This window comes from Sphingomonas sp. PWP1-2 (assembly GCF_049898305.1).
In the GTDB taxonomy this organism is placed as follows: Bacteria; Pseudomonadota; Alphaproteobacteria; order Sphingomonadales; family Sphingomonadaceae; genus Sphingomonas; species Sphingomonas glacialis.
The window spans coordinates 223617-278507 of record NZ_JAFCXM010000002.1 but is presented as its reverse complement, the minus strand read 5'-3'; the positions used below and the strand labels follow the sequence as shown (position 1 = coordinate 278507).

Annotated in this window: 59 protein-coding genes and 4 tRNA genes (2 of these 63 running past the window's edge); 24 read left to right on the top strand and 39 right to left on the bottom strand. The window is 66.6% G+C overall.

The annotated features are described in order from the left end of the window. The 3 genes in view from ACP7C5_RS06260 to smpB are tightly spaced (at most 58 nt apart) and all read right to left on the bottom strand, a layout consistent with a single transcriptional unit that may run on beyond the window. A protein-coding gene (locus ACP7C5_RS06260; RefSeq protein WP_426263569.1) for a M13 family metallopeptidase crosses the window boundary here: on the bottom strand, nt 1-336 show its 5' end (the start). Its footprint begins 1716 nt before the window's first position; 336 of the gene's 2052 nt are visible here — the first part of the coding sequence; the start codon lies at nt 334-336; its stop codon lies beyond the left edge, outside the window. 58 nt (nt 337-394) lie between these two features. After that, nucleotides 395-979: a DUF2062 domain-containing protein gene (locus ACP7C5_RS06255; protein WP_189674847.1), complete on the bottom strand. Its 585-nt coding sequence runs from the start codon at nt 977-979 to the stop codon at nt 395-397. Further along, complete coding sequence (smpB, locus tag ACP7C5_RS06250; protein ID WP_010186783.1) at nt 972-1454, bottom strand: SsrA-binding protein SmpB; 483 nt, start codon at nt 1452-1454, stop codon at nt 972-974. Before smpB ends, ACP7C5_RS06255 begins: the two co-directional genes overlap by 8 nt. Nucleotides 1455-1607: 153 nt before the next feature. Between smpB and ACP7C5_RS06245 the strand changes: the two genes are divergently transcribed. Then, complete coding sequence (locus ACP7C5_RS06245) at nt 1608-2024, top strand: acyl-CoA thioesterase (RefSeq protein WP_426263568.1); 417 nt, start codon at nt 1608-1610, stop codon at nt 2022-2024. A 76-nt stretch (nt 2025-2100) separates the two neighbouring features. On the opposite strand, the gene ACP7C5_RS06240 is transcribed toward ACP7C5_RS06245, so the two are convergent. Together ACP7C5_RS06240 and dapA are read right to left on the bottom strand one after the other, a co-directional pair. Next, a complete protein-coding gene (locus ACP7C5_RS06240) occupies nt 2101-2415 on the bottom strand; it encodes a GIY-YIG nuclease family protein (protein WP_322164199.1) in 315 nt (104 codons plus the stop codon). Nucleotides 2416-2477: 62 nt separating this feature from the next. Continuing rightward, a complete protein-coding gene (gene dapA, locus ACP7C5_RS06235) occupies nt 2478-3356 on the bottom strand; it encodes a 4-hydroxy-tetrahydrodipicolinate synthase (RefSeq protein ID WP_426263567.1) in 879 nt (292 codons plus the stop codon). 86 nt (nt 3357-3442) lie between these two features. Here dapA and ACP7C5_RS06230 point away from each other — a divergent pair, with 86 nt between their 5' ends. The 6 genes from ACP7C5_RS06230 to ACP7C5_RS06205 all read left to right on the top strand — a co-directional run bounded on the left by ACP7C5_RS06230 (nt 3443) and on the right by ACP7C5_RS06205 (nt 8218). Beyond that, the gene (locus ACP7C5_RS06230; RefSeq protein WP_426263566.1) at nt 3443-5434 is read left to right on the top strand and encodes a lytic transglycosylase domain-containing protein; all 1992 of its coding nucleotides are present in this window, start codon (nt 3443-3445) and stop codon (nt 5432-5434) included. Between the two features lie 45 nt (nt 5435-5479). After that, complete coding sequence (locus tag ACP7C5_RS06225; RefSeq protein WP_426263565.1) at nt 5480-6235, top strand: NYN domain-containing protein; 756 nt, start codon at nt 5480-5482, stop codon at nt 6233-6235. Next, nucleotides 6232-6738: a transcription elongation factor GreB gene (gene greB / locus ACP7C5_RS06220; protein ID WP_426263564.1), complete on the top strand. Its 507-nt coding sequence runs from the start codon at nt 6232-6234 to the stop codon at nt 6736-6738. Before ACP7C5_RS06225 ends, greB begins: the two co-directional genes overlap by 4 nt. A 55-nt stretch (nt 6739-6793) precedes the next feature. Then, nucleotides 6794-7174 (top strand): DoxX family protein, encoded by a 381-nt coding sequence (locus ACP7C5_RS06215; protein ID WP_322163613.1) that lies wholly within the window; start codon nt 6794-6796, stop codon nt 7172-7174. Nucleotides 7175-7302: 128 nt separating this feature from the next. Further along, entirely contained in the window at nt 7303-7578 is a 276-nt protein-coding gene (locus ACP7C5_RS06210) for an acylphosphatase (RefSeq protein WP_426263563.1), read from the top strand. 67 nt (nt 7579-7645) lie between these two features. Next, nucleotides 7646-8218 (top strand): Uma2 family endonuclease, encoded by a 573-nt coding sequence (locus tag ACP7C5_RS06205; RefSeq protein ID WP_426263562.1) that lies wholly within the window; start codon nt 7646-7648, stop codon nt 8216-8218. 24 nt (nt 8219-8242) lie between these two features. Here ACP7C5_RS06205 and ettA read toward each other — a convergent pair whose 3' ends face one another. Beyond that, nucleotides 8243-9922: an energy-dependent translational throttle protein EttA gene (gene ettA / locus ACP7C5_RS06200; protein WP_140849044.1), complete on the bottom strand. Its 1680-nt coding sequence runs from the start codon at nt 9920-9922 to the stop codon at nt 8243-8245. Nucleotides 9923-10023: 101 nt separating this feature from the next. Here ettA and ACP7C5_RS06195 point away from each other — a divergent pair, with 101 nt between their 5' ends. The 4 genes from ACP7C5_RS06195 (at nt 10024) to ACP7C5_RS06180 (ending at nt 12561) form a co-directional block, all read left to right on the top strand. After that, the gene (locus ACP7C5_RS06195) at nt 10024-10284 is read left to right on the top strand and encodes a hypothetical protein (protein ID WP_189674855.1); all 261 of its coding nucleotides are present in this window, start codon (nt 10024-10026) and stop codon (nt 10282-10284) included. Then, entirely contained in the window at nt 10281-10724 is a 444-nt protein-coding gene (locus ACP7C5_RS06190) for a type II toxin-antitoxin system VapC family toxin (protein WP_426263561.1), read from the top strand. The genes ACP7C5_RS06195 and ACP7C5_RS06190 overlap by 4 nt, the downstream gene beginning before the upstream one ends. Continuing rightward, nucleotides 10721-12124: a M20/M25/M40 family metallo-hydrolase gene (locus tag ACP7C5_RS06185; protein ID WP_426263560.1), complete on the top strand. Its 1404-nt coding sequence runs from the start codon at nt 10721-10723 to the stop codon at nt 12122-12124. The genes ACP7C5_RS06190 and ACP7C5_RS06185 overlap by 4 nt, the downstream gene beginning before the upstream one ends. A 158-nt stretch (nt 12125-12282) precedes the next feature. After that, nucleotides 12283-12561, top strand: a complete 279-nt coding sequence (locus ACP7C5_RS06180) for a hypothetical protein (RefSeq protein ID WP_133188568.1) — start codon at nt 12283-12285, stop codon at nt 12559-12561. Nucleotides 12562-12605: 44 nt separating this feature from the next. Here the strand turns inward: ACP7C5_RS06180 and ACP7C5_RS06175 are convergent, their stop codons facing one another. The 16 genes from ACP7C5_RS06175 to ACP7C5_RS06100 form a co-directional block, all read right to left on the bottom strand. After that, nucleotides 12606-13259, bottom strand: a complete 654-nt coding sequence (locus ACP7C5_RS06175) for a tetratricopeptide repeat protein (protein ID WP_426263559.1) — start codon at nt 13257-13259, stop codon at nt 12606-12608. A gap of 140 nt (nt 13260-13399) precedes the next feature. Then, nucleotides 13400-13798 (bottom strand): VOC family protein, encoded by a 399-nt coding sequence (locus ACP7C5_RS06170; RefSeq protein WP_426263558.1) that lies wholly within the window; start codon nt 13796-13798, stop codon nt 13400-13402. Nucleotides 13799-13883: 85 nt separating this feature from the next. Further along, nucleotides 13884-14936 carry a Leu/Phe/Val dehydrogenase gene (locus ACP7C5_RS06165; protein ID WP_426263557.1) on the bottom strand — a complete coding sequence of 351 codons (1053 nt, stop codon included), beginning with the start codon at nt 14934-14936 and terminating at the stop codon, nt 13884-13886. 27 nt (nt 14937-14963) lie between these two features. Beyond that, nucleotides 14964-15040, bottom strand: a tRNA-His gene (locus ACP7C5_RS06160). A 54-nt stretch (nt 15041-15094) separates the two neighbouring features. Then, nucleotides 15095-15826, bottom strand: coding sequence for a type II secretion system protein N (locus ACP7C5_RS06155; protein ID WP_426263556.1), 732 nt, complete (start codon nt 15824-15826; stop codon nt 15095-15097). Then, entirely contained in the window at nt 15823-16299 is a 477-nt protein-coding gene (gene gspM / locus ACP7C5_RS06150; protein ID WP_426263555.1) for a type II secretion system protein GspM, read from the bottom strand. Before gspM ends, ACP7C5_RS06155 begins: the two co-directional genes overlap by 4 nt. After that, on the bottom strand, nt 16296-17393 hold the full coding sequence (gspL, locus tag ACP7C5_RS06145; RefSeq protein WP_426263554.1) for a type II secretion system protein GspL: 1098 nt from the start codon (nt 17391-17393) through the stop codon (nt 16296-16298). Before gspL ends, gspM begins: the two co-directional genes overlap by 4 nt. Beyond that, entirely contained in the window at nt 17390-18385 is a 996-nt protein-coding gene (gspK, locus tag ACP7C5_RS06140; protein WP_426263553.1) for a type II secretion system minor pseudopilin GspK, read from the bottom strand. The genes gspL and gspK overlap by 4 nt, the downstream gene beginning before the upstream one ends. Next, the gene (gene gspJ, locus ACP7C5_RS06135) at nt 18369-18995 is read right to left on the bottom strand and encodes a type II secretion system minor pseudopilin GspJ (RefSeq protein ID WP_426263552.1); all 627 of its coding nucleotides are present in this window, start codon (nt 18993-18995) and stop codon (nt 18369-18371) included. Before gspJ ends, gspK begins: the two co-directional genes overlap by 17 nt. Next, nucleotides 18992-19360 (bottom strand): type II secretion system minor pseudopilin GspI, encoded by a 369-nt coding sequence (gene gspI / locus ACP7C5_RS06130; RefSeq protein WP_426263551.1) that lies wholly within the window; start codon nt 19358-19360, stop codon nt 18992-18994. Before gspI ends, gspJ begins: the two co-directional genes overlap by 4 nt. Beyond that, the gene (locus ACP7C5_RS06125) at nt 19353-19829 is read right to left on the bottom strand and encodes a GspH/FimT family pseudopilin (RefSeq protein WP_354285895.1); all 477 of its coding nucleotides are present in this window, start codon (nt 19827-19829) and stop codon (nt 19353-19355) included. Before ACP7C5_RS06125 ends, gspI begins: the two co-directional genes overlap by 8 nt. Further along, nucleotides 19804-20304: a type II secretion system major pseudopilin GspG gene (gene gspG, locus ACP7C5_RS06120; protein WP_426263550.1), complete on the bottom strand. Its 501-nt coding sequence runs from the start codon at nt 20302-20304 to the stop codon at nt 19804-19806. The genes ACP7C5_RS06125 and gspG overlap by 26 nt, the downstream gene beginning before the upstream one ends. A 16-nt stretch (nt 20305-20320) precedes the next feature. Beyond that, nucleotides 20321-21547: a type II secretion system inner membrane protein GspF gene (gene gspF / locus ACP7C5_RS06115; protein WP_426263549.1), complete on the bottom strand. Its 1227-nt coding sequence runs from the start codon at nt 21545-21547 to the stop codon at nt 20321-20323. Between the two features lie 139 nt (nt 21548-21686). Then, nucleotides 21687-23231 (bottom strand): GspE/PulE family protein, encoded by a 1545-nt coding sequence (locus tag ACP7C5_RS06110; RefSeq protein WP_426263548.1) that lies wholly within the window; start codon nt 23229-23231, stop codon nt 21687-21689. A gap of 147 nt (nt 23232-23378) precedes the next feature. Further along, on the bottom strand, nt 23379-25595 hold the full coding sequence (gene gspD, locus ACP7C5_RS06105; protein WP_426263547.1) for a type II secretion system secretin GspD: 2217 nt from the start codon (nt 25593-25595) through the stop codon (nt 23379-23381). Continuing rightward, nucleotides 25592-26455 carry a type II secretion system protein N gene (locus ACP7C5_RS06100; RefSeq protein ID WP_426263546.1) on the bottom strand — a complete coding sequence of 288 codons (864 nt, stop codon included), beginning with the start codon at nt 26453-26455 and terminating at the stop codon, nt 25592-25594. The genes gspD and ACP7C5_RS06100 overlap by 4 nt, the downstream gene beginning before the upstream one ends. A 210-nt stretch (nt 26456-26665) precedes the next feature. Between ACP7C5_RS06100 and ACP7C5_RS06095 the strand changes: the two genes are divergently transcribed. After that, nucleotides 26666-27277, top strand: coding sequence for a prolyl hydroxylase family protein (locus tag ACP7C5_RS06095; RefSeq protein ID WP_426263907.1), 612 nt, complete (start codon nt 26666-26668; stop codon nt 27275-27277). A gap of 43 nt (nt 27278-27320) precedes the next feature. Here the strand turns inward: ACP7C5_RS06095 and ACP7C5_RS06090 are convergent. From ACP7C5_RS06090 to lon, 3 genes are all read right to left on the bottom strand, one after another. Next, a tRNA-Val gene (locus tag ACP7C5_RS06090) sits at nt 27321-27395 on the bottom strand. Between the two features lie 130 nt (nt 27396-27525). Next, nucleotides 27526-27798, bottom strand: a complete 273-nt coding sequence (locus ACP7C5_RS06085) for an HU family DNA-binding protein (protein ID WP_133191967.1) — start codon at nt 27796-27798, stop codon at nt 27526-27528. A gap of 153 nt (nt 27799-27951) precedes the next feature. Then, nucleotides 27952-30438 carry an endopeptidase La gene (gene lon / locus ACP7C5_RS06080; protein WP_426263545.1) on the bottom strand — a complete coding sequence of 829 codons (2487 nt, stop codon included), beginning with the start codon at nt 30436-30438 and terminating at the stop codon, nt 27952-27954. Between the two features lie 82 nt (nt 30439-30520). Between lon and ACP7C5_RS06075 the strand changes: the two genes are divergently transcribed. Genes ACP7C5_RS06075 through ACP7C5_RS06065 form a run of 3 tightly spaced genes read left to right on the top strand, consistent with a single transcriptional unit; the run spans nt 30521 to nt 33567 of the window. Further along, the gene (locus tag ACP7C5_RS06075) at nt 30521-31189 is read left to right on the top strand and encodes a hypothetical protein (RefSeq protein ID WP_426263544.1); all 669 of its coding nucleotides are present in this window, start codon (nt 30521-30523) and stop codon (nt 31187-31189) included. Next, nucleotides 31186-32913: a M1 family metallopeptidase gene (locus tag ACP7C5_RS06070; RefSeq protein ID WP_426263543.1), complete on the top strand. Its 1728-nt coding sequence runs from the start codon at nt 31186-31188 to the stop codon at nt 32911-32913. Before ACP7C5_RS06075 ends, ACP7C5_RS06070 begins: the two co-directional genes overlap by 4 nt. Nucleotides 32914-32964: 51 nt before the next feature. Beyond that, nucleotides 32965-33567 carry a methyltransferase family protein gene (locus ACP7C5_RS06065; protein ID WP_426263542.1) on the top strand — a complete coding sequence of 201 codons (603 nt, stop codon included), beginning with the start codon at nt 32965-32967 and terminating at the stop codon, nt 33565-33567. Here the strand turns inward: ACP7C5_RS06065 and ACP7C5_RS06060 are convergent. From ACP7C5_RS06060 to ACP7C5_RS06035, 6 genes are all read right to left on the bottom strand, one after another. Continuing rightward, nucleotides 33562-34206 carry a GNAT family N-acetyltransferase gene (locus ACP7C5_RS06060; protein WP_426263541.1) on the bottom strand — a complete coding sequence of 215 codons (645 nt, stop codon included), beginning with the start codon at nt 34204-34206 and terminating at the stop codon, nt 33562-33564. The two genes, ACP7C5_RS06065 and ACP7C5_RS06060, sit on opposite strands and share 6 nt — an antisense overlap. Before the next feature lie 57 nt (nt 34207-34263). Further along, nucleotides 34264-35532, bottom strand: a complete 1269-nt coding sequence (clpX, locus tag ACP7C5_RS06055) for an ATP-dependent Clp protease ATP-binding subunit ClpX (protein ID WP_010186846.1) — start codon at nt 35530-35532, stop codon at nt 34264-34266. A 154-nt stretch (nt 35533-35686) separates the two neighbouring features. Further along, nucleotides 35687-36361, bottom strand: coding sequence for an ATP-dependent Clp protease proteolytic subunit (locus ACP7C5_RS06050; protein WP_133188610.1), 675 nt, complete (start codon nt 36359-36361; stop codon nt 35687-35689). Between the two features lie 62 nt (nt 36362-36423). After that, nucleotides 36424-37377, bottom strand: coding sequence for a glycosyltransferase family 2 protein (locus ACP7C5_RS06045; protein WP_426263540.1), 954 nt, complete (start codon nt 37375-37377; stop codon nt 36424-36426). Between the two features lie 216 nt (nt 37378-37593). Further along, the gene (gene tig / locus ACP7C5_RS06040) at nt 37594-39237 is read right to left on the bottom strand and encodes a trigger factor (protein ID WP_426263539.1); all 1644 of its coding nucleotides are present in this window, start codon (nt 39235-39237) and stop codon (nt 37594-37596) included. A gap of 76 nt (nt 39238-39313) precedes the next feature. Next, nucleotides 39314-39398 (bottom strand) — tRNA-Leu (locus ACP7C5_RS06035). 133 nt (nt 39399-39531) lie between these two features. Between ACP7C5_RS06035 and ACP7C5_RS06030 the strand changes: the two genes are divergently transcribed. The 4 genes from ACP7C5_RS06030 to ACP7C5_RS06015 all read left to right on the top strand — a co-directional run bounded on the left by ACP7C5_RS06030 (nt 39532) and on the right by ACP7C5_RS06015 (nt 41325). Further along, a complete protein-coding gene (locus ACP7C5_RS06030) occupies nt 39532-39708 on the top strand; it encodes a hypothetical protein (RefSeq protein WP_426263538.1) in 177 nt (58 codons plus the stop codon). After that, entirely contained in the window at nt 39705-39908 is a 204-nt protein-coding gene (locus ACP7C5_RS06025) for a hypothetical protein (RefSeq protein WP_426263537.1), read from the top strand. The genes ACP7C5_RS06030 and ACP7C5_RS06025 overlap by 4 nt, the downstream gene beginning before the upstream one ends. Nucleotides 39909-39974: 66 nt before the next feature. Continuing rightward, entirely contained in the window at nt 39975-40616 is a 642-nt protein-coding gene (locus ACP7C5_RS06020) for a hypothetical protein (protein WP_426263536.1), read from the top strand. Nucleotides 40617-40803: 187 nt separating this feature from the next. Then, nucleotides 40804-41325, top strand: a complete 522-nt coding sequence (locus ACP7C5_RS06015) for a hypothetical protein (RefSeq protein ID WP_426263535.1) — start codon at nt 40804-40806, stop codon at nt 41323-41325. A 45-nt stretch (nt 41326-41370) separates the two neighbouring features. On the opposite strand, the gene gatB is transcribed toward ACP7C5_RS06015, so the two are convergent. The 4 genes from gatB to ACP7C5_RS05995 form a co-directional block, all read right to left on the bottom strand. Next, nucleotides 41371-42843: an Asp-tRNA(Asn)/Glu-tRNA(Gln) amidotransferase subunit GatB gene (gene gatB, locus ACP7C5_RS06010; protein WP_426263534.1), complete on the bottom strand. Its 1473-nt coding sequence runs from the start codon at nt 42841-42843 to the stop codon at nt 41371-41373. A gap of 71 nt (nt 42844-42914) precedes the next feature. Beyond that, nucleotides 42915-44399, bottom strand: coding sequence for an Asp-tRNA(Asn)/Glu-tRNA(Gln) amidotransferase subunit GatA (gatA, locus tag ACP7C5_RS06005; protein ID WP_426263533.1), 1485 nt, complete (start codon nt 44397-44399; stop codon nt 42915-42917). Between the two features lie 109 nt (nt 44400-44508). Further along, the gene (gatC, locus tag ACP7C5_RS06000) at nt 44509-44811 is read right to left on the bottom strand and encodes an Asp-tRNA(Asn)/Glu-tRNA(Gln) amidotransferase subunit GatC (protein ID WP_354285930.1); all 303 of its coding nucleotides are present in this window, start codon (nt 44809-44811) and stop codon (nt 44509-44511) included. Between the two features lie 37 nt (nt 44812-44848). After that, nucleotides 44849-46639 carry a DUF4153 domain-containing protein gene (locus ACP7C5_RS05995; protein ID WP_426263532.1) on the bottom strand — a complete coding sequence of 597 codons (1791 nt, stop codon included), beginning with the start codon at nt 46637-46639 and terminating at the stop codon, nt 44849-44851. Between the two features lie 135 nt (nt 46640-46774). On the opposite strand from ACP7C5_RS05995, the gene ACP7C5_RS05990 reads away from it, so the two are divergent. The 5 genes from ACP7C5_RS05990 (at nt 46775) to ACP7C5_RS05970 (ending at nt 51195) form a co-directional block, all read left to right on the top strand. Then, entirely contained in the window at nt 46775-47875 is a 1101-nt protein-coding gene (locus tag ACP7C5_RS05990; RefSeq protein WP_133188630.1) for a DUF3089 domain-containing protein, read from the top strand. Then, nucleotides 47872-48336 (top strand): Holliday junction resolvase RuvX, encoded by a 465-nt coding sequence (ruvX, locus tag ACP7C5_RS05985; protein WP_189674884.1) that lies wholly within the window; start codon nt 47872-47874, stop codon nt 48334-48336. The genes ACP7C5_RS05990 and ruvX overlap by 4 nt, the downstream gene beginning before the upstream one ends. A 238-nt stretch (nt 48337-48574) precedes the next feature. Next, nucleotides 48575-49198 carry an alpha/beta hydrolase gene (locus ACP7C5_RS05980; RefSeq protein ID WP_426263531.1) on the top strand — a complete coding sequence of 208 codons (624 nt, stop codon included), beginning with the start codon at nt 48575-48577 and terminating at the stop codon, nt 49196-49198. Nucleotides 49199-49303: 105 nt separating this feature from the next. Next, nucleotides 49304-50038, top strand: coding sequence for an SDR family oxidoreductase (locus ACP7C5_RS05975; protein ID WP_426263530.1), 735 nt, complete (start codon nt 49304-49306; stop codon nt 50036-50038). Then, nucleotides 50035-51195 (top strand): L-dopachrome tautomerase-related protein, encoded by a 1161-nt coding sequence (locus ACP7C5_RS05970; protein ID WP_426263529.1) that lies wholly within the window; start codon nt 50035-50037, stop codon nt 51193-51195. Before ACP7C5_RS05975 ends, ACP7C5_RS05970 begins: the two co-directional genes overlap by 4 nt. Nucleotides 51196-51205: 10 nt before the next feature. On the opposite strand, the gene ACP7C5_RS05965 is transcribed toward ACP7C5_RS05970, so the two are convergent. The 4 genes from ACP7C5_RS05965 to ACP7C5_RS05950 form a co-directional block, all read right to left on the bottom strand. Then, nucleotides 51206-51985 (bottom strand): formate/nitrite transporter family protein, encoded by a 780-nt coding sequence (locus ACP7C5_RS05965; protein ID WP_133188640.1) that lies wholly within the window; start codon nt 51983-51985, stop codon nt 51206-51208. 5 nt (nt 51986-51990) lie between these two features. Next, entirely contained in the window at nt 51991-54336 is a 2346-nt protein-coding gene (locus ACP7C5_RS05960; RefSeq protein ID WP_426263528.1) for an FdhF/YdeP family oxidoreductase, read from the bottom strand. Between the two features lie 183 nt (nt 54337-54519). Further along, nucleotides 54520-54595, bottom strand: a tRNA-Ala gene (locus tag ACP7C5_RS05955). Nucleotides 54596-54725: 130 nt separating this feature from the next. Further along, nucleotides 54726-54891, bottom strand: partial view of an FYDLN acid domain-containing protein gene (locus ACP7C5_RS05950; RefSeq protein WP_133191968.1) — the 3' portion only. The gene runs 152 nt beyond the window's last position; the window shows 166 of its 318 coding nt (coding positions 153-318); its start codon lies off the right edge, out of view; its stop codon occupies nt 54726-54728.

Genomic DNA, 54891 nt, shown 5'->3' with positions numbered 1-54891 from the left:
GCCGATCTTGTTGCCCGGCGTCTGCGTCGCCTTGTCGAGGATGATGCGCGTCCGCTCGAGCGAGCGATCGGCCAGCGCGTTGAACATCCCGTAGGTCGCCTTGTCGTCGGGGATCTGCGTCTTGGCTTCCCACGCGCCGCCGGCATATTTGGCGAAATCGTCGCCGGGCTTCACTGCGCTATCCATGCCAGCGGTATCGATGCCGAAGCTACCGATCTCGGCGCCGGTGCTTGCGCTCGTCGCAACGACGGGCTTGGGCTTGCTCGTCTGGGCGTAGGTTACGCCCCCCGCAGCGGCCGATGCCAGCAGCGAGAGTGTTAGGAGCGAAAACCGCATACAAATGTATCCTTCCTGAACAGTATTGCCGCGTGTTGTACCGCTATGACACGGCCAGTCAAATCGTTCTTGTCGCCCCGCCGCGATGCGCGCGCGCGCGCCATTTCCGTGCGATCCGCAGCCGCCAGACGAGGCTCGTTACGCCGTAACCCGCGACCGAGAGCCCGATCGCCAGGATCACCAGCCCGACGATGGTCGCGGGGCCGCCATGCGACACCAGCCAGTGCAGCCAGCTCGCATTCGCCGCGACGTTGCTCGCTATTGGCGCGCCGGGAACATCGCGGTCGAGCCGCAGCACCCAATGGCCGATCTCGTACGCGCTCCAGAACAGCGGGACGGTGGTCAGCGGATTGTGGAGCAGCGTCGTGCCGACCGCCACTGGCACGTTCGCGCGCACCGGCAGCGCGGTCAGCGCGGCGAGCGGCATGTGCGCCAGGGGAAAGAGGATGCCGGTGAACAGCCCGAGCGCGACGCCGCGCGGCACCGAGCGGCGCGTGAAGCGCCACAGCGACGGTGCGAGGATGCGGTGCGAGACGGGGCGGAGAAAGCGATTCGCCTCGATACTGTCGCGCGTCGGCACATGACGGCGCGCCCAGCCCGTCGCACGGGCAACGGGTCCGCCACGCGCCACGCGATCAGCCACGGTCGCGCATGATCCGGCCCTGCTCACGCTTCCAGTCGCGCTCTTTGATCGAGTCGCGCTTGTCGTGATCCTTCTTGCCCTTGGCGAGCGCGAGCTCGATCTTGGCGCGGCCCTTCGAGTTGAAATAGACCATCAGCGGCACGAGCGTCATGCCCTCGCGGTTGACCGCGCCGTGCATCTTGTTGATCTCGCGCTCCTTGAGGAGAAGCTTGCGTACGCGCTTGGGCTCGTGATTGTAGCGGTTGCCGTGGCTGAATTCGGGCACGTTCGAATTGATCAGCCAGACCTCGCCGTCCTTCACTTCGGCATAGCTCTCGGCGATCGAGCCAGTGCCGGAGCGCAGCGACTTCACCTCGGTACCCGTCAGCGCGATTCCCGCTTCGTACACCGTCTCGATGTAATAATCGTACCGTGCGCGCCGGTTCTCGGCGACGATCTTGGTCTTTTCGAAGAGCGGGGGTTTCGGACGTGCCATGGGAGCCGCGATGTAGGCGTTGCCGCGACGAAACAAAAGCCATGCGTACAATTTAGCCGACGCGCGCAAGCAAAGCGCGCGCGAAGACCCTATCTTAAGGTTAGGGTGCAATGGCCGCTCGCGTGATTGCCCGATCCAGTGTAGAGTTCCACCATGTCCGATTTCGCCGCTCCCAAATTCGCGACCCACAGCTTCCCGATCGCTATCGACGCTGCCGACATTGATTTCATGGGGCACGTCAACAATGCCTCGTATCTCAAATGGGTGCAGGACGCGGTGGTCAGCCACTGGCAGCGCTTCGCGCCGAGCGAGGCGGTGGCGACGCACGCCTGGGTCGCGCTCAAGCACGAGATCACCTATCGCAAGCCGACCTTCCTCGACGACGAGGTGATCGCGACCGTGCTGCTCGAAAAGGTGCAGGGCGCGCGCGCTTTCTACGAGACGGTGATCAAGCGCGGCGAGGACGTGCTCGCCGAAGTCAAGTCGAGCTGGTGCTGCCTCAACGTCGAGACGATGCGCCCGGCAAGGCTGGCGCAGGGCGTGATCGACCGGTTCTTCGCCAATGATTGAGGCTTTTTCGTAAGAGCTCGAGCCCACACCCCCCACCGTCACCCCGGCCTTGTGCCGGGGTCCACCGGGCCGGGCGTCATGCCGGTAGTGGATCGAGACCGAAGCCAACCGCGAGATCGTTCCAAGCAGGGTTCTCAGATTCGATGAGGTTCCGCTTCCAATCTCGGCGATAGCGCTTGAGTTGTTTCTCGCGCATGATCGCGGATTCCATCGTTCCCGCGACCTCAAAGTACACGAGCCGGAGTATCCCATACCTCTTCGTGTGCCCGTCGAAAGTACCGGAGCGATGTTGGAGCACGCGACCAATTAGATTCGACGTCACGCCGACATAGACCGACCCGTTATACCGGGACGCCAGAATATAGACGCACGGGGTTCGCTCGATCGTCATGCGGTGAACGTTGCCGCACGGTGGACCCCGGCACAAGGCCGGGGTGACAATCGTGTGAGGCGTTAGATCCCGGCCGCAGCCAACCCTGCATCGACCACACGCTGGCTCGCTTCGCTCGGCCAAGTCATCGGCAGGCGCAGCGCCGTCGGGAAATCCGGGCGGACCTTGTTCACCGCATATTTCACCGGCCCTGGCGAGGCATCGGTGAACAGCGACACGTGCAACGCGAACAGCCGGTCGTGCAGTTCGAGCGCGAGCGTATAGTCCCCTGCCCCACACGCCGCCTGGAACGCCGCGCACAACCGCGGCGCGACGTTTGCCGTTACCGAGATGCACCCGATCCCGCCGGTCGCGTTGAACGCGAGCGCCATGTCGTCATTGCCCGACAGCTGCTCGAACCCCTCGGGGCACGCCGCGCGCTGTGCCGACACGCGCTGGATCACGCCCGTCGCATCCTTGATGCCGATCACGCTCGGTATGGCGTGCGCAATCCGCGCGACGGTCTCGACCGCGATGTCGGTCACGGTGCGGCCCGGCACGTTGTACAGCACGATCGGCAGGTGGCACGACCCCGCCACCGCTTCGAAATGCCGGAAGATGCCCTCCTGATTGGGCCGGTTGTAATAGGGCGGGACCATCAGCGCCGCGTCGGCACCTGCCGCCTTGGCGGCCTTGATGTTGTGGATCGCGACGCGCGTGTCGTTCGACCCCGCGCCCGCCAACACCGGCACGCGGCCGCGCGCTTGGTCGACGCAGACCGCGACGATCGCGAAATGCTCCTCGGCGGTCAGCGTCGCTGCCTCGCCCGTCGTGCCGCACGGCACCAGCCCGGCCGAGCCCTCGGCGATCTGCCACTCGATGAAATCGCGATAGGCGCGCTCGTCGAAACTGCCGTCAGCGGCGAACGGCGTGACCAACGCCGGGATCGATCCCGAAAACATAGCGAATTGCTCCTGCGAACCGAATTTCGTCGCATTTGAGGTGTAATGCGCGGGACAAATACGGACCGGAGGCATAGTCTGTCCACATGATTGCATGGCTCTTCAAATCCGGTGTTCTGCTCGCGGGAATTTCGACCCTCGCCGTTACCTCTGGCGACGCGCAGGATCAGCTCGGCTGGGGTCGCGCGACGCAGGTGCTGACCGGCACGACCGCCACCAACAGCGCGCTCGCCGCGTCGATCGCCGAGTGGAAATCGCTTCAGCAATCGTCGAGCTACAGCTTCGACAGCTACGCCCGCTTCCTGCTTGCGCACCCCGGCTGGCCCGGCGAGACCGCGATGCGGCGGATGGCGGAGAAGGCGCTCGATTCTGGCGGCTGGTCGCCGTCGACCGTGGTCGCGTTCTTCCGGCGCTTCCCCGCGCTGACCGGCGCGGGGAAGACGCGCTTTGCCGAGGCGCTCGCCGCGTCGGGGCAACAGAGCGAAGCCGCGAGCGCGGCGCGCGCCGCCTGGGTCTCGGGAACGCTGTCGAGCACCGACGAGAGCAAGATCCTCGCGACCTTCCCCGGCGCCCTGTCGCTTGCCGATCACGATGCGCGGATGGACATGCTGCTGTGGCAGGGCGCGACCGCGTCGGCGCAGCGCCAGCTGATGCTGACCAGCCCGGCGCGGCAGAGCGTCTTCGCCGCGCGGCTCGCCTTCCGCACCAGCGCGCCCGATGCGGGCGACCGGCTGATCGCGACGCAGGCCTATGGCGCGACCGATCCCGGCTGGATCGCCGACCGGGCGAGCTGGTATCGCAACACCGGCGCCTCGGCCAGCGCGCGCAATTCGCTTGCACAGCGCCCCGCGCTCGCGGTCGTGCCGGGGAGCGCCGAGCAATGGTTCGAAGTGCTGCTGACCAATGCGCGCGCCGCCGCCAACGACGGGCAGAATTCGCTCGCCTATGACATCGCGCGCAAGCTCGGCGATGCCTATCCCATCGGCACCGACGTCAGCACGCGGCCCTATGGCGAGCGCGACGACTATACGAGCCTCGCCTGGCTCGCGGGCCGCACCGCGCTGAAGCAGCTCGCCCGCCCGGCGGATGCCGTGCCGCTGTTCGTCAGTTACGCCGCCGCCTCCAAGACCCCGACGACGCAATCGAAGGGCCTGTATTGGGCCGGCCGCGCCGCCGAGGCCGCCGGGCGTCGCGACGAGGCCAACGGCTATTACGCGCGCGCCGCGGCGTTCCGCGATCTGTTCTACGGCCAGCTTGCGGCCGAGCGGATCGGCCAGCCGCTCGTCGCGCCGGGCGATCCGGTGCTGCGCCCGGTCGATCCAGCGACGCGCGCGGCGTTCTACGCGCGCGAAACGGTGCGCGCGGCGCAATATCTCGGCACGGTCGGCAATTGGGAGGACCAGACCGCGTTCGTCCGCCAGATCGCGCTCGATGCCAAGAGCGACAGCGACCATGTCCTCTCGACCGAATTGTCGCGCACGCTCGGGCGGCCCGATCTCGGCGTGATGGTCGGGCGCAGCGCGCTGCAGAACGGGCTCAGCGAATATTCGACCGTCGGCTTCCCCAATGTCCGCGTGCCGGTGGCGAGCCAGGACGACTGGACGATGATCCATGCGATCGCGCGCCAGGAAAGCCAGTTCGACCGCGCCGCGATCAGCCATGCCGGCGCGCGCGGGCTGATGCAGCTGATGCCCGGCACCGCGCGCGACCAGGCTGGCAAGCTCGGCCTGGCATACAATGCCGCGGCGCTGACGACCGATACCGACTATAACATCATGGTCGGATCGACCTATTTCCGGCACATCTACGACATTTACGGCAGCTATCCGCTCGCGGTGGCGGCGTACAATGCCGGCCCGGGCAACGTGAATAAATGGCTCCGCGCAAATGGCGACCCGCGCAGCGGCGGCGTCGACATGCTCGACTGGATCGAGGCGATCCCGATCTACGAGACGCGCAACTACGTCCAGCGCGTGCTCGAGAATGCCGTGGTGTACGATCTGATGAACCCCACGCGCTCGCGCTCGTCGGGGTCGAACCGGATCAGCTGGTATCTCGGCAAGCGCATTCCAGGCTGAGCGCGCAGGCTGGCCCAGCCGATCGCAAGCGTCTAGAATAGTGCGATGAATGACCTTATTCCCACCGGCAACGTTGCGCTGCTGATTGATGCTGACAACGCCAGCCACACCGCGATAGACCCGGTCCTGACCGCGCTCGCAGATCTTGGCACAGTCAACATCCGGCGGATCTACGGCAATTGGAGCAAGGTCGCGCTCAAGGGTTGGAGCGAGGTCGCGCTGCGCTATGCACTCGATCCGCAACAGCAATTCGACCTGACCAGAGGCAAGAACGCGACCGACATGAAGATGACGATCGATGCGATGGACCTGCTGTTGACGGGGCGCGTCACGGGGTTCGGCATCATGTCGTCCGACAGCGATTTCATGCCGTTGGTGACACGCATCCGTCAGCAGGGGCTGCAGGTCTACGGCTTCGGTCGCGCCAACACGCCGGAGGGCTTTCGGCAAGCGTGCAACCGCTTCATCGATGTCGAGACGCTAGAGAAGACCGCCGCCGAGATGCCGATGCCGCTCCCGCCGGCGATCCTGCCCAAGGAAGGCAAGTCCGCGATCGACACGGGCCTCGCACGGCTGCTGATCGACGCATATCAAGCCTCCAAACGCGACGCGCAGGGGTTCGCCTCGCTCAGCGAGGTTGGCCAGCGCGCCAGCAACCGGTCGAGTTTCGACGCGCGGAACTATGGTTTCTCGCGACTTTCCGACCTTATGGATACAGTCCCGGGATTTGTCGTTGAGCGGCGCAACGGCAGCGTGTTGGTCAAGCGAGTCCGATCGCCGCTTACAGACCCTTCCCGATGACCGACCGTCCCAATTACATCACCCCCGCCGGCTACGCCGTGCTCAGCGCCGAATATCGCCAGTTGCTCGGCGAGGAGCGGCCCAAGCTTGTCGACGTCATCTCCTGGGCGGCGGGCAATGGCGATCGCTCGGAGAATGGCGACTATATCTACGGCCGCAAGCGGCTGCGCGAGATCGACCGGCGGCTCGGCTTCCTCGCGCGGCGGATGAAAGCCGCCAAGGTGATCGACCCCGCCCAGCAGCCCGATCGCGCGCGAATCTGGTTCGGCGCGACCGTGACGATCGCCGATGACGACGATGTCGAGCGCGTGCTGACGCTGGTCGGCGACGACGAGACCGATGCCGCGGCGGGCAAGATCGGGTGGAACGCGCCGATCGCGCGGGCGCTCCGTGGCGCGGCGGTCGGCGATCTGCGGCGCGTACTGCTGCCGGCGGGCGAGCGCGCGTATGAAGTGGTGGCGATCACCTACCCGGCAACCGAGCGTTTCATCCCCGGCGATTGACGCTGGGTGGTGCGCCGCACACGGTTGGGTCCTGACCATCAAAGGACCCTTGCCGATGCCGCTCCCCCCTCTCTGGTCGCCCCGCTTGCTCAGCCTGCTGCGGATCATCGTCGGGCTCGGCTTCGTCCAGCATGGCTGCTCCAAATTCTTCGGCATCCCGCCCTTCCCCATGCCGCTCAATCCCTTGCTGACCGTGGCCGGCGTGCTCGAGCTCGGCGGGGGCGCGCTGATCCTGGTCGGGCTGTTCACTCGGCCGGTGGCGTTCGTGCTGTCGGGCATGTCGGCCGCCGCCTATTTCATCGCGCATTTCCCCAAGAGCGTCTTTCCGGCCGCCAACGGTGGCGAAGCGGCGATGCTGTATTGCTTCGTCTTCCTGTATCTCGCCGCGGCCGGAGCCGGCCCGATCAGCTTGGATGCGCGCCGCTCTAAGATGTGAAGCGTGGACGACGCGACGAATATTGCGCGCCGTGCGATCGATGGTCGTGCGTTGCGCGATCGACGCGGCTATAGCGCCGGTCCGGCGCGCGTCATTCCAGCGCGCCGTGTCGGGAGCAGTATAAGACAATGACGATGCAACGCGTGTTCGTGAGTGGGAAGGTTCAGCGGACGGGGTATCGCGATTGGGCAGTGCGGAAGGCGCAGGAGCTGGGCCTTACCGGCTGGGTCCGCAATTTGAACGACGGGCGAGTCGAATTGCTCGTCGTCGGCGAGGATGAAGCGGTCGTCGCGATGGCCGAGGCGTGCCGCCAGGGATCCGAACATTCGCGCGTCGACCATGTCGAGGCGCTTCCCGCCGACGAGCGCGCGCCAAAGGGCTTTACCAAGCGATTCACCGCCTAGCGGACTGCACCGAAACGGGGCCAATTTCGCAACTGCGCTTAACCTATAGCAGTGTTATTCTAGGCGCATGAGCGATGCGCCGCCCCTTAATACCGCGCCGCTGCCGGTCCGGCTGCGGTCCGAGGATTATCTGCTGCTTCACCAAGCAGGAGCATTCGCCCCCTACACTCGCACCGAGTTGATCGACGGGGGGGTGTATTTCGTGAACGCACAGCATCGACCGCACGCGCTCGCCAAGATCGAATTGTATGATGCGATCCGCGCGGCGCTGCGGGCGATCGGCTCGCCGCTGCGCCCGCTGGTCGAGGCGAGCATCGCGCTGTCGGGGCACGACGTGCCAGAGCCCGACATCGTGCTGACGAGCGAGCCGCGCGGCGAAGGCTTCGTCCCGCTGCATTCGGTGCATCTCGTCATCGAAGTATCCGACACGACGATGCGCAGCGACATCCGCCGCAAGGTCGCGAGCTATGCGCGCGCCGCGATGCCCGAATATTGGGTGGTCGATATCAAGGCGCGCACGATCCACCAGATGTGGTCGCCCATCGGCGAGCTCTGCGCAGAACGCTGCGCGGTCGCGTTCGGCGATATCATCGCAGCGGCGACGATCGTGGGCTTGAGCGTCGATACGGCGAGCCTCTAGGGCCCGCCGCATCGACCGCGCTGATCAGCGCGTCAGCTTCTTGTAGGCCAGCCGCGTCGGGCGGTCGGCCGCATCGCCGAGGCGACGGCGCTTGTCTTCCTCGTACGATTCGAAATTGCCCTCGAACCATTCGACATGGCTGTCACCCTCGAACGCGAGGATGTGCGTCGCGAGGCGATCGAGGAAGAAGCGATCGTGGCTGATGACCACGGCGCAACCCGCGAAGCTCTCGAGCGCTTCCTCGAGCGCGCGCAGCGTCTCGACGTCGAGATCGTTGGTCGGCTCGTCGAGCAGGAGGACGTTGCCACCCTCCTTGAGCATCTTGGCGAGATGGACGCGGTTGCGCTCGCCGCCCGACAGCTGGCCGACCTTCTTCTGCTGGTCCTGGCCCTTGAAGTTGAACGCGCCGACATAGGCGCGCGTGCCGAGCTCCTGCTTGCCGAAGCGGAACACTTCGAGCTTGTCGGACACTTCCTCCCACACCGTGTTCGACGGCGTCAGGTCGTCGCGCGACTGGTCGACGTAGCCGAGCTTGACGGTCTGGCCGACTTCGATCGAGCCGCCATCGGGCTGTTCCTGGCCGGTGATCAGCTTGAACAAGGTCGACTTGCCCGCGCCGTTCGGCCCGATCACGCCGACGATGCCACCTGGCGGGAGCACGAAGTCGAGATTGTCGAACAGTAGCTTGTCGCCGTAGGCCTTGGTCAGGCCCTTGGCCTCGATCACCTTGCCGCCGAGCCGCTCGGGCAGCTGGATCAGGATCTGCGCCTTGCCGACCGAGCGGTTTTCCTGCTTCTCCATCAGCTCGTCGAACGCGCGGATACGCGCCTTCGACTTGGTCTGGCGTGCCTTGGGGGTCTGGCGCATCCAGGCGAGTTCGTCGGAGATCGCCTTGGCCTTGCCCTGCTCCTCGCGATCCTCCTGCTCGAGCCGCTTGACCTTCTTTTCGAGGTAACCCGAATAGTTGGATTCATACGTGTAATAGCGCCCGCGATCGAGCTCGAGCACCCAGTTGACGACGTTATCGAGGAAGTAGCGATCGTGGGTGACGAGGATGACGTTGCCGACATAGTCGCGCAGGTAGTTCTCGAGCCAGGCGACGCTTTCGGCGTCGAGATGGTTGGTCGGCTCGTCGAGCAGCAGGATGTTGGGCTTTTCGAGCAGCAGCTTGCACAACGCGACGCGACGCTTCTCACCGCCCGAGAGGTTGGTGACGGGGCTGTCGCCAGGTGGGCAACGCAGTGCCTCCATCGCGATCTCGAGCTGGTTGTCGAGGCTCCAGCCGTCGACCGCGTCGATCTTCTCCTGCAGGTCGCCCATTTCGGCGAGCAATGCGTCGAAATCGCAATCCTCGGGCGGATCGCCCATGATCGCGACGATCTCGTTATAGCGATCGACCATCCCGCCGATCGGGCCCGCGCCCGCGCGGACGTTGCCGATCACGTCCTTGGTCTCGTCGAGCTTGGGCTCCTGCGGCAGATAGCCGACCTTGATGCCCTCGGCGGCCCACGCCTCGCCGGTGAATTCGGGGTCGATTCCGCCCATGATCTTCATCAGGGTCGACTTGCCCGAGCCGTTCGGCCCGATGATCGCGATCTTCGCGTCGGGCAGGAACTGGAGCGAGATGTTGTTGAGCACCGGCTTGGGGGCGCCGGGGAAGGTCTTGGTCAGGCCCTTCATCACATAGCTGTACTGCACGGCCATCGGCTGCGGACTCCGGGGGTAAAGATGGTGGATTGTTGGCGTGGCAGATAGCGATGCGCGGGGGCGTTGGCAACGTGGGCGGGGTGCGGTAGCCTGTTGCGATGGAACGGATCGACATCTCGGATGATCGCCGCGTCGCGGATCTGGTCGAAGCGGTCGAGCGCGACGGCGCGGTGGAGATCGTGCGCGATGGCGTGGTGGTGGCGACCGTTGCCGCGCGGGAGCCAGACGTCTCGGCTCGCGAACCGCAGCCTATCGACATCGCGGAACTCGAGCGCTTCCACGCTGAACACCCGATGCCGCGTTTCGAGAAGAGCTGGGGCGAACTGCTCCGCGAAATGCGGGACGAGGACGATCATTGAGCCACTATTGCGATGCCAGCGTGATGGGCACGCTTGTGTTCCGCGATACCGATTGGATCAGCGTGCGGCATTGGATCGAGACGACCAAGCCCAGCCTCAGCTATAGCGACTTCGGCTTCGGGGAGCTTGCCTCGGCGGTCGGTCGGCGGGTCCGGATGCAGCAATTGGATCCTACCAAAGCACAGACGCTGCTACTCGATTTCCCCACGCGTCTTCCCGATTGGGCCCGCACCACTGTCGCGCCATCCGATATCGATGTCGCGACGGGCTACATGCTGCGCTTCGAACTCGGACTGCGCTTCCCCGACGCGATTCACATTGCCACTTCCGGACGCCTCGGGCTTACACTCGTCTCGACCGACATCCGCCAAGTCCGCGCTGCCGCCTCGCTCGGCGTCGCCGCCATCAACCCCTTGCAAACAGACGGGACTCCTTCTTGACCAAGCTTCGCGCCCTCGCCCCTTGCCTGCTGCTCGCCTCGACCCTGCTCACCGGCCCGGCGCTCGCCCAGCGCCCTGCCCCGCTGGTCGATCCCGCAGTCGCTGCGCTGCGCGACAAGGCGCTGAACGACGACATCGCCTATGACATCGTCGAGGGGCTCACCACCGAGGTCGGGCCCCGCCCCGACGGCTCGCCGCAGGAAGAGCGCGCGCGGCAATGGGCGGTGGCGAAGCTCAAGAGCCTCGGCTTCAAGAATGTGCGGATCGAACCGTATGAACTGCAGAATGTATGGGTCCGCGGCGTCGAGACGGCGGAGGTGGTCGCGCCGTTCGCGCAGCCGCTGCGGCTGACCGCGCTCGGCAATTCGGGCGCGACGCCCGCCGAGGGGCTGACGCTCCCGGTCGCCTTCTTCCCTTCGCTCGCGGACCTGCGTGCAGCGCCCGATGGGAGTCTTGGGGGCAAGATCGCGTTCGTCTCGAACGCGATGCAGGCCAATCAGGACGGATCGGCCTATGGCCCCGAAGGCCAAGCCCGCCGCGCCGGACCGAGCATCGCCGCGACCAAGGGCGCGAGCGCGATCGTGATCCGCTCGATCGGTTCGGACCACGGTCGTGGCCCCCACGCCGGCGTCACCAATTTCGCGACGGGCGTCGCACCGATCCCGGCTGCCGCGCTCTCGGTCGCCGATGCGGCCAACCTCGAGCGGATGATCAAGCGCGGCAAGCCCGTCACGCTCCACCTCACCCTCACGCCGACCTTCGTGCCGACCCGCATGTCGGGCAATGTCGTCGCCGAAGTCCCCGGCACCGATCCCACGGCAGGCACGATCCTGATCGGCGGGCATCTCGACAGCTGGGATCTCGGCACCGGCGCGATCGATGACGCCTCGGGGGTCGCGATCACCACCGCCGCCGCCAAGCGGCTGATGGACAGCGGTCGCCATCGCCGCACGATTCGCGTCGTCTGGTTCGGCGACGAGGAGACCGGCGGCTTCGGCGGCTTCGCCTATGCCAAGGCACATGCCGGCGAAACGCACGCACTGGCGGCCGAATCCGACTTCGGCGCCGACCGCGTCTGGCGATTCGAAACCAACCTCCCCGCGACCGCCAAAGCCCTCGGCGGTCGCCTCGCCGCCGCGCTCGCGCCGCTCGGAATCGTTCGCGGCAGCGGAATCGGGGGCGACGGGACCGATGTCGGCCCGACTCTGGCGACCGGCGTTGCCGCGATCGACCTCAACCAGGACGGCACGCGCTATTTCGATTACCACCACACGCCCGAGGACACGCTCGAGCGGATCGATCCGCAACAATTGCGTCAGAATGTAGCGGCTTGGACGACAATGCTCGCGATCGTCGCCGATGCGCCCGAGGCAATCGGCCCGGTTACGCCGAAGAAATAGCCCGCGCTCGCTTCGTCGCAAATATGGCCGAAAGGTGGCAGAAGCGCCCGTCTATGGCCGATTTGCGATTGACGCACCGCAGCGGGGCGCTATGCCTCCGATCTTCGCGGGCGGCATAGGGCCGACTGCGAAGCGCTAATTTGCTTGGGAGCAATTGCATGAAGAAGATCGCCCTTGTTCTCGTCGCCGCCGGCCTGGTCTCGCTCGCCGCTTGCAACAAGAACCCTGAAGCTGCTGCAATCGAAAACAATGCTGACGTCATCGCCGACGGCATCGACAACAACGCGTCGATGATCGACGACATGGCTTCGAACACCTCGAACGCGGTTGCTTCGGACGTCCTGGCGAACAAGGCCGACGAACTGCATGACGCTGCCGACAACGTCCGTGACGCGGGCGAAGCCAAGGCCGACAACGTCGCCAAGGCTGCCAACTAAGATCACTGGGCTTCGGCCCGGATCTGAAGATTTGGGGCGCCTTCTTAGCGGAAGGCGCCCTTTTTCGTGCCCGCTGCGTCAAGCTGCGCGAGGACCATGTCGAGCGCCGCCAAGCGCAACGCGATCTCGCGACGATACGAGGTGCCAGCGGGCGCCAGGCTGAGCGCCCGCGCCCAATAGCGACGCGCGGTGCGATAGTCCCTGGCCTGCGCGTAAGCGAGGCCTTCGAAAAATGCTGGTGCGGGATCGTCTGGCGCAAGCCGGGTCGCCTGATCGAACGCGAGCCGCGCCGCGGGGGACATCGCGGCGTCGTGCTGCGCCATCGCAGTCCCCAGCCCGGTCCACAACGTCAGGCTGCGCGGATAATGGTTGAGGCCGAGCAGGATGACATTGACGCCGCTACGCCGGCTGCCCGCGCGCATCAGCGCGTCCGACGCGATCAGATATGCGCCGTCGCCGGTAAAGCGACCGAGCATCGCGTCGCGCAGCTCGACCATTTCCGGGGCGACCGCCACGGGGATTGCATCCGACGCCGCCAGATGTTCGCCAAGCCCGGCGCGTTGCTGAAGCGCATATCCCGCAGCCCCGAGCATAAAGGCAGCGCCGACCAGCGTCCACAGCGAGCGCGACACGCCGCTGGCCCATAAGGCTGCGGCGGCCACGACGCCGATCAGCGCCAAACCGATCCAGCCACTCATTGCGTCTGCTTTGCGTTCATCAGGCTGCTGTACGGGATTTGCGCGCGACGTCTAAGCACAAGTGCAGGGTCTAAGCACAAGTGCGGGGTCTAAGCACAAGCGCGGGCGCGCCGCCGCTTCACGGGCGCTACACCCACGGGTCAGTGGCCAGAACGTATCGGCTGGATCAGATCCCAGCGGTTTCCGCACAGATCCTCGAAGACCGCGACAATACCGTACGGCTCGTGTCGCGGCGGCTCGACGAACCGGACGCCGCGCTGCGTATAGGCATGATGGTCGCGGGCAAAATCATCGGTCTCAAGAAACAGGAACACGCGTCCGCCGCTCTGATTGCCGACCGCGCTGACTTGTGCCTCGCCAACGGCTCGCGCCAGCAGCAGCCCGTTTGCACGACCCGGCGGCGCAACGACGACCCAGCGCTTCTGATCGCCGAGCGCAGTATCCTCGCGAAGCTCGAACCCGAGCGCATCGACGAAGAAGGCAATGGCGAGATCATAATCCGCAACGAGTAGCGAGGTCAGGGCGAGACGCTGTGGCATCCGGCCCTTCTGACCGATAACGCCCGTCGCGCCAATGCCAGACCGCCCCTCAGCGGACGCCCGAGGGCGTCCGCGTGGGCGGCCTTCAAGCGCGGCCGATCAGACGCTGTGCGATCGTATCGGCGACGTCCGAGATCGGCGCCCCGGTGCGCTCGGCCTCGTCCCACACCTGGACCAGCCGGTCGGGGATGCGAGCGATACGCGTCTCGACTTCGGCCTGATCGCCGTGGCCGAGATATTCGAGCGCGACGTTGATGATGCCGCCGGCGTTGATGACGTAATCGGGCGCGTACAGGATGCCGCGCACCTGGAGGGCCGCACCCTCGGCCTTGGTCTCGAGCTGGTTGTTCGCGCCGCCTGCGACGATCGTCGTGCGAAGCGCAGCGATCGATGCCGGGGTCAGGATCGCGCCGAGCGCGTTGGGGCTGACGATGTCGGCCTCGACGCCGAGAATTTCGTCGGCACCAGCGGTCTGTGCACCGAGCTCTTCGGCAAGCGCCTTCGCACGGTCGGCGTTGACGTCGGCCAGCGTGAGCACCGCGCCGTCCTTGGCGAGCAAGCGGGCGAGCCCACCGCCGACGCTGCCGACGCCCTGGATCGCGACGCGCACGCCCTTCATGTCGGTCGCGCCGAGACCGCGCTGTGCGGCTGCCTTGACGCCGAGATAGACGCCCATTGCGGTGTACGGCCCGGGATCGCCGCCCGCGCTGCCGGCTGCGACGGGGAGGCCAGAGACATGCTTGGTCATCGTCGCGATCGTCTTCATGCTCGCCTCGGACATGCCGACGTCTTCGGCGGTCACATAGCGCCCACCAAGCGATTCGACCGCGCGGCCGAACGCCTCGAGCTGTGCATGGCTGATGCTGTCACCAGGGTTGGCCGCGAGCACGACGCCCTTGCCGCCGCCCATCGGGAGATCGGCCATGGCGTTCTTGAAGCTCATCCCGCGCGACAAGCGCAGCGCATCGGTGATCGCGCGGTCGCTATCGGCATAGTGCCAGAAGCGCACGCCGCCAGCCGCCGGCCCGAGCTTGGTCGAATGAACCGCAATGACCGCGCGAAGCCCCGAAGCGGGATCGGTGAAGAGGTGCACGCCCTCATGATCATCAAAATCGGGGAAGCCCCAGCCGGTGGTCACGGACAAATTCCTGGCTGTTGAAAGAAGTGGGGCGACCGACGGGACTTGAACCCGCAACATCCGGCATCACAAGCCGACGCTCTAACCAATTGAACTACGATCGCCGCAGAGGAAGCGCCCCTAGCGGGGTCGAGGGGCCAGCGTCAAGAATGGATCGTTCAGAATTTACCGTCAATCGACAGCCGATGCCCCGACGGGCTCGGTTGAAAGCCGCTCAGCTCGAGTTTCTGCGCCGCGCTTGGGTCGCTTGGCTTGACCGTGAGGTCCGCGCGGAACCGCCCGTTCAGCCACAGCCGCAGCGCGATCTGCTCGGTCCCCGCCTGGCTCGCGAGCGGCAGCAGCAAAGCACCCGCATCGCAGCGCGCGGTGCCGGCGAGCCCCTGCCCCAAGCTGATTCCGGCGATGTCCGCGCCAAGCGTCGCCTTGACGCGCCCCTCAGCACTCTCGCACGTGCCGTTGACGAAATGGACGGTGACGGCGTCGAGATCGATCCCACTGACCGGGAGCGGCGCGAACACCGCACCGGCGGGCACGCTCGCGGTCATATCGTCGAGCCCGACGCCGTGCCGCGAAACGCTGATCGCGCCGTGGATCGCGCGAGTCGCGTCCGCACCCGTCGCCGGACTCGCGAGATCGACGCGCGCCCGGCCGGCGAGCAACGCCCAAGGCGACAGCGATGCGCTGAGATCGCCGAGCGCGATGCTGCCGACCTGCGCCTCGCGGAGATGCCCGAACCACACGCTGCCGCTCGCCTCGCGCGCGGCGACTCGGCTTTGCTCGAGCTCGAACGCCCCGAGCACGAAGCGCAGCGGCAGCAGCACGAGCAGCGCGACGACGAACACCGCGCCGAACAGCGCGACGGGGCCGGTCTTCAATCGAAAGCGCGTCATTGGCCCTTCGCCTTCAACGTCAGTTGCACCGACACAATACGGTCGGCGCCAGCAGTGGTGGCGAGCCGGTCGACGAGAATCCCCGCCGCCTCGAGTTCGGCAATCCAGGCGACCAGCGCGCCGGGTCGCGCCGAGCCGATCGCGATCTCGACTCGGTCGCTGCCCTGCGGCGTGACGCTCGCCAGCGCGAAGCCGGCATCGTTGGCGCGCGCGCGAATCACCGATTCGAGCGGAGCATCGAGCGGAGCGACGCGCAGCGTCTGTGCCGCCTTGACCGCATCGACGCGCACTTGCGTCTCGCCGAGCGCGATCACCGCATCGGCATGCCGCGCCTTAGCCGACTCGAGCGCATCGCCGAGCGGCACGACGAGGAAATAGCACAGCACCAGCAGCGTGAGCACCGCGCCGGTGAGCACGAGATATTGCTCGCGCTGCGTGCGCGCGCGAAACCAGAGGAGCAGGCGCTCGGTCATCGTGGCTTCACCGTCAGATCCCCCGAGAGGCGGCCGTTCACCGACTGGAACTGGCCTTGCGGCGTCGCGTCGAAGCCGCTCGCGCCGAGCCGGCGCTGCAGGTCGAGGATCTGGCCTTCGTTCTGGACGCCGACGCCGACGCGCAGCGTGCCGTTGGGATCGAAGGCGAGCGTGTGCGCTTCGCTTCCCGGCGTCGCGCGGATCGCCGCGAACACCGCCGCCGTGGTCCGGGTGAAGCCCAGCCCGCCGCCGCGCAGCCGGTCGAGCCGCGCGGTCAACTGGCGATCGGCATCGCTCACCGCCTCGCCGCGCGCGAGCCCGGTCCGCTCGAGCAGTTCGGTGCGGCGTTCGAGATCATCCGCCGCGGTCGAATATTTGATCAGCTGCACGATCGTGATGAGCAGCGTCACGCCGAGGATCGCCGCGCTCAGCCAGCCGAGCCGGCGGACCAGCGCCCAATCGACCGCGCGGCGCGTCTTGCGCGCAAACGCGCCCTGGCGAAGATCGAGCGACGGCGCCGCCACCGCCGCAACGATCGCGGTCTCGAGCGCATCGCGCGATAGGACCACCGGCGCGACGCCGCCCGTGACAAGCTCGGTCAGCCGCGCTTCATCGGCGAACCCGCTCGTGACCCCGCGCACCACGCCCTCGCCGCCGAGATCGGCGCGAAGATAGCCCGTCTCGGGCCGCGGCAGCAGCAGCGGCGCGGGCAAGACCGCATCAGGATCGACGCCGTTCTCTGCCAGCAGATCGAGCCATGCGCGCATCTGCAGCGCGCCAACGACGCCGATCGGCCGCTCGACGACCTCCCCCTCGCGCCCGACCGCGACGTGCAGATCGCCGATCGGGCCAGCGCTTGCATCCGCCGCGAGCAGGCGTGCGGCAGTAACCGACTGGGCAAGCGAGCGATCGGGCAGTTCGGCCCAATGCAGCGTCACCGCGTCGGCCGGCGCGATCGCGACACACGCCAGCGGCGTATCGGCGGCGAGCAGCGGAAAGCCCTCGCCGCGCGCCGCGACGGCGTCGCCCGCGATGCGCAGCCAGCGCCACGGCAGATCGGGGGCGGGCAAGAAGAGGACGAGCGTTTCTGTCATGATGGCTCGCCCCATTGCCGCGATACGAGCCGCGCGGGAAGCGCCGTCGCGTCGATCAGTCCGGTTTGTTCAAGCGTGGCCCCGCCGAGCGCGACGCGCACTTTGAGCGAGAACCATGTCGTCTTTACGTCGGTCTGCGACGGCGCATCGTCGCCGGTGCTGCTGCGCACCGCACTTTGCGCCCAGAAGGCCGTCGTCGTCGCGAAGCCCAAGGGCGGGCGCTGGAGCAGCACTTGCCGCACCGCCTCGGGCGAAAGGCCGATCCGCAGCATCGCGATCAGCGGCGCCTGCTCGGGCAACAGCGTGTTGACGTTGATCCGCGACAGCCCGGCGACGGGCAAGGTGCACAGCCATGGCCGGAGCTTGTCATAATCGCTGCGCGTCACGCCGCGCACCGCGCGCAACTCGCTCGGGTCGCTCATCAGCGTGTTCGCGGTGCGATAGGGCTGCGCGCCACCACGATAGTCGCGGTCCTCGGCGCCGCCGGTGATCGGCGAATCGTCGCTGTCGATCCAGTCGGCGGTGGCGGCGGCGATCGCTTCGGGCGATGCCGCTGCGGGGTCGACGAGGCGGATCAGTCGGGCGAACTGCAGCTGCGCGGGGGTATAAGCGAAATAGCTGCCGCTTTTCGCGGGCGTCTCGGTGACGAGGCTGTTGAGGTTGAAGCAATTGCCGCCATCGACGACCGTTGCCGTCGCGGTGCCGTTCGGGATCGGCAGCGGGTACGGCGTGCCGCTCCAGCCGCCCTGCAGCGTCACCTTGTCGGGGCTCTTGCGCAGCAACTCGCTGACCCTGACCACCGCGAGCGTCTCGGCCGCCAACGAATAGGCGCGTGCCTGGTCGAGCGCGACCGCGTTGCCGCCGAGCCGCGTGGCGAGTCGCAAACGCTCGAGCGCGGTCCCGGCAAGCACCGCGATCACCGCGACGAGCAGCAACACCGTGAGCAGCGCGGCGCCGCGCTCGGAGGGTTTGCGCTTAACCCAGCCGGTCATCGACGCGCCTCCCATAGCCGGTGCCGACGAGGAAGAGCTGGCGCGTCGCGATCCCGCTGTCGCGCACCACGCGCAGTTCGAGCGCGTCGGGCAGCGGCGATTGCGGGCTGCCGCTCCAGCGGTCGCTCCACGCGCCCTTGACGCGGTAGCGCAGCGCGACCTGGCGGATGTGCGCCAGCAGCGGTGTCGGCGGGAGCGGCGGCGCGCCGTCGAGCATCGGATAGGCGGTCCGCACGAGCGCGCCGTCGACCACGCCATATTCGACCTTCTGCACGCTCGCGCGCGGCGTTCCGTCGAGATTGCTCCAGCCGCTGCGCACCAGCCGCAGCATCGGCGCCGCCGCCGCGCCCGCTTCGCCGGTGAAAGGAGCGAGGACGCGGCCATCCTCGCCGCGCGTCGGGCGCGGCGTCGCTTGCGCGAGATCGGCGGTGAGGATCGCGCCGAGCCGGTTCATCGCCGAGACGTCGTCGAGTTTCACGCCCGTCGCGGTCTGCGCGCGGACCGAGAACGACAACAGCGCCACCCCCGCCGCCGCGAGCAAGCCGAAGATCAGCAGCGAGATCATCACCTCGACGAGCGTGAAGCCCGCGTCGTCGGTCGCGGGCGTCATGGCGCGCGCGTCCCGTCGCGCACCACGGTCAGCCGGCCGGCCTGCCGCCCCGCCGGATCTCGCACGGTGACGTCGATCCGCAGCACGCGAATGTCGCCGGTCGGCTGGACGCTGCGAGTCCAGCTCCACGCGCGCCCGCCATTGCTCTCGACGCCGCTCGCCGCGCCGATCGTCGGAGGCTTGGCATCGGTCATCGCCTCGATCGCGACGTTGCGCGCAACGGTCTGGCCGAGCAGCGTCGTGTCGAGCGTCGCGGCGCCGCGGATCGTCGCGCCCTCGAGCCGGATCAGCGCGAGCGCGGCGAGGCTGAACACCGCGAGCGCGACCATCATTTCGATCAGCGTGAAGCCGCGGGGCTTAGCCACCGACGCGGACCTTACCGTCATTGCCGACATGGACGACGACGCTCTGCCCGCTGCGCTCGAGCGTCACGTCGAGCGGGCGATCGGTCCCGCCGGTCGAATCGAACAGGATGCGGTCGCGCGTTCCGTCGCCGCTCGGCAGCGCGCGCGTGCCCTTGCCCCACTGCGTCACGCGCAGCGGCTTCTCGGCCATCGCGACCCATGCGCCGTCGACCCGCTCGTCGAACCCGTAGCCGCCCTGCGACACCCACACGCTGATCGGCTTGGCGCCGACCACCGCGAGATCGCGCGCGGCGCTGGTGCGCGTCGCGAAGCGCGCGGCCTCGTCGGCGAGACGACCGCGCGGATCGGGCAGCGCGAACACGACGGCCGCGCTGGCGAGACCGATGATCGTGACGACGACCATCAGCTCGATGAGCGTGAAGCCGCGCTCGCCCTTCCGGCGTTTACTGCCAGCTGCCGATATCGGCATTGACGCCCTCGCCGCCTTCCTTCTTGTCCGCGCCGAGCGTCCAGACGTCGGCCTCGCCATGCGCGCCGGGCGCCGCATAGAGATACGGCTTGCCCCACGGATCGACCGGCAGCTTCTTGATATAGCCGCCGCGCTGGTACTTCGACGCATCGGCATCGGCGGGGGCCGAGACCAGCGCCTGCAGGCCGTCGGTGGTCGAGGGGTACGAATCGTTCTGCAGCTTGTAGAGATCGAGCGCGCCCTCGATCGTCGAGATGTCGGCCTTGGCCTTGACGATCTTGCCTTTGTCACCGAGCGGCAGGACGTTGTAGGTGACGATCGCGGCGAGCAGGCCGATGATGACGATCACCACCATCAGCTCGATCAGCGTAAAACCCGACTCCCCGTCATCCCCGCGAACGCGGGGATCCCGCTTCTGCTGGAGCGGGAAAGCAGCGGGATCCCCGCTTGCGTGGGAATGACGGATGGGGGGCATTGCGAACCTCGTCATGTTATTGGCCTGCCAGGGTGTTGAGCTGCAGGATCGGCAGCAGGATCGATAGCACGATCGTCGCGACGACACCCCCCATCACGACGATGATGATCGGCTCGAGCAGCGACAGCGCGGTCGTGGTGAAACGATCGAACTCGCGCTCGAGATATTCGGCGGCGCGCTCGAGCATGTCGTCGAGCTGCCCCGCGGTTTCACCCGATGCAGCCAGATACGTCAGCAGCGGCGGAAAGACGCCCGCACGGCGCATCGCCGCCGACAGGCTGCCGCCGCCGCGGATTGATTCGATGATCTCGTCCGACGCCTGTTTGAGGCGGAGGTTGTGGATCGTGCTGCCCGTCAGCGTAAGGCCTTCGAGCAGCGGCAAGCGGCTGGCGACCATCGTCGCGAGCGTGCGCGCCATACGCGCGGCGTGGAGATCGCGGAACAGACGGCCGAGGATCGGCAGTTTGAGGATCCAGGTGTCGAAAGCGAGCTTGATCCGCGGATTTTTCAGCGCGCGCCACGATCCGAAGCCGGCGAGCAGGATGACGAGCAGGATCGCCCACCAATAGCCGACCATGAAGTTCGACAGACCCATCACGACGCGCGTGAGGAACGGGAGCTGCTGCCCGACGGTGTCGAACTGCTCGACCACTTGCGGCACGACGAACACCATCAGCGCGGTGACGACCGCCATCGCCACCACCGCGAGCACCGCGGGGTAAGCAAGCGTCGTGATGATCTTGCCGTTGATTTCGGCCTGGCGCTCGAGCAGCACCGACAGGCGTTCGAGGATGACGGGGAGCGAGCCCGAGTTCTCGCCCGCCGACACCATCGCGCGGTAGAGCGAGGGGAAACTCTTGCCCTCGCGCGCCATCGCCTCGTGCAAGCGACGGCCCTCGACGACGCCTGAATGGACCGACTCGACGATCGCGCGGACATGCGGCTGCTCGGTCTGGCGCGAGATCGTGCGGAGCGATTCCTCGAGCGGCGAGACGCGGTTGAGCGTGGCGAGCTGGCGGGTGAAGAGCGTGAGCTGCTTGGTGCTCATCTTCTTGGAACCCAGGCGGAGGTCGGAGAGGAGCGGCTTGCCCTTGGGCTGGCGCCCCGAGCCGGGTTCGACCTTGACGACATAGAGCCGGCGACGGTCGAGCAGCACGCGCGCCGCGTCGATCGACCGTGCGGCGATCGCTCCGCGGGTTTCGCGGCCCTTGGTGTCGATCGCGAGGTAATCGAAGTCAGGCATCTTCTACCCCTCTCCCATCGGGAGAAGGTGGCCGAGCGAAGCGAGGACGGGTGAGAGCAGCGCGGCCAACCGGCGTGGGCTGCCCTCACCCTTCCGCCGCCTGACGGCGGCTCCCTCCCTCTCCCACAGGGAGAGGGATTTACTCACCCCCCACCTCCGGCACGACCATCGGCGCCTCGGCATCGGCCATGTCGCGCCGCGACACGCGCACCGCTTCCTCCGCCGTCGTCACCCCGTCGCGCACCAACTGCCGCGCCGCCGACCCCAGCGTCGGCGCATGCAGGAACGCATGCCGCGCGATCAGCGCTTCGTCGCCGCCATCGTTGATCAGCCGCCGCACCGTCTCGTCGATGCGGATCGCCTCATAGACACCGACGCGGCCCTTATAGCCCGTCCCCTGGCATTGCTCGCAGCCGACCGCCTGATAGACGATCGCCCCCGGCTCGAACCCGAGCAGCGCCGCGACCGACGCATCCGCCGCCACCGGGCGCCGGCACACCTCGCACAAGCGCCGCACCAGCCGCTGCGCGATCACCGCGCGGAGCGTCGATGCCAACAGGAACGGCTCGACCTTCATGTCGCGCATCCGCGTGATCGCGCCGACCGCGTCGTTGGTGTGGACCGTCGACAGCACGAGATGCCCGGTCAGCGACGCCTGCACCGCGATCTCGGCGGTCTCGCGGTCGCGGATTTCGCCGACCATCACGACGTCGGGATCCTGCCGCAGGATCGCGCGCAGGCCCGCCGCGAAGGTCAGCCCGACCTTGGCGTTGACTTGCGTCTGCCCGACGCCCTCCATCGCATATTCGACCGGATCCTCGACCGTCAGGATGTTGCGGCTGCCATCGTTGAGCAACCGCATCGAGGCGTAGAGCGTCGTCGTCTTGCCCGAGCCGGTCGGCCCGGTGACGAGGATGATCCCGTTGGGCTCGGTGATGGCTTCCTTGAGCAGTTGGTTGATCCCCGGCGTCATGCCGAGCACGTCGAGCGTGATCCCGGCATTTTCCTTGTCGAGAATACGCAGCACCACGCGCTCGCCCGCCCGGCTCGGCAGCGTCGAGACGCGGACGTCGAGCAGCTTGCCGCCCAGCGTCAGGCCGATCCGCCCGTCCTGCGGCACGCGCCGCTCGGCGATGTCGAGCCGCGCCATCACCTTGACGCGGCTGACGACGACGGGAGCGACGTGTGGCGGCATCCGCAGCGTCTCGCGCAGCACGCCGTCGATGCGCATGCGGACGACGAGGCCGGTCTCGTACGGCTCGATATGGATGTCCGACACGCCGTTGCGCGCGGCGTCGGCGATGATGCCGTTGATCAGCCGGATCGCGGGGGCATCGTCGGCGGTGTCGAGCAGATCGTCGGCGGTGGGGAGATGATCGGCGAGCAGGTCGAGTTCGTCGCCGAGGCCGAGCGTGCCGGCGGCCATCGCGGCGGCCTGGCCGTCCATCGCATAGGCCTCGGACAGCAGCCGGTCGAATTCGGTCGCGACGACGAAGGTCACGTCGAAGGCGCGCGCGAGGTGGCGGCGCAGTTCGAGCAGGACCTTGGGGTCCGAGCCCTCGCGCATCGCGACGGTCAGGTGGTCGTGGGTGGGGTCGAGGACGACGCCGAAGCGGCGTGCGAAGGCGTAGGGGATGGTTGCCGCTGCCACGCTTGTCAGCGCCAGAAGATCGATCTCGGCCATCCTAACGCGCTTTCCCGGCGCAGGCCGGGGCCAAGTCGCGGAGGTCAGGCGCATCGCGCGCAGCGTCCGAACACTCAGCCGCCCGCCCCTGGGCCCCGGCCTGCGCCGGGGAAGCGCAGAAGGAGAAAGCGGGACCGCGCATCGCCATCACCGGTCCCGCTTCGTGCGGATCACCGTGCTCGAGCTCCGCTGCACCGGCACCATGATCCGCGGATCCTCGATATTCCCCGGCACCGGCGCGCTCGGGATCGGTGGCGCCGCGCCCATATAATCGCGCACCAGCTGGTCGATCGACGGCTCGTCATTGGGCATCGCCAGCCCCTGCTGGAGCCGGAGATAGCCATAACGCTGCTCGGTCAGCTTGCGGCTGTCGTCGGCGGTGCGCAGAATCGTCGGACGGATGAAGATCATCAGATTGGTCTTGGTCCGCGACTTGGCCTTCGAACGGAACAGGTTGCCCAAGCCGGGAATGTCGCCGAGCAGCGGGATCTTCTCGATCGTCCGCCGCTCGTTATCGTCGAGCAAACCGCTGATCACCGCAATGTCGCCATCGTCGACGGTGCGGACGGTCTCGACCTCGCGCTTGTTGAGGATCAGGTCGCTGTTGCTGCTCGACACCGGCCCGGCGATCGAGCTGACCTCGAGCCGCAGGTTGAGCTTCACCGTTCCGCTCGAATTGACTTGCGGGCGCACCGTCAACTCGATCCCGACATTCTCGCGCTGCGTCGTCTGGAAGGCATTGTCGAAATTGGTCGACAGCGCCTTGCCCGTAGTGATCGGGATTTCCTGCCCCACCAGGCTGTGTGCCTCCTGATTGTCGAGCATCACCAGATGCGGCACCTGGAGCAGGTTCGACGTCGTGTCGCTCTTCACCGCGTTGATGATCGAGCCGAACACGGTGTCGCCGATCTTGCCCGCCCAGCCGCCAAAGCCGCCGTTCGCGCCGAGCACCGAGCTGATCGCGCTTTGCGTCAGCGAATCGCTCGACGAGCTGCCGGTGCTCGTCGTGACGGTCGCGCCGTTGATCGTCGTCGTCGTCGTCGCGAGCTGCCGCGCGCCGATCGCGCCGGCGATGGTGAGCAAGCTCGGCGCCGAATTCTGGAAGCTCGACGCGGCGAACGCGCCACCCTTCAAGTTCGCGATCGCGAATTGCGCGCCGAGCGAGCTCGCCGTCTGGTCCGACACTTCGGCCACGATCGCCTCGACGAGCACCTGCTCGCGCCGCGTGTCGAGCTGACGCACGACGTCGGCGAGCTGACGCTGGACTTCGGCGGGCGCGGCGATGACGATTGCGTTCGCCCCGACGAAACGCGTCACGACCGAGGCGGTGCGCCCGCCCGAAGTGATCGCAGTCTGCGTCGGTGCGTTGCCGGTATTTCCTGTGTCCTGCTGCTGGACCGCAGGCGTGTTCGCGGGGCGCGAGCTGGGATTGTTGCCGTTGCTGCCGCCCGACTGGCTGTTGTTCCCGAAGTTCGACGCCGACAATTGCTGGTTGGTGATCGGCGATGGCGTCTGCCCGACGAGCTGCTGGAGCACCGGCAGCAATTGCTCGGCATCGGCGTTTTCGAGGAAGATCACCTTGATCTCGGTGCCGTTCTTCGCGCGCCGATCGAGATCCTCGGCCACCGCGGCGAGCCGCGCGACCGAGGTAGCATCGCCCCGAATCGCGACCGAGTTCGAGCTGTTGACCGCAACGACGCTGACCGACGTCGCGGTGCCTGCGGGCGCTGCCCCCCCGGCACCGCCCGCGCTTTGCCCGGCGAGCGCCTGCAACGCGGTCGCGATCTCGCGCGCGCCGGCATTCTTCAGCGCGATGATCCGCGTCGAGGCGGTGTCGGTGTCGATCCGGCGCAGTACTTCGCGCACGCGGCGCACATTGTCGGCAAAGTCGACGATGACGAGGCTGTTGCCGCCGCGATTGGCGGTGACCGAGCCTTGCGGCGAAATCAGCCCGCGCACCGTATCGACCGCCGATTGCGCATCGATCGAGCGCAGCCGGACGATTTCGGTGATGTAGCTGTTGCTCGTCGCGCCGCGCGAGCCGATGCGGCTCGGCTGCGACGCGGCGTTATCGGTCGGCTGGATGCGGAACGCGCCATTGGTCGTCGGCACCGCGACGAGCCCGTTGGCACGCAGCGTCGAGAGGAAGATCTCGAAATATTGCGACTTGCTCACCGGGTGATCGGTGACGACGGTCACCTTGCCCTGCACCCGCGCGTCGATGATGAAGGTCCGCCCCGTCACGCGGGCGGCATCGGCGATGAACGCGCGAATATCCGCATCGCGGACATTCATGGTCTGTTGCGCATGCGCCGCCGTGACAAGCGTGATCGCGAGGATAGGCGCCAGGATTCGTTTCTTCATTGCCCCGCAATCGTGATGACGAGTGGTACAGTGTCTGCGCCACGCTCGACCGTAAAGCCAAGCGTGCCGCCCTTTGCATATTGCGCGCCGAGACGCTCGATGTCTGCAGCGCCGCCGACCGGCTTGCCTGCGATCTGCGTTATGACGTCACCGTCGCGCAGCCCCGCCGCGCGGAAGCCCGCGCCGTCGCCTTGCTGCCGCACCGTCAACCCCGTCACGCGGCCGCCGTCGATCCGCGGGATGAAGCCGACATCGCGCCGCAACTGCGCAAAGCTGACGCCTTGCGGTCCGACCGCGGCGGGCGGTGGCGCGGTGATGGCTGCGGGTGCGCTGCCGCCGATCAGCGGTGGCCCGTTCGGCATCGCGGGCGCGACCGGCGCTTGCTCGGTCTGCGGCAGATAGAGATCCTCCGACACGCCGCCGCGATCGATCGTGACGTGATCGAACGCAACCGCCTTCAGCCGCACCCCGGGCATGATCTCCTGCCCCACGCCGATGCTTTGCTGGACGCCGTCAGGGCCAGCGATGATCGCGGAGCCACCGCCCTGCGCTTCGTCGATCCGCACGCCGAACAGCGAGAGCTGGAGCGTGGTGACGACCGACGGCCCCGCGATGTCGCCGCCGCTCGCGCGGTAGAACGGATCGAAGCCGCGAAGGATCGCCTCGGGGGATCCGGGCACGCCGCCTTGCTCGGGCCGCCAGATCCCGACCGGGCCCACCGGCGTTAGCACCGCCCAGACGAGCCGCGCGCTTTGCACGGCGAGCCCCGCGATCAGCGCCAGCTCGAGCGCGGAATAGACCGTGGTAACCGGAAACCGTCGCAGAAAGGCCCGCGCCCGCGCATCCAAAACCAAGCGCATGTGGAACCCATCCCCGATCGCGACGCCATATTACAGCCCGTGTTACCGTTCCGCGGTGCCGCTGTGAACCTTGTACGTGGCGGCCGCTGAATCGGACGCGCTGCCAGCACCTGGAAAATGCGCGGAGTCTTTGGCAAAGTGTGTCGCGTGACCGATGCTCCTGCCTTCCCAGCCGCCCCCAGCTTCGGTTCGGGTCTCGATGCAGCGGCAATGGTCGCACATCTCGCCGCTCTGCCGGGGGTCCAGCGTGTTCCGTCTCCCAAGCTGACGTTGTTCGTGTGCCGCAAGTTCCTCGATGCCGAGACCTGCGCCCAGGTGCGCGATGCCGTCGATGCGACGCGGCGCCCTTCGACGGTGGCGGACTTCAACGGCGACCGCGCGTTTCGCACAAGCGAGACCGGCGATCTCGACTCGCTCGCCCCGCTGACGCAGTGGCTCGACGCGCGGATCAGTGCGTTCACCGGGCTCGACCCGGCGCACGGCGAACCGATCCAGGGGCAGCGCTATGCGGTTGGCCAGGAGTTCAAGCCGCACACCGATTATTTCGAACCGGGCGGCGTGGATTTCGATCGCCATTGCCGTGTCGCGGGCAACCGCACCTGGACCGTGATGCTCTATCTCAACGACCCCGAAGCGGGCGGCGCGACGCGCTTCAAGGCGATCAACAAGATCATCCAGCCCGAGACGGGCAAGCTGCTCGCCTGGAACAACCGGCAGGCCGATGGCACGCTCAACCCGGCCACGCTCCACCACGGCATGAAAGTCCGCGCGGGGACCAAATACGTCATCACCAAATGGTTTCGCGAACGCGCCTGGCGGTAACGGAAAAAGCCGCCAGACCCATGCGGATCCGGCGGCTGCGATATGGTGGGCGCGGCAAGGATTGAACTTGCGACCCCACCCGTGTGAAGGGTGTGCTCTACCACTGAGCTACGCGCCCGTTGCCTTTTCCGCCGGTACGGCGGGGCGAAACGGAGAAGGGCGGCATTGACGCCGCCCTGTTGCAGTCTCTTAAAACGAGCCGGCGCCGCTTGTCCAGCGCCGATGCCCAGAATTTCCGAGTCAGGCGATCAGTTGACCGAATCCTTGAGGCCCTTGCCGGCCTTGAACTTGGGCTGCGACGATGCCTTGATCGTCATCGGCTCGCCGGTGCGCGGGTTGCGGCCGGTCGACGCCTTGCGCTTGCTGACCGAGAACGTCCCGAAACCGACGAGACGGACTTCATCCCCCTTTTTCAGCGCGGCCGACACGGCTTCGAACACGGCTTCGACGGCCTTGCTTGCATCACCCTTGGTCAGACCCGACGTGTCGGCCACCGTCGCGATCAGTTCCTGTTTGTTCATGGCCACGAAACCCCCGTTTAAAAAACTACTGAAATGATTCCCAGGCGAAAGCCGGTGGCGCAGTAAGGCGGCTCGCACCGGGGCTGTCAAAGCAAAAACATCCCCGCCGTCGGTCAAAACGGCGAGGATGCAGTATTATACGCCGATCCGAGCTCAGTGGTGCAGTTCACCACCGATTGCCGGGACGCCCGCCGGGGGCTGTGCCGCCAGATCGTCCGCTTCGGTCCAATCGATCGCCGTCAACGGCGCGGTTAGCGCAAGACGGAGCACCTCATCGACATGCGCCACCGGGATGATCTTGAGCCCGTCACGGATATTCGCGGGAATATCCGCCAAGTCCTTCTCGTTCTCGTGCGGGATCAGCACCGTGGTGATGCCACCGCGCAACGCCGCGAGCAGCTTTTCCTTCAAGCCCCCGATCGGCAGCACGCGACCGCGCAGCGTCACCTCGCCGGTCATCGCAATGTCGCGCCGCACCGGCACGCCGGTCAGCGTCGAGACGATCGCCGTCACGATGCCGATGCCCGCCGACGGACCGTCCTTGGGCACCGCACCTTCGGGCAGATGGATGTGGATGTCCTTGCGCGCGAAGATGCTCGGCTTGATCCCGTACGACGGCGAACGCGCCTTGATGAAACTGAACGCGGTCTCGATCGATTCCTTCATCACGTCGCCGAGCTTGCCGGTGATCTTCGCCTGACCACGCCCGGGCACGGTGACGCTTTCGATCGTCAGCAATTCGCCACCGACTTCGGTCCAGGCGAGCCCGGTGACCGCACCGATCTGATTCTCTTCTTCACCCAAGCCGTGACGATACTTCTTCACGCCGGCGAAGTCGGACAGATTGTCGGGCGTTACGGTGACGCTCGTCGTCTTGCCCTCGAGGATCTGGCGCAATGCCTTGCGCGCGAGCTTGGCGATCTCGCGCTCGAGCGTGCGGACACCCGCCTCACGCGTATAGTACTGGATCAGCGCGCGTAGGCCCTCGGTGGTGAGCGTGAACTCACCTTCCTTCAACCCATGCGCCTCGATCTGCTTCTCGATCAGGTGGCGTTCGGCGATTTCGACCTTCTCGTCCTCGGTATAGCCTTCGAGCCGGATGATCTCCATTCGGTCGAGCAGCGCCTGCGGGAGGTTGAGCGTGTTCGCGGTGGTCACGAACATCACGTCCGACAGATCGACGTCGATCTCAAGATAGTGATCCTGGAACTTGGCGTTCTGCTCGGGGTCGAGCACCTCGAGCAATGCCGACGCCGGATCGCCGCGGAAATCCTGGCCGAGCTTGTCGATCTCGTCGAGCAGGAACAGCGGGTTGCTGGTGCCGGCCTTTTTCAGGTTCGTCACGATCTTGCCCGGCAGCGAGCCGATATAGGTGCGGCGATGCCCGCGGATCTCGGCTTCGTCGCGCACGCCGCCCAAGGACTGGCGGATGAATTCGCGGCCGGTCGCCTTGGCGATCGACTTGCCGAGCGAGGTCTTGCCGACGCCAGGCGGGCCGACGAGGCACAGGATCGGCCCCTTCAGCTTGTTGGTGCGCGCCTGCACCGCGAGATATTCGATGATTCGGTCCTTGACCTTCTCGAGCGCATAATGGTCCTCGTCGAGCACCGCTTGCGCCGCCGAGATATCCTTGCGGATCTTCGACTTCTTGCCCCACGGGAGGCCGAGCAGCACGTCGAGATAATTGCGCACGACGGTCGCCTCGGCGCTCATCGGCGCCATCGTCTTCAGCTTCTTGAGCTCGGCGGTCGCCTTGGTGCGCGCCTCCTTCGAGAGCTTCATCGTAGCGATCTTCTGCGTCAGCTCGGCGATCTCGTCGCCTTCGCCATCATCGCTCTCGTTGCCGAGTTCGCGCTGGATCGCCTTCAACTGCTCGTTGAGATAATATTCGCGCTGGGTCTTCTCCATCTGGCGCTTGACCCGCGACTTGATCTTCTTCTCGACCTGCAGGACGCCCAATTCGCCCTCCATGAAGGCGAACACCATCTCGAGCCGCTTGGCCGGATCGCGCTCGATCAGCAGCGCCTGCTTGTCGCTGACCTTGACCTGGATGTTGGCGGCGACCGCGTCGGCGAGCTTCGAGGGATCCTCGATCTCGCCGAGCTGAACCGCAGTCTCGGCCGGCAGCTTGCGGTTGAGCTTGGCGTAATTCTCGAACTGGTCGATCACCGAGCGCATCAGCGCCTTGAGATCGGGGCTGAGATCGTCTGGCGTGAGTTCGCCGACGCGGTCGCCCAGCTCGGTGCTCGCGGCTTCGAGCTCGTCCGAACCGGCATCGCAATCGAGCATCTCGACTTCGGCCGACAGATAGCCGTCGCTCTGGACGAGCGAGGTCAGCGCGGCGCGGCGCTTGCCCTCGACCAGCACGCGGACGGTGCCGTCGGGCAGCTTGAGCAATTGCAGCACGACCGCAGTGACGCCGATCTCGTACAGATCGTCGCGATCGGGGTCGTCCTCGCTCGGATCGAGCTGCGCGACCAGGAAAATCTCCTTGTCGGCGGCCATTGCGGCTTCCAGGGCTGCGACCGACTTGTCGCGACCGACGAACAGCGGCACGATCATGTTGGGGAAGACAACGATGTCGCGCAGCGGCAGGACGGGATAAGCCTGAGTGGACGGGGTGGAAGAAGCTTGGGTCATGGATACTCCGAGATCGCGACAAGGCCGCGTGCTTGCCCCCTTATATGGGGGGAGTTGCCGATCCATCAATCGTCGTGCGATTTTGGGCGGAACGATCGCGATCGCGGCGCTGCCGCAGGCGATCGGTGCCGCGGGGCGCGGTGGCGACGCAGTGGCCCGCGCGATGATCGCTGCGGGCGGGCGCGACCGGCTGGCGCGCGTCCGCGTGCTGACGTGGAGCGGCATGGCGCGGATGATGCTCGGCAAGACCCCGGTCGACTTGCACGTCGAAAGCCGGATCGAGCCGTTCGCACGGTCGCGGTCCGACAGCTGGCTCGTCAGCGAAACGCGCAGCGCCGCGCGGACCGTGATGATCGAGCGCGACACCGCCTTTCTGGTGCAGGACGGCGCGCAGACGACGCTCGCCGCCGCGCAGGCACGCTTCGAACGCCAGCGGCTCGGCGCGTTCGCCTATCTGCTGCTTGCCCCGGCGTTCGTTTCCACCGCGGGCTATAACCGGCTCAACGCCGCGCGCGACGGCTATCCGCCGATCGCACTGACGCTCGATCGCGACGGACGGATCGCCACGTCCGATTATGTGCTGACGGCACCCGAACCCGGCGCCCCCGCGATCCGCCAGCATTTCAGCTTTGCCGGCAGCGTGAACGCGCAAGGCGTCCGCTTCCCGCGCGTCACGACGATGCTACAGGACGGCCGCCCGTCGCTGCGCCTGACGATCACCGATTTTTCCGTGGAACTGAGCCCCGCATGATCCCTGTTCGTATCGCGCTCCTGTCGAGTTACCTCGCGCTGACCGCCGCCGCCCTGCCGACCAAGGGCGAGCCGCCGCTGACGGCGCAGACGCAGAAATCGGGCGGGCCGATCGACCCCGAGCAAGCCAAGCTCGGCTTCGACGCCGCCGACCTCGCGTTCGAAGTGCTGCCCGAGACCGAGACGCTGCGCGGCGTCGCGACCCTGCGCTTCACCGCCAAGGCGCCGCTCGCCCGACTCGTGCTCGATCTCGACCGCAACCTGCCGGTCGATGCGGTATCGGTCGACGGCACACCGCTTGCGTCATCGGCCTGGCGCAATCCAGAGGGCCAACTCGTCATCACGCTGCCACGCATGGTCGCGGCGGGTGGGCACGTCACCGCCAAGCTGACCTATGGCGGCACGCCGCACGTCGCGGTCAACGCACCGTGGGACCCCGGCGTCGTCTGGGCGAAGACGCCGAGCGGCGCGCCGTGGTTCGGCACGACCGCAGAGGGCGCCGGGTGCGACCTGTTCTGGCCGTGCCTCGATTTCCCGACCGGCGAGCCGGGCCTCGTCACGCTCCATATCACCGTGCCCAAGGGCCTCAAGGCGCCGTCGAACGGCGTGCTGCTCGGGGACGACACGCTCGCCGATGGGCGCACGACATGGAACTGGCGGGTCAAGCACCCCAACACCTATGGCATCGCGCTGACGGTCGGGCCGTTCGAGGAGATTTCGGGCAGCTACAAGAGCCGCTACGGCAACACGATCCCGATGGCCTATTGGTATCTCCCCGGCGAAGAGGCCAAGGCAAAGGCGCTGTTCGCCGAATTCGCGCCGACGCTCGATTTCTTCGAGAGCGAGGTCGGCCCCTACCCGTTCGGCGACGAGAAGCTCGGCGTGGTCGAGACGCCGTACAAGGGCATGGAGCACCAGACGATCAACGCTTACGGCAACGGCTATGCCAAGGCGCCCGAAGGCTTCGACTGGCTGTTCCAGCACGAATTCGCGCACGAATTCTTCGGCAACCAGCTGACCGCCGCCAATTGGGACGATTACTGGCTGCACGAGGGCTATGGCAGCTACATGCAGCCGCTCTACGGCCGCTGGCGCGAGGGCGAGGCGCGCTATGCGACGATGCTGTCCGACCAGCGTAACAAGATCGCCAACCTCCGCCCCGTCATCGCCGGCAAGATCCGCACCGAGGAAGAGGTGTACGAGATCAGCAAGGGCGGCCCCGGACAGGACATCTATTACAAGGGCTCGTGGATGCTCCACAGCCTGCGGACCCTGATCGGCGACCGCGCGTTTCGCGATGTGACGCGGTTGATCGTCTACGGCCGGCTCGACCCTCGGCCGGGCAATTTCACGCCGCGCTACGCGTCGACCGCCGACTATGAGCGGATCGTGCGGCGTGTGACGGGCAAGGACTATCGCTGGTTCTTCGACGTCTATTTGCGCCAGGCGGCGCTGCCAGAATTGGTCGAGACACGCAGCGCGACCCGGCTGACATTGCATTGGCAGGCGCCGGGCGGCGGGGTGTTCCCGATGCCGGTCGATGTGCAGATCGGCGGGCGGATCGTGCGGCTTGCGATGGCGGGCGGCTTTGGCAGCGTGACGGTCGCGCGCGGAGCGCATCTCGTGATCGATCCGAACGCCAAGCTGCTGCGCCGATCGATCGCGATCGAGGATTATCAAGCATGGCGCGACGCAGCGGCAAAGGCCGCCAAACCCTCCAGTTGACACCGCGGTGTCATAGCTGAATACTACAGCGCTGTTGCAAGGGGCTTGGCCATGAATTTCATCCCGTTGGACTCGGTCGGGCTTCCCGGACTCGCGGCGTTTGCGATCGGCATACTCGCGGGACTGACGGCGCTGCTGCGCGCGCGCGCGCGTGGCCGGAGCGCCCCGGCCAGCCCCGATTCAGGACGCCGCAACGCCTCGATCCTGTGGATCGTCGTGCAGGGCTTGGGGATCGGCAGCGCCGGGCTCGGTCGGATCCGCATCGCGCTCGATCCGCTTTCGGCGAAAGCGCTGATCGAGGCGGGCGTTGTGCTTGCGCTGATGCTGGCGGCGGCGTGGCTGTTCGATTCGGCGTCGCGCGCGATGGGGCGGAACTGGGCGCTGGTCGCACGGACGCGCGACGACGGGCAATTGGTCGAAACGGGACCGTTCGCGCTGATCCGCAACCCGATCTACGTCTCGCTGGCGTTCGTGATGATCGCGATGGCGATCGCTTATGGTCACACCGCGAGCCTCATCGTCGGCATCCCGCTCTTCACGCTCGGCACATGGATGCGCGTGCGGCACGAAGAGGTGGTGCTGCGCGCAGCGTTCGGGCCCGCGTTCGATGCCTATGCCGCGCGGGTCAAACGCTTCGTGCCGGGCGTCCTATGAACTGGCTGGCCGCAGCATCGACCAGAAGCGCGGACCGCCCTTGGGCACGCTCCATTCGGCGGTGATCTCGAACCCGAGCGCGCGGTAGAAAGCGAGGTTCCGCTCGGCTGCGGTTTCGAGATAGGCCGGGAGCCCGCTCCCCAGGAGGCGATCGAGCCCGCCGCGCACCGCAGCCGCGCCGAAGCCCCGGCCCTGTGCCGCGGGATCGCAACCCGCGAGGTGAAGATACCACACGGCCTCGCGCGGGAAATGTGCCGAGATCGCGCTCGACACCGCCAGCGCACGGCCGATCGATCCGCCGAGCGCGCGCCACAGCGGCCAGGCATGGAGCAGCATCGTGAGCATGCTGTCAGACGTTTGCCCCGGCGCACGCCACAGCGTCGCCGCCTCGCCGCCAGCGGTCACCAGCCGGATGCCGCTGGACGCATCGGAATCGAACAGCACGCCAAACAGCCGCGGCAGCCGGAGCGCACGGTCAGCAGGATCGGGAAAGATATAGGCCATCGCCGGATCATCCGCGAAAGCGCGCGCGAGCAGCGCGACGATGCGGGCACGATCGGCGGTGCCGACGACCCGGACACCCGCGACAGGGTCAGCGTTCCGGTCGGGACGCACGACGGACCCGTGCGAAGGCGTCATCGGACGCCTTCGCGCACGCAGCGCCCTGTCCCGCGAACGGGACAGGGGCTGACCAGATTAGGCCGCGCCGGCGCCGGCCTTTTCCTTCTTGCCGTAGACGCGGATCGGCTCCTTGCGGCCCTCGATCACGTCCTTGTCGATCATCACTTCCTCGACGCTGTCCATACCGGGCAAGTCGAACATCGTGTCGAGCAGGATGCCCTCGAGGATCGAGCGAAGCCCGCGCGCGCCGGTCTTGCGGTCGATCGCCTTCTTGGCGACCGAGACGAGCGCCTCGTCGGTGAAGCCGAGCTTGACCGCCTCCATGTCGAACAGCTTCTGATACTGCTTGACCAGCGCGTTCTTCGGCTCGGTCAGGATCGTCACCAGCGCAGGCACGTCGAGATCTTCCAAAGTCGCGATGACCGGCAGGCGGCCGACGAACTCGGGGATCAGGCCGAACTTGAGCAAATCCTCGGGCTCGACTGCCTTGAGCGTCTCGCCGGTGCGGCGTTCCTCGGGGCTGGCGACATAGGCACCGAAGCCGATCGACTTGCCCTGCAGGCGGTCGCCGATAATCTTCTCGAGGCCGCTGAACGCGCCGCCACAGATGAAAAGGATGTTGGTCGTGTCGACCTGCAAGAACTCCTGCTGCGGATGCTTGCGGCCACCCTGCGGCGGGACGCTGGCGGTGGTGCCTTCCATCAGCTTGAGCAGCGCCTGCTGGACGCCCTCACCCGAAACGTCGCGCGTGATCGAGGGATTCTCGGCCTTGCGGCTGATCTTGTCGATCTCGTCGATATAGACGATCCCGCGCTGCGCCCGCTCGACATTGTAGTCGGAGGCCTGGAGCAGCTTGAGGATGATGTTCTCGACGTCCTCGCCGACGTAACCGGCTTCGGTCAGCGTCGTCGCATCGGCCATCGTGAACGGCACGTCGAGGATGCGCGCGAGCGTCTGGGCGAGCAGCGTCTTGCCGCAGCCGGTCGGCCCGACGAGCAGGATGTTCGACTTGGCGAGCTCGACATCGGCGCCCTTCTGGCCGTGGTTGAGGCGCTTGTAATGGTTGTGCACCGCGACCGACAGAACGCGCTTGGCGCGCTTCTGGCCGATCACATAATCGTCGAGCACGTCGCAGATTTCCTGCGGCGTGGGCACGCCGCCATCCTTCTTCGAGACGAGCGCCGACTTGGTCTCCTCGCGGATGATGTCGTTGCACAGTTCGACGCACTCATCACAGATGAACACCGTCGGTCCGGCAATGAGCTTGCGGACTTCATGCTGCGACTTGCCGCAGAAGGAGCAATAAAGCGTGCTCTTCGAATCGCCGCCGCTGAGCTTCGTCATTCTAACCATCCTTGGCGCCACCAGGCGCGTATATGCGGAACGTGTATCCTAGACCGTCCTCGCGCAATCCGACAATCACCAAAATACCCGGTGATGTCAGCACCGGGACGTACGTATGACGCCCCGGTGCCCAACAGAACCTTAACCGGCAAGCTTACGCCGAGGTCAGCGCAGGCGGCGTGCTCGAATCGTCGGGCAGTGCCGGACGCTTGTCGAACACCTGGTCGACCAGGCCGAAATCCTTGGCTTCGTGCGCTTCGAGGAACGTATCACGGTCCATCGCGCGCTCGATCTCCTCGAGCGGCTTGCCGGTATACTGCGCGTAGAGCGCATTCATCCGGTTCTTGATGCGCTGGATTTCCTTGGCCTGGATCTGGATGTCCGACGCCATGCCCTGCGCACCACCCGAAGGCTGGTGGATCATGATCCGCGCGTTGGTGAGCGCGACACGCATGCCCGGCTCACCGGCGGCGAGCAGGAACGAGCCCATCGAGGCGGCCTGGCCCATGCAGACCGTGCCGACGCGCGGACGGATGTACTGCATGGTGTCATGGATCGCCATGCCCGCCGTGACGACGCCGCCCGGCGAGTTGATGTACATGAAGATGTCCTTCTTGGGGTTCTCCGACTCCAGGAAGAGCAGCTGTGCCGAGATGACCGAGGCCATATGGTCCTCGACGCCGCCGGTCACGAAAATGATGCGTTCGCGCAGCAGTCGCGAATAAATGTCGAAGCTGCGCTCGCCGCGGTTGGATTGCTCGATGACGATCGGAACGAGGCCGTCATTGATGGGGGCCAGAAAGTCGCCGGTGTCGAACGGATTGCGCATGATGAGCCTTTTAGTCCTTTATGCCCCTAGAACCGCATACATCGGCGCTGCACGAAACGAGTTCAAGCCCCGACGGCGTCCGAGCGACGGTCATCGCCACCGGGAGCACGGTGGCTGAGGTAAGCGAGCCGCCGCACTTCGCGCCGACCGCGGACCACCGTGTCGAGGATCAACCCGGTAAAGACGTTGAGCGCGGCGAGGATCGCGAGGCCGACGACCAGCACAGCGGTCGGCAGCCGTGGCACGAGATGCGTGTGCATATAGGTCACGATCAGCGGGATCCCGAGCGCGAGCACGGCGAGCGACAGCAGGGCTGCGATCGCCCCGAAGAACAGCAGCGGCCGCTCGATGCGGTAGAGCGTGACGATCGTGCGTGCGATGCGAAAGCCGTCGCGATACGTGCTGAGCTTCGATTCGGACCCTTCGGGCCGCGCGAAATAGGCGGTCTCGATCTCGCCCGTCGGCATCTTGAGTTCGAGCGCATGGACGCTGATCTCGGTCTCGATCTCGAACCCGGCCGAAAGCACCGGGAAGCTCTTGACGAAGCGCCGTGAGAAGACGCGGTACCCCGAGAAGATATCGGTAAAACTGCGCCCGAACAGCTGCGCGAGCATCCCCGTCATCGCCTTGTTGCCGAGCACATGCCCGCGGCGATACGCGGCGGTGACCTGCGTCACGCGGCTGCCGACGACCATGTCGAGCTGCTCGTCGAGCAGCCGCGCGACGAGCGCGGGCGCGGCGGTCGCGTCGTAGGTCGCATCGCCATCGGCCATGACGTAGATGTCGGCATCGACATCGGCGAACATGCGGCGGACGACGTTGCCCTTGCCCTGCATCCGCTCGGTCCGGACGATTGCGCCGGCGGCGCGCGCCACGGCGACCGTGTCGTCGCTGCTGTTGTTGTCATAGACGTAGATCGTCGCATCCGGGAGCGCGGCGCGGAACGCCGCGACGGTCTGCGCGATGGCGGTGCTCTCGTTGTAGCACGGCAGCAGGACGGCGATACGGGATGTCATAGCCGAGCCTTAGGGCGTTATCGTGACGGGTTCGACTGTTTTGTGGTGTGCGGCGTGGCGTCTGCGTTTGCCGCCGCCGGCCCAGGCCTTACAACGCCGTCACCCCGGCCTCGTGCCGGGGTCCACCATGCCGCTCGACGTATCGTCCGGGGCGAGGTGGACCCCGGCACAGGGCCGGGGCGACGGATGATGGAGTCGAGCGGGCGGGTGTGTGCCTTATTCGGCCTTGTCGGCAGCAGCCTTCTTCTTGGCAGCCGGCTTCTTTACGGGAGCAGCAGCCTCCTCAGCCGGAACAGCCTCGGCCTCAGCCTCGGCAGCAGCTGCCGCCTTCTTCGCCGGCGCCTTCTTGGTCGCGGCCTTCTTCACCGGCTCGGCTTCGACAAGATCGTCGCCAGCGGCTGCCGGCTCGATGTCGGCGGCTTCCATTTCCTTGGCGTCGTCGGCAGCGGGCTTCGCCTTCTTAGCAGCCGCCTTCTTTGCCTTGGGCTTGTGGTTGTCGTGATCGTGGGTGTGCGTGCCGCTCGAGAAGCCTTCTTCGCTCTCGATCGCCGCTTCGAGCTCTTCGCGCGTCACTTCGCGGTCGGAGATCTCGGCCTTCTCGAACAGGAAGTCGACGACCTTGTCCTCGTACAGCGGCGCGCGGAGCTGGGCGGCGGCCATCGGCTCCTGCTGGATGTACTGCAGGAAGCGCTGGCGGTCTTCGTTGTTATAGTTCTGCGCGGCCTGCGCGATCAGGCGGTTCATTTCCTGCTGGCTGACTTCGACGCCATTGGCCTGGCCGATTTCCGACAGGAGGAGGCCAAGGCGCACGCGGCGCTCGGCGATCTTGCGGTAATCGTCGCGCTCGGACTCCATCTCGGCGAGTGCTGCCGCGGGGTCTTCCTCGTGCGTCGCTTCGTGCTGGAGCTGCTGCCAGATCTGGTCGAATTCGGCTTCGACCATCGACGGCGGCACTTCGAAGTCATGACCCTCGGCGAGCTGGTCGAGCAGCTTGCGCTTCATGTGGGTGCGCGTGAGGCCGTTGAGCTCCTGCTCGATCTGGCCCTTCAGAAGACCGGTGAGCTGCTCGAGGCTCTCGAGCCCGAGCGAGGTCGCGAGGCTGTCGTCGATCACGCTCTCGCCGGCGGTCTTCACCGCGGTGATGCTGAGATCGAAGGTCGCGGGCTTGCCGGCGAGTTCCTTGGCCTGATAATCCTCGGGGAAGGTCACGGTGATCTGGCGCTCGTCGCCAACCTTGACGCCGACGACCTGCTCCTCGAAGCCGGGGATCAAGCGGCCGGTGCCGAGCTCGACCGACATGTCGCTGCCGGTCCCACCCTCGAACGCCACGTCGCCGACCTTGCCGACGAAGTCCATGACGACCAGGTCGCCCATCTGCGCTTCGTGGCCCTCGGCTGCGTCGTCCCACTTCTTCTGCTGGTCGGCGAACTTCTGGAGCTGTGCCTGGACCGTCGCGTCGTCGGCAGGAACGGTGAGGCGCTCGAGCTTGAGCGCGTCGATCGCCGGGGTCGGCACGTCGGGGAGCACTTCGAGCGTGACGGTGATCTGTGCATCGTCACCGAGCTTGAAGCCTTCGGCGAGCTCGACCGAAGGCTGCAGCGCGGGGCGCAGCTTCTGCTCGGCGATCAGCTCCTGGATACCCTGCTGGATCGAGCTGTTGAGCGCGTCCTGCATCAGCGCGTCGCCGTGCATCTTGCGCACCAGGTTCGCAGGCACCTTGCCGGGGCGGAAGCCGGGCATCTTCACCGTCGGCGCGACGCGCTTCAGTTCGGCATCGACACGCGAGTCGATATCCTTCGCGGTGATCGTCAGCGTGTAGGCGCGCTTGAGGCCTTCGTTCAACGTCTCGACAGTCTGCATTTCAGATCTCACGCCCAATGGATAAGGAGTTCAGGGATAGTGTGTCGCAGTCCCCATGCACAAACGCATGAGAGACTGGTGCGGGCGAAGGGACTCGAACCCCCACATCTTTCGATGGCAGGACCTAAACCTGCTGCGTCTACCAGTTCCGCCACGCCCGCAAGGACACCGCCGGTGTGGGGGGCGTCTATACCAGCCATGCGCCCGGGGGCAAGCGGGCAAACACCCGATGCCGCATCGCCACGCAACCGCTAGGATGATGGCGCGTTGATGCAGCGTAAGAGGAGAGACGTTATGGCCAGCACGCCCCCAACCGAACTGCCGATCCCGAGCGAACCCGGCCAGCCCGATTCGATGCCGACCGAGCTGCCGAGCCCGACGCCCGAGGTGGTCGTGCCCGATCCCGCGGGCGACCCCGGCGGTGCGCCGATCGCGCCGACCGACACCGGCATGACGGGAGATTTCGCATGAGCGACCCGCATCCCGACAGCCTGCCCGAGAACGACAACGATACCCGCAGCGACATCGAACAAGCAGTCGAAGCGCGCAAGGACGCGGTCGAGCGCGGCGAAGGCGGGCGCGAGCCCGATGCCTTTATTTCGCCAGGCATGGAAGACGGCGTCGGCGGGACTGGCGGCGTGGTGAAAAACCAGGACGACGACGCGCAGTAAATCAGCTCCCGTTGCAACGGTCTGAATATCCGTCTAATTCCCCCCGGACATGTCCGGGGGGATACGGTGGTATTCAAGGTTTCGATAGGTCTTGCAGCCGCTTTTATCGCGTGCTTTCCCGCCGCTGCACAGTCGTCGTCATCGGATGGATCCTGCGAACTCCATATCTGGCCAGGCGCGGGCCTTAATTCTGTTTACAGTGGCGTGTTCCACGGAGGCATCGTCAACGGTGCAGTCACCGGGCGAGACGGATATCCCGCCTTGGCGGTCGAACCCATCGAGACCGCCAATCAGGTCGAACTGCTGCGAAGTGCTGCTTTGCGCGATCAACTTAGCTTGGCAAAGTATCAGCCAATCGTCCACGAGGAGGCGTTGTCGAGTCGCGTCATGCGCACAAGCGTTGCGCGCATCGCGCCCTCGTCGGCGCCCTGTTATGCGGAATTTATCGTCGACAGTGTCTTCTTCCAGCAAGACATCGTAGACGGGAGTTACCTCAAGATCCTTTTCCGCTACCGCGACTTCACGACCGAGCCCGCACCACGTCGGGTCTTCAGCACCTGGACCAAGACCAGACTGACTTTGCTTCCGCCGACGCCCGCAACCGACATGGTCGCCGCCGCCGCCGAACTGCGCGCGGCCTTCACCAGCGATGTCGCGCTTTTCGCAAGCGCCTTGGCAAAGCCATCAAAGACCAAAGCGTCACATTAAATAAGGCCGTCCATGACGACCCCTGGGAAAGGGGCCGAAACCAAAGGGGGAGACTATAATGACCAACGCAGTCCATCGCGTCCTGGGAGCCGCTTTCGCTACAGTCGCCTGTGCGATCGGAGGCATCGCCAGCGCTCAGGCAGCGCCGTGCGAACTTCACATCTGGCCGGCCGAACGGATGAACTCGATGACGACCGGATTGCTCGGCGGCGGTCTGCTCGATGCCGCACTTCACAGCGGGAAGGACGCTAGCAACAAAGCCCAGATGGCAAGCGCGCTCGATAGTCCGTCGCAGCTCGACGCGCTGCAGTCGCTCAAATTGACCGATCTGCTCAACCGTCAGCCCGGCACCGTCATCGTGCGCCACGAAACACCGCTCGAGCGCAAGACGATGAACAAGGTCAAGATGCGTCGGTCGGATTCGACCGCGGCCTGCTATTCCGAGCTGATCGTCGCCGATGTCTTCTATCAGAAGGCGGCGATCTACGGCCGGTCGCTGCGCACGCTGTTCATGCTGCGCGACTTCGGCAACGACCAGACGATCGATTACGAATATAAAGCCTGGGGTGGCAATGGCTTGAAGCTATTTCCCGCCAAGGAAGGCGAGGACGCGACTGCCGCGCTCAGTGAGCTGGTTTCGGTGTTCGACAAGAATTTCGAGGAATATGCCAACAACGCGCGCAAGGCGATGACCGCAAAGAAAGGCTGAATACCCGCAGCCAGGGCGCCCGGTTGGCCGGGCGCCCGCGTTTCTTTACCCCAGCATCTGCTTCAACACGTCGTTGACGACGCCGGGATTGGCCTTGCCGCCCATCGCCTTCATCGTCTGCCCGACGAAGAAGCCGAACAGCTTGTCCTTGCCGCCACGATAATCGGCGACCTTGTCTTCGTTCGCCGCCATTACCTCGGCGATGACGCGCTCGATCTCGCCAGTGTCGCTGGTCTGCTTGAGCCCGCGCTCCTCGACGATTTCGGCAGCGCCCTGCCCGGTCTCGAGCATGATCTCGAACACCTGCTTGGCGAGCGTACCCGACAGCGTACCATCGGCGATCAGGCCGAGCAGTTCGGCGGCCTGATCGGGGCTGACGGGCGAATTCTCGATGTCCCGGCCGGTGCGGTTAAGCGCGCCGAACAGCTCGGACGTCGTCCAGTTCGCCGCAGCAACCGGCGCCACGCCCGTGTCGAGCAACGCATCGAACCAGCGCGCCGCCTCGACCTCGGCGGTCATTACCGCGGCGGCGTAAGGCGTGATGCCGAGCGCCTCGTAGCGGCGGCGCTTGGTGTCGGGCAGCTCGGGCAGCGACGCGCGGCATTCTTCGAGGAACGCGTCGTCGAGTTCGAGCGGGAGCAGATCGGGATCGGGGAAGTAGCGATAATCGTGCGCATCTTCCTTCGAGCGCATCGAGCGCGTCTCGTTGCGGTCGGGATCGTAGAGCCGCGTTTCCTGGACGATCCGGCCGCCGCTCTCGAGCACGTCGATCTGGCGCTTGGCCTCCTGCTCGACCACCGCCATCACGAAGCGGACCGAATTGACGTTCTTGGTCTCGGTGCGCGTGCCGAGTTCGTCGCCGGCCTTGCGCACGCTGACATTGACGTCGGCGCGCATCGAGCCTTCTTCCATATTGCCGTCGCACGACCCGACATAGCGCAGGATCGATCTGAGCTTGCGAAGATAAGCGCCTGCTTCGGCAGGAGAAGCCATGTCGGGCTTCGACACGATCTCCATCAGCGCGACGCCCGAGCGGTTGAGGTCGACGTAGGAGCATGTCGGATGCTGATCGTGCATCAGCTTGCCCGCATCCTGCTCGACATGGATCCGCTCGACGCCGATGCGCTTGCCCGCTGCATCGGGGTTCTTGTCGTCGAGGCTGATGTCGATCGCGCCCTCGCCGACGATCGGGTGGTAGAGCTGGCTGATCTGATACCCCTGCGGCAGATCGGCATAGAAATAGTTCTTGCGGTCGAAGCGCGACCAGCGGTTTATCTGCGCGTCGATCGCCATGCCGGTGCGCACCGCCTGGCGGATGCACTCACGGTTGGGAACGGGGAGCATGCCGGGCATCGCGGCGTCGACCAGCGACACCTGCGTGTTGGGCTCGGCGCCGAACGCGGTCGCCGCGCCCGAGAAGAGCTTGGCGTTCGAGGTCACCTGCGCATGGACTTCGAGGCCGACCACGACCTCCCAGTCGCCGGTTTCGCCGCGGATCGTGTATTTCGTGTCAGTCATGACCTAAATTCCGTTCGGGCTGAGCGTGTCGACGCCCTGCCCTTCTTTGCCCGAAGTGAAGGAGAGCGCGATCACCACCACGCCTCGGCGCGAGCGGTGAACCCGGCGCGCTGCTCGAGCGCGAGCCCGGCATTGAGCACGCCTTGCTCGTCGAGCGGCTTGCCGATGATCTGCAGGCCGAGCGGCAGCCCGGCGCCGTCGAGGCCGCCCGGGACCGACATTGCAGGAAGGCCCGCGAGCGACGACGGCACTGTGAAGACGTCGTTCAAATACATCGCGATCGGATCGGCCGACTTCTCGCCCAGCGCGAACGCCGACGACGGCGCCGTCGGAGTGAGCAGCAGGTCGCACTTCGCCCAGGCCTGCTCGAAATCGCGCGCGATCAGCGTGCGGACCTTCGAAGCCTGCGTGAAGTACGCGTCGTAAAACCCTGCAGACAGGACATATGTCCCGATCATGATCCGGCGCTTGACCTCGTCGCCGAAGCCGTCGGCGCGCGTCGCGGCGTACATATCCTGCAGCCCTGCCCCCTCGGGCAGATCGCGCAGGCCGTAGCGCACGCCGTCATAGCGCGCGAGGTTGGAAGAGGCCTCCGCCGGCGCGATGATGTAATAGGCCGGCAGCGCATATTTGGTGTGCGGGAGCGAGACCTCGACGATCTCGGCGCCGGCGTCCTTCAACCAGTCGATCCCCTGCTGCCACAGCGCGTCGATCTCGGCGGGCATATTGTCGACGCGATATTCCTTGGGAATACCGATCCGCTTGCCCTTGAGATCACCCGACAATCCGGCTTCCCACGCGGGCACCGGCAGATCGAGCGAAGTCGCGTCCTTAGGGTCGAACCCGCTCATCGCCTCGAGCAGGATCGCACAGTCGCGCACGTCGCGCGCCATCGGCCCGGCCTGGTCGAGCGACGAGGCGAACGCGATCGTCCCCCAGCGCGAGCAGCGGCCATAGGTCGGCTTGATGCCGCTGATGCCGGTGAAGGCGGCCGGCTGGCGGATCGAACCGCCGGTGTCGGTGCCGGTTGCCGCCGGGCACAGCCGCGCGGCGACCGCCGTCGACGAACCACCCGACGACCCGCCTGGCGCGAGCGGCGCGTTGCCGCCGTCGCTCCGCCGCCACGGCGAGATGACGTTGCCGAACGCGCTGGTCTCGTTCGACGAGCCCATCGCGAACTGGTCCATGTTGAGCTTGCCGAGCATGCCCGCGCCGGCATCCCACAAATTGGCCGACACCGTCGATTCGTACGGCGGCACGAAGCCTTCGAGGATCAAGCTCGCCGCGGTGGTCGGCACCCCCTTGGTGCAGAACAGGTCCTTCATCCCGATCGGCACGCCGGCGAGTGGCTTGAGCGTCTCGCCCGCGGCGCGCGCCGTATCGGCGGCATCGGCTGCGGCGAGCGCGTGGTCGGGGGTCTCGACCAGGAACGCATTGAGCGCCTTGGCCTTCGAGACGTTGGCGATGAACCCCTCGGCGACTTCGCGCGCGGAGAAGGTGCCGGCGCGGACGCCGTCGCGGATGGCGGCTACGCCGAGATCGGTCAGGTCAGTCATACGGTCATTCCCGTCGCCCCGGCATAGGCCGGGGCCGCTTCGTTGTGGTGCAGGCCGCTCGCGACGAACGCGGCGGCCCCGGCCTGCGCCGGGGCGACGATGGCGCGGATCATTCGATCACTTTGGGCACGGTGAAGAAGCCGTGCTCGGCTTGGGGAGCATTGGCCAGCACGGCATCGCGGATGCCGCCGCCGGTCAGCGGGTCGGCGTTGACGACGTCGTCGCGCAGCCGGAGGTGGTTGGGGATCACCGCGGTCATCGGCGCGACGCCGGTCGTGTCGACCTCGCTTAATTGCTCGATCCAACCCATGATGTTTTCGAGCTCGGGCGCGATGCGCACGGCATCTTCCTCGGTGATGGAGATGCGGGCGAGGCTCGCGATCTTGCTGACGGTGGCGATGGTGACTGGCATGGCCTGCGGCTAGCAGAGCGCCCGAGCCTAGCGCAACCTATTCGAACGGATCGCCGAGCGGAACGCCCCCGACGAACACCCGGCGCGCGGGCACGGCGCGGATCTCGACCTTGCCCGCGGCATCGCCCGCCTTGAGCGCGGCGCGCTCGGGCGCACTCAGCGGCGCGCGCGTATTTGTGTCGATCCGCGTCCAGGTCTCGCCGGTGCGCCGATAGCGTGTGGGGCCGCAAGCCGGCTGGAATGCGAATGCAGGATCGCGGCCGGAGGTCTCGACCTTCCGAGGCGTCGTTAGCTGATCGACGCAAAACCTTGAGATCGCAACTGCTTCGTCGGCACCCGGAGCATAGAGCAAGGTGCAGCGGTCTTTGACATCGGTGCTGCAGCCCTGCCAGTCGGTCAGCACCTTGCGCAGTGCGAATGGCACGGCCACCGCCACGGGCACCACGCGCAGCCGTTTGACGAGCACATCGGCGTCGGCCTGTGCGCGGTCGACACTCGCCACGTCCCAGCGGTTGGTCTTGGTCGCGACTTGCTTCGCGCGCGCCGCGATACCCGGGGTCGCCGAGCGGGCGAGCCGCCGCAGCGCCGCCTTGCCGGGATCGCCGAAATCGAACGCCAGCGCCGCCCAGTCGAACTTCGCGGGCGCAACCCGCCCCGATTCGAGCCGCGCGACCTGGTCGAGCGTCGCGAGCGCGTTGAAGCTCGCGAGCGGCGTGGCGAGCAGCAGCCCGACACCGGCGACGACGAACGCGATCCGCAAATTGCTCGGCCGCACATAGCGGCTCCACGCCAACCGCCCGCGCAGCACCGCGACGAGATAGGCGCCGCCGTAAAGGTTCGCGAACCCGACGAACACGGCCGCCCACAGCCGGTCGGGCGTCAGGCCGTATTGCGCGATCCGCAATCCCGTTGCGATCGCCGCGATCACCGCCAGTGGCAGCATCGCAAGCGCCAGCGCGATCGCGCCGAAGCGCAGCACCGGATGGGTCGCTTCCTCGCCCGCGCCGTTGCCGACCACCGCATTGGCGAGGATCAGCGCGCCGATCACGCAGCCGAGCAGGATCGGCGTCGTCGACTTGGTCGCCTCCCACAGTGCGTCGAGCCCGGTGAAGGGCAGCGCGAGCAGGAACATTAGCAGCCCCGCGCCGAGCACTGGCGCAAGCACCGCGAGCACCGCGGTCACCACGCGCTGGAGCAGCCGCAGCACGCCGTCGCGCTCGCGCAGCAACCCGAGCGATCCGCCAAAGCTCGCGCCCGCCAGCAGCGCGGTAAACCATTCGTGGCGCAGCAGGTCGCGCAGCACATGCACGCCGATCAAGTCGAACAGCGCGGCGAGCAGCCATGCCAGCGCGAATGCGACGCCAGTGAACAGCCAGCAGGCACACCACAGCACGACGTTGGTCCATGCGTCGCCATGCACGTCGGCATAGGGAAAGCGCACCGCAGCATGATCGCGCGCGGTCTGGAACAGCGGCACGGCGATCGCGATCGCGATGAACAGGCTCGCGCCGCGCCAACTGTACCACGCGCCCCAGCCGCCACCGTTCCAATAGACGATCAGCCCCGCGACCACGCCGATGCCGATCCCGAAGGCCGCCGCCCACCACCAGCGCCGTCGCTCGAGCGCGAAGCCGAAGGTCACCGCCCCAGTACCGATCGCGGTGGTCAGCGCGATTCGCCACGCCGCCGGGTCGATCACGGGAAAGTGGGGGCCGCGGTCGAGCAGCTGCTGCACCGCGAGCGCGGCGAGCGCGCCGACCACGGCGAGCAGCATCGGCCGCAACGGCCAGCTGTGGGTATCGCGTTCGAATCCCGGACTTTCGTTCATCGCATCGCTCCCCCGCGCCGTGCCCACACCAACGCCAGCACCAAGGCGATTGCAAGCGCGGCGATCCTGCGGCACGGAAAACCGCAGCACGCTTGCATGGGCACCGCCGCGCCATGCCGTGGGAGGTCGACCGGTTTGGCGCGCAAGTTTCTCTACATCTTCACCGTGCTGATCGTGATCGTGATCGCGGGTGCGTTTGCCTATGCGATCTGGGGCACCGAGCTGATCAAGCTGGCGATGATCCCGCGCGCCGCCTTCATCGCCGAGCCGCGCCAGCCCGCCGCTGCGTACCGCCGTGCCGAGATGTGGCTCGCGCGCCCCGACAAGCCGGGCAATCCGGCGCTATGGCTTCCGCCCGGCTACACGCCCGCCAAGGACACGCGCGCGGCGGTGTTCTTCATCCACCCGACCTCGTTCCTCAACCGATCGCGCTGGAACGCGCCGCTCGACGATGCCGAGGCCAATGCCCGCGCCGAACTGTTCCTGCGCGGCCAGGCCAGCGCGTTCAACGCGGTCGGCGCGATCTGGGCGCCGCGCTATCGCCAGGCGACCTTCGGCGCGTTCCTGACGACACAGGATAATGCCGCCAAGGCGCTCGACCTCGCTTATGGTGACGTCGCGGCGGCATTCGACGCGTTCGTCGCGCAAGCGGGCGACCGGCCGATCATCCTCGCCGGCCACAGCCAGGGCGCGCTGCACCTGCTGCGGCTGTTGCGCGAGAAGATCGCTGGCACGCCGCTGCAGAAGCGGATCGTCGCCGCCTATGTCGTCGGCTGGCCGGTCTCGCGCAGCGTCGACCTGCCCAAGCTCGGCCTGCCCGAATGCCGCAGCGCAGATCAGGCCGGCTGCATCCAGTCGTGGGAGAGCTTCGCCGAACCCGCCGAGCCGTCGCTGGTGCTCGACACCTACAACGCCAGCCGCGGCAGCGATGGCACGCCGCGCCGCGGCACGCCGATGATCTGTACCAATCCGCTGACGGGCACCCCCGATGCGACCGCACCCGCGACCGCCAATCTCGGTACGCTCGTTCCCTCGGCCGATCTCTCGAGCGCGACGATCGTCGTGGGCCAGGTTCCGGCGCGCTGCGATTCGCGCGGGCTCCTGCTGATCGGCGATCCGCCCAAGCTCGGCGGTTACGTGCTGCCGGGCAACAACTACCACGTCTACGACTACAGCCTGTTCTGGGCGAATGTCCGCGCCGATGCGGCACGACGGCTGGCGGTCTTCGCGAAATGATCACGACCGATCGCACCGAATTCCGTGGCGCGCTTCCCGCTGGTGGCCGGCTGATCGGGCTCGACGTCGGCACCAAGACGATCGGGACCGCCCTGTGCGACGCCGGGTGGAGCTTCGCCTCGCCAGCGTTGCTGATCCGCCGCACCAAGTTCCAGAAGGACAAGCTCGCGCTCGCCGAGATGATCGCTGCGCAGCAGGTGAAGGGGATCGTCATCGGCCTGCCGCTCAATCTGAACGACGGCAGTGAGAGCCCGCGCAGCCAGTCGAGCCGGGCGTTCGCGCGCAACATGGCCGATCTCGACCTGCCGATCTTCCTGCAGGACGAGCGCTGGTCGACCGTCGCGGTCACGCGCACGCTAATCGAGCAGGACGCGAGCCGCGCCAAGCGTGCCGAGCTCGTCGACAAGATGGCCGCTGCGTACATCCTGCAAGGCGCGATCGACGCGCTCGTCGCGATCTAGCCGCTAAAGCCCGTTCGCGACCCAGTCGACACGATCCCCGCTGGCTATCCGGTCGTGCAATGCTGCTCGATCCGGGTGCACCGCTCGTCGCTCGGCTGGGCGCTTTCCAGACGCCTTCCAGCGCTTCCGCTCTTGCCGGTTTAGGCGATGCGCATACCCTCGCGTGCCGGGGGCGTGTTCCGAGTCGGCGCGCTGAGATCGTCGCACCGGACTGCGCTTCTGCAAGAGGAGAGCCGTCATGACGCTTGCTTTCGAGTCGCCGACCGAGCTTCCCGTCCCGATCGTGGTGACGGCGAAAGGCGATTCCGCCGCCCCGGCGTTGCCAGCTCGGATCGAGCTCGATCTCTCGAAATTCCACAATGGACGCTGGGCGCTCCACCTCGACGCCGTGTTTGCGCGGCACGAGGCCCCCGTCGTCATCCTGGCGCATGGCATCGCGTGTCGCGCAGTGGCGTGGTGGGCGCAGCTTTCGCCGCGCAGCTATTTGCGGGCGATCAGCGGTGCGCTGTTCCACACGCCGTTGCATGTCGGATTCGATCAGATTGCGGCCGCGGCGGCGATGCAGAACGGCCCTGCCTGCCGCCTGCCCTTTCCCTCGATCGTCATCAGCGATCCGTCGTTCCAGGTCGAGCAAGCGCTTACCCTCGCCGACGCGTGGGGAAGCCGCTTCGTCGCGACCGATGCCGCTGCACCAGGACAGGCAAGCAACCGTAACGCGCGCTTTACCGCGATCGAGACGATGCTGCTCGGCCACCGCGATCGCTTCGAGATCAACCGCGCGGCCGCGATGCAGCCATCGGGACCATGCCCGATCGCGATGCAGCTAAGTCCTTCCGATCACACCATCATGAAGTCTGATTGACGCTGTCCGCAGCGTTCCGACGTCGTCCCTCGCGCAACTTCCACAGCGCCGGCGTGTTACACCGACACGCTGGCCGCCGCGGCCATGACGCGAAGGAGTGACGCGATGGACATGCAGGATCTGACCGGGAAGGTCGCCGTCATCACCGGCGCCTCGAGCGGGATCGGCGAAGCGACCGCGCGGCTGCTCGCCAAGGAAGGCGCCCACGTCGTGCTCGTCGCGCGGCGCAAGGACCGGATCGACGCGCTTGCCGCAGAGATCGGCGAGAGCGCGATGGCGATCGAAACCGACGTCGCCGATCTGGCGGCGGTCCAGGCGATGGTCGCCGCGGTTAAGACGCGCTTCGGCGGGATCGACTTGCTGTTCAACAATGCCGGCATGGGCGTCAACGGCGCGTTCGCCGACAGCAATCCCGACGACTGGAAAACGCAGATCGACGCCAATCTCTATGGGGTCCTCAACTGCACCCACGCCGCCTTGCCGCTGATGCACGGCCGCGCGGGCGCGATGGTCTCGATCGTGTCGAGCGTCGGCGGGCGCTACGGCATCGCCGGCTGGTCGGTCTACAACGCCACCAAGTTCGCGGTGGTCGGCTTTGCCGATGCGCTGCGCAAGGAAGTCGGCAATGCGGGCATTCGCGTCTCGCTGATCGAGCCCGGCGCGGTGTGGACCGAATGGGGCCACAACGTCCCCGAGGAAACGATGCGCGAGCGTCGCGAATCGCTCGACGCGCTCCAGGCCGAGGATATCGCGCAGGCGCTGGTCTACGCCTTCGCGCAGCCGCCGCGCGTGCTGGTCGAGGAAATCCTCGTCCGCCCGGTCAAGCAGGTCGCGCCATGACGCGCCGGTCCCTGCTCCGCACCGCGCTACGCGCCAGCGCGATCACGCTCGTCGCGACCGCGGCCATCGGCGCCTTCGCGCGGCGCCCGTCCCCGTCGCCATCCTCGTCGCCGGTCGAACGCGTCGCGACCTTCGGCGATGCGATGCCGACGGGCGTCACCGTCGCGGCGAACGGCCGGATCTTCGTCAACTATCCGCAGTGGGGCGACAATCCGCGCTTCACTGTCGGCGAGCTCAAGGACGGTGTCGTCACTGCCTATCCCGACCAGGCGATCAACCAGGCCGACCCCGCGCGGCCTGGCGAAACGCTGATCAGCGTGCAAAGCGTCGTCGCCGACAGCGCGAACCGCTTGTGGATCCTCGACACCGCCGCCCCCAATTTCGCGGCGCCGCTCGCAGGCGGCGCCAAGCTCGTCGCGGTCGATCTCGCACGCGACCGCGTCGTGCAGACGATCGTGCTCGGCCCCGACGTCGTGCTGCCGACGACCTACCTCAATGACGTGCGCTTCGATCTGCGCCAGGGGATCGCGGGCGTCGCTTATATCACCGACAGTTCGGTAACCGGCCCCGGCGCGATCATCGTCGTCGATCTGGCGAGCGGTGCCGCCGTCCGCCGCTTGTCGGGCGACGCGACGACGATGCCCGACCCCGCCTTCGCGCCCGTCGTCGAAGGCAAGCCCGTGATGACGCGCCCCGCCGATGGTCCGGCAAAGCCATGGAAGGTCGCCGCCGACGGCATCGCGCTCTCGCCCGATGGCGCGACGCTCTATTATTCACCGCTGTCGAGCCGCCACCTCTACGCCGTCCCGACCGCCTTGCTGCGCGATCCCGTCGTCGACCCGGCAAAGCTCTCGGCCGCCGTGCGCGATCTCGGGCTCAAGGGCGCCTCCGACGGTCTGGCGGTCGATTCGCGCGGCCGCATCTATGGCGGCGACTATGAGCATAATGCGATCCGCCGGCTCGCCGACGGAAAGTGGGAGACGATCGCGCAAGACCGCCGGATCCTGTGGCCCGACACGCTGTCGATCGGCACCGACGGCTATCTGTACTTCACCGCTAACCAGCTCCACCGCCAGCCCGGCTTCCACAAGGGCAAGGATCTGCGGCGCAAACCCTACGAGCTGCTGCGGATCAAGATCGACGCCGGGCCGGCCTGACGCTGCGCGATTACTGGCGCGCCATCGGCGCGTCGGTTTTCGCCGCAAGGCCATAGGCGCCGACCACGAACAGCAACCCGCCGATCCCGTTCCCGAGCGTGACGAACGCCAGGTTGCGCAGCACTTGCGCCAGCGTGATCGTCTCGCCCGGCGAGAACAGGCCAAGCGTCAGCGCGGTCATGTTGGCGACCGAATGCTCGAACCCGGCGGCAACGAACGCGAGCAGCACCCACGCCATGACGAGGCTTTTCGCGGCATCGCCCGTTACGCGTGCCGCGGTCCAGATCGCGAGGCAGACCAGCCAATTGCACAGCACCGCGCGCGCGATCAACGCCGTCGCATCGGCCTCGACCTTGTGCGCGGCATAGGCGTTGAACATCGTCGCGGCATTGGCGAAAACCAAGCCGCCGCCGCCCGCGATGAAGATCGCCGAAAGCAACAGCGCGCCCGCCAGATTGCCGATCCACACCACGACGATCAGCAAGGCGGCATCCGCGACACTGACGCTGCGCCGCATCAACCCGAAGCCGAGATACATCACATAGCCGGTGAACAGCTCCCCCCCGGCGAACACGGTGAGGATCAGCCCGAGCCCGAAGGTCGCCCCCATCACCAATGGGCGCACGCCGGCCGGCAAGGCGTCGGCAGTGCTGAGGGCGAGGATCATCGCGATGCCGATATAGGCCCCCGCCAGCATCGCGCCGACGAAAAAGCCCAGCGGCGAGCGGCGGATCGAAGCGGCTTCGGCGGCGGCGCGATCAGCGAAGCCGGTTACCGTCGGTGCATACATGGATTTTACGCTTTCACAGAGATTTTGCGGCCGGCAACGCCCGCCCGCGCAACGATACGGTCCGCCGCGTTCTTGGTTCCCGCGCTGCGGATCTGGACCGGCACCGATTTGTACGACGGGGTCAGGCTTTGCGGGTCATGGTCCTCGAGCGCGATCAGCGGCTGTGTCTCGGGGTAATAGGACGCGCAGCACCCATCGGGCAGCGCATGCTCGACGAGCATCAGCCCCTGGACGATCCGGTCGTCGCGCTTGAACGCGAGCGCGGTCGTCACGTCGACGACATCGCCTTCCACAAAGCCGAGCCGCGCGATCTCCTTCGCGTTCAGGAACAGCACGTCGCGCCGCCCGAACACGCCGCGATAGCGATCGTCGAGGGCATAGATCGTGGTGTTGTACTGGTCGTGCGAGCGCAGCGTCGTCAGCCGCAGGACGCTTGGATCACGCGTCGTCTCGTCTTCCTCGACGCCCGTGGCGACGATGAAATTGGCCTTGCCGGTATCGGTGTTCCAGACGCGCTCGGCCGCCGAATTGGGCAAATGGAAGCCGCCCGGCTCGCGGATGCGCGTGTTGTAATCCTTGAACGCCGGGAACACCGCTTCGATCTTGTCGCGGATACGGTCGTAATTGGCGACGTAGCCGTCCCAATCGATCGCGCCCTTGCCGCCGAGCGTCGCCTTGGCGATCCCCGCGACGATCCACGGTTCGGAACGAACGTTCTCGCCCGGTGGCATCAGGAAGCCGCGCGAGGCGTGGACCATCGACATCGAATCCTCGACCGTCACGGCCTGCGGGCCACCCTCCTGCGTATCGCGCTCGGTCCGCCCGAAGCACGGCAGGACATAGCTCGCCTTGGCCATCAGCAAATGCGTGCGGTTGAGCTTGGTGGTAATGTGGACCGCCAGATCCATGTTGCGGAAGCCTTGCGCGCAGGCCTGCGGATCCGACGACGCGATCGCGAGGTTGCCGCCGAGGCAGACGATCGCCTTGGCCGTCCCGTCGCGCATCGCAGCGATGCTCTCGACCACCGAATGCCCATCGGCGCGCGGCGGATCGAAGCCGAATACGTCCTGGATCTTGTCGAGCAGCGCCGCGCTTGGCCGTTCGGTGATGCCGACGGTCCGGTCGCCCTGGACGTTGCTGTGGCCGCGCAAGGGACAGATGCCCGCGCCGGGCCGCCCCATATTGCCGCGCAGCAGCAACAGGTTGGCGATTTGCTGGACGTTGCTCGTCCCCGTGCGGTGCTGCGTGATGCCCATGCCGTAGCAGCAGATCGTCGCCTTCGACTGCGCATAGATCTGCGCGACCGCTTCGAGATCGGCGCGCGCGAGGCCGCTCGATTGCTCGATAGCGGCCCAGTCGGTCGCATCGAGATCGGCGCGGAACGCCTCGAGGCCCGCCGTATGCTCGGCGATAAAGGCGTGGTCGAGCACCGGCGTCTCTGGCGTGTCGAGCGCCACCAGCGCCTTCGCGATGCCCTTAAGCGCCGCAGCATCGCCGCCGACCTTGACCTGCAAATAGCTCGTCGCGATCGGCGTCGCCGACAAGGTTGCCATCTCGACCACCGATTGCGGCGATTCGAAGCGTTCGAGCGAGCGCTCCTTGAGCGGGTTGAACACGACGATCTTGCCGCCGCGCCGCGCCACGTCGCGCAGCGTCGCCATCATCCGCGGATGGTTGGTGCCGGGATTGTGGCCGATCGAGAGGATCAGATCGGCATGATCGAAATCCTCGAGGCTGACGGTGCCCTTGCCGATCCCGATCGACTTGGGGAGGCCGACCGAAGTCGCCTCGTGGCACATGTTCGAGCAATCGGGGAAATTGTTGGTGCCGTACAGCCGCGCGAACAGCTGGTAGAGGAACGCGGCTTCGTTCGAGCAGCGCCCCGAAGTGTAGAATTCGGCCTGATTGGGATCCTCGAGCGCGGCCAGACCCGCACCGATCTCGGCGAGCGCCTCGTCCCAGCCGACGACTTCATAATGGTCGGTCGCCGCATTGTAGCGCAGCGGTTCGGTGACGCGGCCTTGATCCTCGATCCAATGGTCGGTCTTTTCCCACAGCTCGGAGACCGAATGCTGCGCGAAGAAATCGCCGCCGATCCGCTTGGCGGTCGATTCCCAGGCGACTGCCTTGGCGCCATTCTCGCAGAATTCGAAGGAGGAGGAGTGCTTCGGGTCGGGCCAGGCGCAGCTCGGGCAATCGAAGCCGTCGGGCTGGTTCGACTTGAGCAGCGTCTGCGCGCCCTGCGACACGATCTGCTGCGCCTTGAGCGAGACCGCGACCGCCTTGAGCGCCCCCCAGCCGCCCGCCGGGCCGGTATAATCCTTGATCCCCTCGGGACGCTTACGACGCATACTCGGAACTCCACACTTCGACAGGCCCGCACGAGGAGCGGGCCACGACACCGTCGCGCCTAACGCACCGACATCGGGACGAGAAGCGCAGTTGCGACGAACGCTACGATAGATTGAAAGTTTTTGAGACGGGGGTCGGGCCCACCGCCATCAAGCGAGAAACATCGATCGCTTGGGGAAGAATGGTGGAGCCGAGGGGGATCGAACCCCTGACCTTTCGCATGCCATGCGAACGCTCTCCCAGCTGAGCTACGGCCCCATCGTATTCTGGAAAGAAGGACCCGAAACCGGGACCTCTTTGCGGGAAGGCGTCGCCCCTACCGAGGCGACGCGCCCTTGGCAAGCGGTCTGAGTGTCGCTTGCCAGAAAAAACATCAATTAGCTGTGGATCAATGCTCGTCTTCGCTCTGCGGCGCTTCCACGCCGAGATCGTCGTCGCCGCCGAGATCGACCTCGTCGTCGGGCGAGGGCTCCTCGTCTTCACCGGTGTCGATATCCTCGTCGTCGCCGGCGAGATCGTCGTCCTTCTTGACCAGCTCGGGCTTGGCCTGCTCG

Bases quoted from the DNA above. Each gene is read 5' to 3' on its own strand.
- smpB (WP_010186783.1), bottom strand. From the start codon at position 1,454: ATGGCACGTCCGAAACCCCCGCTCTTCGAAAAGACCAAGATCGTCGCC.
- ACP7C5_RS06245 (WP_426263568.1), top strand. From the start codon at position 1,608: ATGTCCGATTTCGCCGCTCCCAAATTCGCGACCCACAGCTTCCCGATC.
- ACP7C5_RS06240 (WP_322164199.1), bottom strand. From the start codon at position 2,415: ATGACGATCGAGCGAACCCCGTGCGTCTATATTCTGGCGTCCCGGTAT.
- dapA (WP_426263567.1), bottom strand. From the start codon at position 3,356: ATGTTTTCGGGATCGATCCCGGCGTTGGTCACGCCGTTCGCCGCTGAC.
- ACP7C5_RS06230 (WP_426263566.1), top strand. From the start codon at position 3,443: ATGATTGCATGGCTCTTCAAATCCGGTGTTCTGCTCGCGGGAATTTCG.
- ACP7C5_RS06225 (WP_426263565.1), top strand. From the start codon at position 5,480: ATGAATGACCTTATTCCCACCGGCAACGTTGCGCTGCTGATTGATGCT.
- greB (WP_426263564.1), top strand. From the start codon at position 6,232: ATGACCGACCGTCCCAATTACATCACCCCCGCCGGCTACGCCGTGCTC.
- ACP7C5_RS06215 (WP_322163613.1), top strand. From the start codon at position 6,794: ATGCCGCTCCCCCCTCTCTGGTCGCCCCGCTTGCTCAGCCTGCTGCGG.
- ACP7C5_RS06210 (WP_426263563.1), top strand. From the start codon at position 7,303: ATGACGATGCAACGCGTGTTCGTGAGTGGGAAGGTTCAGCGGACGGGG.
- ACP7C5_RS06205 (WP_426263562.1), top strand. From the start codon at position 7,646: ATGAGCGATGCGCCGCCCCTTAATACCGCGCCGCTGCCGGTCCGGCTG.
- ettA (WP_140849044.1), bottom strand. From the start codon at position 9,922: ATGGCCGTGCAGTACAGCTATGTGATGAAGGGCCTGACCAAGACCTTC.
- ACP7C5_RS06195 (WP_189674855.1), top strand. From the start codon at position 10,024: ATGGAACGGATCGACATCTCGGATGATCGCCGCGTCGCGGATCTGGTC.
- ACP7C5_RS06180 (WP_133188568.1), top strand. From the start codon at position 12,283: ATGAAGAAGATCGCCCTTGTTCTCGTCGCCGCCGGCCTGGTCTCGCTC.
- ACP7C5_RS06175 (WP_426263559.1), bottom strand. From the start codon at position 13,259: ATGAGTGGCTGGATCGGTTTGGCGCTGATCGGCGTCGTGGCCGCCGCA.
- ACP7C5_RS06170 (WP_426263558.1), bottom strand. From the start codon at position 13,798: ATGCCACAGCGTCTCGCCCTGACCTCGCTACTCGTTGCGGATTATGAT.
- ACP7C5_RS06155 (WP_426263556.1), bottom strand. From the start codon at position 15,826: ATGACGCGCTTTCGATTGAAGACCGGCCCCGTCGCGCTGTTCGGCGCG.
- gspM (WP_426263555.1), bottom strand. From the start codon at position 16,299: ATGACCGAGCGCCTGCTCCTCTGGTTTCGCGCGCGCACGCAGCGCGAG.
- gspL (WP_426263554.1), bottom strand. From the start codon at position 17,393: ATGACAGAAACGCTCGTCCTCTTCTTGCCCGCCCCCGATCTGCCGTGG.
- gspK (WP_426263553.1), bottom strand. From the start codon at position 18,385: ATGACCGGCTGGGTTAAGCGCAAACCCTCCGAGCGCGGCGCCGCGCTG.
- gspJ (WP_426263552.1), bottom strand. From the start codon at position 18,995: ATGACGCCCGCGACCGACGACGCGGGCTTCACGCTCGTCGAGGTGATG.
- ACP7C5_RS06125 (WP_354285895.1), bottom strand. From the start codon at position 19,829: ATGCCGATATCGGCAGCTGGCAGTAAACGCCGGAAGGGCGAGCGCGGC.
- gspG (WP_426263550.1), bottom strand. From the start codon at position 20,304: ATGCCCCCCATCCGTCATTCCCACGCAAGCGGGGATCCCGCTGCTTTC.
- gspF (WP_426263549.1), bottom strand. From the start codon at position 21,547: ATGCCTGACTTCGATTACCTCGCGATCGACACCAAGGGCCGCGAAACC.
- ACP7C5_RS06110 (WP_426263548.1), bottom strand. From the start codon at position 23,231: ATGGCCGAGATCGATCTTCTGGCGCTGACAAGCGTGGCAGCGGCAACC.
- gspD (WP_426263547.1), bottom strand. From the start codon at position 25,595: ATGAAGAAACGAATCCTGGCGCCTATCCTCGCGATCACGCTTGTCACG.
- ACP7C5_RS06100 (WP_426263546.1), bottom strand. From the start codon at position 26,455: ATGCGCTTGGTTTTGGATGCGCGGGCGCGGGCCTTTCTGCGACGGTTT.
- ACP7C5_RS06095 (WP_426263907.1), top strand. From the start codon at position 26,666: ATGGTCGCACATCTCGCCGCTCTGCCGGGGGTCCAGCGTGTTCCGTCT.
- ACP7C5_RS06085 (WP_133191967.1), bottom strand. From the start codon at position 27,798: ATGAACAAACAGGAACTGATCGCGACGGTGGCCGACACGTCGGGTCTG.
- lon (WP_426263545.1), bottom strand. From the start codon at position 30,438: ATGACCCAAGCTTCTTCCACCCCGTCCACTCAGGCTTATCCCGTCCTG.
- ACP7C5_RS06070 (WP_426263543.1), top strand. From the start codon at position 31,186: ATGATCCCTGTTCGTATCGCGCTCCTGTCGAGTTACCTCGCGCTGACC.
- ACP7C5_RS06065 (WP_426263542.1), top strand. From the start codon at position 32,965: ATGAATTTCATCCCGTTGGACTCGGTCGGGCTTCCCGGACTCGCGGCG.
- ACP7C5_RS06060 (WP_426263541.1), bottom strand. From the start codon at position 34,206: ATGACGCCTTCGCACGGGTCCGTCGTGCGTCCCGACCGGAACGCTGAC.
- clpX (WP_010186846.1), bottom strand. From the start codon at position 35,532: ATGACGAAGCTCAGCGGCGGCGATTCGAAGAGCACGCTTTATTGCTCC.
- ACP7C5_RS06050 (WP_133188610.1), bottom strand. From the start codon at position 36,361: ATGCGCAATCCGTTCGACACCGGCGACTTTCTGGCCCCCATCAATGAC.
- ACP7C5_RS06045 (WP_426263540.1), bottom strand. From the start codon at position 37,377: ATGACATCCCGTATCGCCGTCCTGCTGCCGTGCTACAACGAGAGCACC.
- tig (WP_426263539.1), bottom strand. From the start codon at position 39,237: ATGCAGACTGTCGAGACGTTGAACGAAGGCCTCAAGCGCGCCTACACG.
- ACP7C5_RS06030 (WP_426263538.1), top strand. From the start codon at position 39,532: ATGGCCAGCACGCCCCCAACCGAACTGCCGATCCCGAGCGAACCCGGC.
- ACP7C5_RS06025 (WP_426263537.1), top strand. From the start codon at position 39,705: ATGAGCGACCCGCATCCCGACAGCCTGCCCGAGAACGACAACGATACC.
- ACP7C5_RS06015 (WP_426263535.1), top strand. From the start codon at position 40,804: ATGACGACCGGATTGCTCGGCGGCGGTCTGCTCGATGCCGCACTTCAC.
- gatB (WP_426263534.1), bottom strand. From the start codon at position 42,843: ATGACTGACACGAAATACACGATCCGCGGCGAAACCGGCGACTGGGAG.
- gatA (WP_426263533.1), bottom strand. From the start codon at position 44,399: ATGACTGACCTGACCGATCTCGGCGTAGCCGCCATCCGCGACGGCGTC.
- gatC (WP_354285930.1), bottom strand. From the start codon at position 44,811: ATGCCAGTCACCATCGCCACCGTCAGCAAGATCGCGAGCCTCGCCCGC.
- ACP7C5_RS05995 (WP_426263532.1), bottom strand. From the start codon at position 46,639: ATGAACGAAAGTCCGGGATTCGAACGCGATACCCACAGCTGGCCGTTG.
- ruvX (WP_189674884.1), top strand. From the start codon at position 47,872: ATGATCACGACCGATCGCACCGAATTCCGTGGCGCGCTTCCCGCTGGT.
- ACP7C5_RS05980 (WP_426263531.1), top strand. From the start codon at position 48,575: ATGACGCTTGCTTTCGAGTCGCCGACCGAGCTTCCCGTCCCGATCGTG.
- ACP7C5_RS05975 (WP_426263530.1), top strand. From the start codon at position 49,304: ATGGACATGCAGGATCTGACCGGGAAGGTCGCCGTCATCACCGGCGCC.
- ACP7C5_RS05970 (WP_426263529.1), top strand. From the start codon at position 50,035: ATGACGCGCCGGTCCCTGCTCCGCACCGCGCTACGCGCCAGCGCGATC.
- ACP7C5_RS05965 (WP_133188640.1), bottom strand. From the start codon at position 51,985: ATGTATGCACCGACGGTAACCGGCTTCGCTGATCGCGCCGCCGCCGAA.
- ACP7C5_RS05960 (WP_426263528.1), bottom strand. From the start codon at position 54,336: ATGCGTCGTAAGCGTCCCGAGGGGATCAAGGATTATACCGGCCCGGCG.